Origin of the sequence: Streptomyces sp. OR43, from assembly GCF_008042275.1 — a bacterium.
Lineage (GTDB): Bacteria > Actinomycetota > Actinomycetes > Streptomycetales > Streptomycetaceae > Streptomyces.
This window is the reverse complement of the sequence record NZ_RDBK01000038.1, coordinates 1-49,253: the sequence shown is the minus strand read 5'-3', so window position 1 is coordinate 49,253 and position 49,253 is coordinate 1. Positions and strand designations below refer to the sequence as shown.

General features: G+C 71.4%; 41 protein-coding genes and 1 pseudogene. 20 read left to right on the top strand and 22 right to left on the bottom strand.

What is annotated here, in order from left to right:
* Nucleotides 1-170 (top strand): annotated as a pseudogene (locus EAO72_RS17430) (ACT domain-containing protein); the annotation flags it as partial.
* Here EAO72_RS17430 and EAO72_RS17425 read toward each other — a convergent pair.
* From EAO72_RS17425 to EAO72_RS17400, 6 genes are all read right to left on the bottom strand, one after another.
* Nucleotides 169-576 carry an ACT domain-containing protein gene (locus tag EAO72_RS17425; RefSeq protein ID WP_148018259.1) on the bottom strand — a complete coding sequence of 136 codons (408 nt, stop codon included), beginning with the start codon at nucleotides 574-576 and terminating at the stop codon, nucleotides 169-171. The pseudogene EAO72_RS17430 and the gene EAO72_RS17425 sit on opposite strands and share 2 nt — an antisense overlap.
* 10 nt (nucleotides 577-586) lie before the next feature.
* On the bottom strand, nucleotides 587-844 hold the full coding sequence (locus EAO72_RS17420) for a DUF397 domain-containing protein (RefSeq protein ID WP_148018258.1): 258 nt from the start codon (nucleotides 842-844) through the stop codon (nucleotides 587-589).
* Nucleotides 845-955: 111 nt separating this feature from the next.
* Nucleotides 956-2,122: a thiolase domain-containing protein gene (locus EAO72_RS17415; RefSeq protein WP_148018257.1), complete on the bottom strand. Its 1,167-nt coding sequence runs from the start codon at nucleotides 2,120-2,122 to the stop codon at nucleotides 956-958.
* On the bottom strand, nucleotides 2,115-3,167 hold the full coding sequence (locus tag EAO72_RS17410) for a thiolase domain-containing protein (protein ID WP_148018256.1): 1,053 nt from the start codon (nucleotides 3,165-3,167) through the stop codon (nucleotides 2,115-2,117). The genes EAO72_RS17415 and EAO72_RS17410 overlap by 8 nt, the downstream gene beginning before the upstream one ends.
* Nucleotides 3,168-4,115, bottom strand: a complete 948-nt coding sequence (locus tag EAO72_RS17405; protein WP_148018255.1) for a Zn-ribbon domain-containing OB-fold protein — start codon at nucleotides 4,113-4,115, stop codon at nucleotides 3,168-3,170.
* A 15-nt stretch (nucleotides 4,116-4,130) separates the two neighbouring features.
* Nucleotides 4,131-4,931 (bottom strand): crotonase/enoyl-CoA hydratase family protein, encoded by an 801-nt coding sequence (locus EAO72_RS17400; RefSeq protein WP_148018254.1) that lies wholly within the window; start codon nucleotides 4,929-4,931, stop codon nucleotides 4,131-4,133.
* A gap of 165 nt (nucleotides 4,932-5,096) precedes the next feature.
* On the opposite strand from EAO72_RS17400, the gene EAO72_RS17395 reads away from it, so the two are divergent.
* The 3 genes from EAO72_RS17395 (at nucleotide 5,097) to EAO72_RS17385 (ending at nucleotide 9,040) form a co-directional block, all read left to right on the top strand.
* Nucleotides 5,097-6,722 carry an acyl-CoA synthetase gene (locus tag EAO72_RS17395; protein ID WP_148018253.1) on the top strand — a complete coding sequence of 542 codons (1,626 nt, stop codon included), beginning with the start codon at nucleotides 5,097-5,099 and terminating at the stop codon, nucleotides 6,720-6,722.
* A 144-nt stretch (nucleotides 6,723-6,866) separates the two neighbouring features.
* The gene (locus EAO72_RS17390) at nucleotides 6,867-7,943 is read left to right on the top strand and encodes a right-handed parallel beta-helix repeat-containing protein (RefSeq protein WP_148018252.1); all 1,077 of its coding nucleotides are present in this window, start codon (nucleotides 6,867-6,869) and stop codon (nucleotides 7,941-7,943) included.
* Between the two features lie 35 nt (nucleotides 7,944-7,978).
* Nucleotides 7,979-9,040 carry a methyltransferase gene (locus tag EAO72_RS17385; protein WP_148018251.1) on the top strand — a complete coding sequence of 354 codons (1,062 nt, stop codon included), beginning with the start codon at nucleotides 7,979-7,981 and terminating at the stop codon, nucleotides 9,038-9,040.
* 66 nt (nucleotides 9,041-9,106) lie between these two features.
* On the opposite strand, the gene EAO72_RS17380 is transcribed toward EAO72_RS17385, so the two are convergent.
* The 7 genes from EAO72_RS17380 to EAO72_RS17350 all read right to left on the bottom strand — a co-directional run bounded on the left by EAO72_RS17380 (nucleotide 9,107) and on the right by EAO72_RS17350 (nucleotide 14,429).
* Entirely contained in the window at nucleotides 9,107-9,439 is a 333-nt protein-coding gene (locus EAO72_RS17380; RefSeq protein ID WP_148018250.1) for a TcmI family type II polyketide cyclase, read from the bottom strand.
* Nucleotides 9,440-9,518: 79 nt separating this feature from the next.
* Entirely contained in the window at nucleotides 9,519-9,998 is a 480-nt protein-coding gene (locus EAO72_RS17375; protein WP_148018249.1) for an SRPBCC family protein, read from the bottom strand.
* Nucleotide 9,999: 1 nt separating this feature from the next.
* A complete protein-coding gene (locus tag EAO72_RS17370; RefSeq protein ID WP_148018248.1) occupies nucleotides 10,000-10,257 on the bottom strand; it encodes an acyl carrier protein in 258 nt (85 codons plus the stop codon).
* A gap of 36 nt (nucleotides 10,258-10,293) precedes the next feature.
* Nucleotides 10,294-11,535 (bottom strand): beta-ketoacyl synthase N-terminal-like domain-containing protein, encoded by a 1,242-nt coding sequence (locus tag EAO72_RS17365; protein ID WP_148018247.1) that lies wholly within the window; start codon nucleotides 11,533-11,535, stop codon nucleotides 10,294-10,296.
* The gene (locus EAO72_RS17360; protein WP_148018246.1) at nucleotides 11,532-12,800 is read right to left on the bottom strand and encodes a beta-ketoacyl-[acyl-carrier-protein] synthase family protein; all 1,269 of its coding nucleotides are present in this window, start codon (nucleotides 12,798-12,800) and stop codon (nucleotides 11,532-11,534) included. The genes EAO72_RS17365 and EAO72_RS17360 overlap by 4 nt, the downstream gene beginning before the upstream one ends.
* Complete coding sequence (locus EAO72_RS17355; protein ID WP_148018245.1) at nucleotides 12,797-13,231, bottom strand: cupin domain-containing protein; 435 nt, start codon at nucleotides 13,229-13,231, stop codon at nucleotides 12,797-12,799. Before EAO72_RS17355 ends, EAO72_RS17360 begins: the two co-directional genes overlap by 4 nt.
* A 76-nt stretch (nucleotides 13,232-13,307) precedes the next feature.
* The gene (locus EAO72_RS17350) at nucleotides 13,308-14,429 is read right to left on the bottom strand and encodes a SchA/CurD-like domain-containing protein (RefSeq protein ID WP_148018244.1); all 1,122 of its coding nucleotides are present in this window, start codon (nucleotides 14,427-14,429) and stop codon (nucleotides 13,308-13,310) included.
* 263 nt (nucleotides 14,430-14,692) lie between these two features.
* On the opposite strand from EAO72_RS17350, the gene EAO72_RS17345 reads away from it, so the two are divergent.
* Nucleotides 14,693-16,327 carry an FAD-dependent oxidoreductase gene (locus EAO72_RS17345; RefSeq protein ID WP_148018243.1) on the top strand — a complete coding sequence of 545 codons (1,635 nt, stop codon included), beginning with the start codon at nucleotides 14,693-14,695 and terminating at the stop codon, nucleotides 16,325-16,327.
* Nucleotides 16,328-16,345: 18 nt separating this feature from the next.
* Here EAO72_RS17345 and EAO72_RS17340 read toward each other — a convergent pair whose 3' ends face one another.
* The gene (locus tag EAO72_RS17340; protein ID WP_148018242.1) at nucleotides 16,346-17,869 is read right to left on the bottom strand and encodes an alpha/beta fold hydrolase; all 1,524 of its coding nucleotides are present in this window, start codon (nucleotides 17,867-17,869) and stop codon (nucleotides 16,346-16,348) included.
* A gap of 176 nt (nucleotides 17,870-18,045) precedes the next feature.
* Between EAO72_RS17340 and paaK the strand changes: the two genes are divergently transcribed.
* Complete coding sequence (paaK, locus tag EAO72_RS17335; RefSeq protein WP_148018241.1) at nucleotides 18,046-19,341, top strand: phenylacetate--CoA ligase PaaK; 1,296 nt, start codon at nucleotides 18,046-18,048, stop codon at nucleotides 19,339-19,341.
* Nucleotides 19,342-19,491: 150 nt separating this feature from the next.
* On the opposite strand, the gene EAO72_RS17330 is transcribed toward paaK, so the two are convergent.
* The 4 genes from EAO72_RS17330 to EAO72_RS17315 all read right to left on the bottom strand — a co-directional run bounded on the left by EAO72_RS17330 (nucleotide 19,492) and on the right by EAO72_RS17315 (nucleotide 24,950).
* Nucleotides 19,492-20,991 carry a fatty acyl-CoA synthetase gene (locus tag EAO72_RS17330; RefSeq protein WP_148018240.1) on the bottom strand — a complete coding sequence of 500 codons (1,500 nt, stop codon included), beginning with the start codon at nucleotides 20,989-20,991 and terminating at the stop codon, nucleotides 19,492-19,494.
* Nucleotides 20,992-21,074: 83 nt separating this feature from the next.
* On the bottom strand, nucleotides 21,075-22,181 hold the full coding sequence (locus tag EAO72_RS17325) for a calcium:cation antiporter (RefSeq protein ID WP_148018239.1): 1,107 nt from the start codon (nucleotides 22,179-22,181) through the stop codon (nucleotides 21,075-21,077).
* Nucleotides 22,182-22,302: 121 nt separating this feature from the next.
* Complete coding sequence (locus EAO72_RS17320; RefSeq protein ID WP_148018238.1) at nucleotides 22,303-23,844, bottom strand: acyl-CoA synthetase; 1,542 nt, start codon at nucleotides 23,842-23,844, stop codon at nucleotides 22,303-22,305.
* Complete coding sequence (locus EAO72_RS17315) at nucleotides 23,841-24,950, bottom strand: NAD(P)H-dependent flavin oxidoreductase (protein ID WP_148018237.1); 1,110 nt, start codon at nucleotides 24,948-24,950, stop codon at nucleotides 23,841-23,843. The genes EAO72_RS17320 and EAO72_RS17315 overlap by 4 nt, the downstream gene beginning before the upstream one ends.
* A 183-nt stretch (nucleotides 24,951-25,133) precedes the next feature.
* Here EAO72_RS17315 and EAO72_RS17310 point away from each other — a divergent pair, with 183 nt between their 5' ends.
* Complete coding sequence (locus EAO72_RS17310) at nucleotides 25,134-26,984, top strand: serine hydrolase domain-containing protein (RefSeq protein WP_148018236.1); 1,851 nt, start codon at nucleotides 25,134-25,136, stop codon at nucleotides 26,982-26,984.
* A 105-nt stretch (nucleotides 26,985-27,089) separates the two neighbouring features.
* Here EAO72_RS17310 and EAO72_RS17305 read toward each other — a convergent pair whose 3' ends face one another.
* Nucleotides 27,090-27,947 (bottom strand): alpha/beta fold hydrolase, encoded by an 858-nt coding sequence (locus EAO72_RS17305; RefSeq protein WP_148018235.1) that lies wholly within the window; start codon nucleotides 27,945-27,947, stop codon nucleotides 27,090-27,092.
* Nucleotides 27,948-28,045: 98 nt separating this feature from the next.
* Here EAO72_RS17305 and EAO72_RS17300 point away from each other — a divergent pair, with 98 nt between their 5' ends.
* On the top strand, nucleotides 28,046-28,465 hold the full coding sequence (locus EAO72_RS17300; protein WP_148018234.1) for a winged helix-turn-helix transcriptional regulator: 420 nt from the start codon (nucleotides 28,046-28,048) through the stop codon (nucleotides 28,463-28,465).
* Nucleotides 28,466-29,318: 853 nt separating this feature from the next.
* Nucleotides 29,319-30,710, top strand: a complete 1,392-nt coding sequence (locus EAO72_RS17290; RefSeq protein ID WP_410090398.1) for an endo-1,4-beta-xylanase — start codon at nucleotides 29,319-29,321, stop codon at nucleotides 30,708-30,710.
* A gap of 131 nt (nucleotides 30,711-30,841) precedes the next feature.
* Here EAO72_RS17290 and EAO72_RS17285 read toward each other — a convergent pair whose 3' ends face one another.
* Nucleotides 30,842-31,924 carry a LacI family DNA-binding transcriptional regulator gene (locus EAO72_RS17285; RefSeq protein WP_148018233.1) on the bottom strand — a complete coding sequence of 361 codons (1,083 nt, stop codon included), beginning with the start codon at nucleotides 31,922-31,924 and terminating at the stop codon, nucleotides 30,842-30,844.
* 226 nt (nucleotides 31,925-32,150) lie between these two features.
* Here EAO72_RS17285 and EAO72_RS17280 point away from each other — a divergent pair, with 226 nt between their 5' ends.
* The 11 genes from EAO72_RS17280 to EAO72_RS17230 all read left to right on the top strand — a co-directional run bounded on the left by EAO72_RS17280 (nucleotide 32,151) and on the right by EAO72_RS17230 (nucleotide 46,121).
* Nucleotides 32,151-33,419 (top strand): ABC transporter substrate-binding protein, encoded by a 1,269-nt coding sequence (locus EAO72_RS17280; RefSeq protein ID WP_148018232.1) that lies wholly within the window; start codon nucleotides 32,151-32,153, stop codon nucleotides 33,417-33,419.
* Between the two features lie 138 nt (nucleotides 33,420-33,557).
* The gene (locus EAO72_RS17275; RefSeq protein WP_148018231.1) at nucleotides 33,558-34,400 is read left to right on the top strand and encodes a carbohydrate ABC transporter permease; all 843 of its coding nucleotides are present in this window, start codon (nucleotides 33,558-33,560) and stop codon (nucleotides 34,398-34,400) included.
* Nucleotides 34,387-35,310: a carbohydrate ABC transporter permease gene (locus EAO72_RS17270; RefSeq protein ID WP_261991531.1), complete on the top strand. Its 924-nt coding sequence runs from the start codon at nucleotides 34,387-34,389 to the stop codon at nucleotides 35,308-35,310. The genes EAO72_RS17275 and EAO72_RS17270 overlap by 14 nt, the downstream gene beginning before the upstream one ends.
* A 45-nt stretch (nucleotides 35,311-35,355) precedes the next feature.
* Entirely contained in the window at nucleotides 35,356-36,120 is a 765-nt protein-coding gene (locus tag EAO72_RS17265) for an SDR family NAD(P)-dependent oxidoreductase (RefSeq protein ID WP_148018230.1), read from the top strand.
* Nucleotides 36,108-37,895: a heparinase II/III domain-containing protein gene (locus EAO72_RS17260; RefSeq protein ID WP_187285102.1), complete on the top strand. Its 1,788-nt coding sequence runs from the start codon at nucleotides 36,108-36,110 to the stop codon at nucleotides 37,893-37,895. The genes EAO72_RS17265 and EAO72_RS17260 overlap by 13 nt, the downstream gene beginning before the upstream one ends.
* Nucleotides 37,896-37,898: 3 nt before the next feature.
* On the top strand, nucleotides 37,899-39,878 hold the full coding sequence (locus tag EAO72_RS17255; protein ID WP_148018229.1) for a heparinase II/III family protein: 1,980 nt from the start codon (nucleotides 37,899-37,901) through the stop codon (nucleotides 39,876-39,878).
* Between the two features lie 2 nt (nucleotides 39,879-39,880).
* The gene (locus EAO72_RS17250; RefSeq protein WP_148018228.1) at nucleotides 39,881-40,483 is read left to right on the top strand and encodes a DUF624 domain-containing protein; all 603 of its coding nucleotides are present in this window, start codon (nucleotides 39,881-39,883) and stop codon (nucleotides 40,481-40,483) included.
* The gene (locus EAO72_RS17245) at nucleotides 40,480-41,559 is read left to right on the top strand and encodes a DUF1565 domain-containing protein (protein ID WP_148018227.1); all 1,080 of its coding nucleotides are present in this window, start codon (nucleotides 40,480-40,482) and stop codon (nucleotides 41,557-41,559) included. Before EAO72_RS17250 ends, EAO72_RS17245 begins: the two co-directional genes overlap by 4 nt.
* Entirely contained in the window at nucleotides 41,556-42,707 is a 1,152-nt protein-coding gene (locus tag EAO72_RS17240; RefSeq protein WP_148018226.1) for an SGNH/GDSL hydrolase family protein, read from the top strand. The genes EAO72_RS17245 and EAO72_RS17240 overlap by 4 nt, the downstream gene beginning before the upstream one ends.
* Nucleotides 42,708-42,718: 11 nt before the next feature.
* Complete coding sequence (locus tag EAO72_RS17235) at nucleotides 42,719-45,133, top strand: polysaccharide lyase 8 family protein (protein ID WP_148018225.1); 2,415 nt, start codon at nucleotides 42,719-42,721, stop codon at nucleotides 45,131-45,133.
* Between the two features lie 4 nt (nucleotides 45,134-45,137).
* A complete protein-coding gene (locus tag EAO72_RS17230) occupies nucleotides 45,138-46,121 on the top strand; it encodes an acetylxylan esterase (RefSeq protein WP_148018224.1) in 984 nt (327 codons plus the stop codon).
* 19 nt (nucleotides 46,122-46,140) lie between these two features.
* Here the strand turns inward: EAO72_RS17230 and EAO72_RS17225 are convergent, their stop codons facing one another.
* Both EAO72_RS17225 and EAO72_RS17220 read right to left on the bottom strand, forming a co-directional pair.
* Nucleotides 46,141-47,685, bottom strand: a complete 1,545-nt coding sequence (locus EAO72_RS17225) for a phytoene desaturase family protein (RefSeq protein WP_148018223.1) — start codon at nucleotides 47,683-47,685, stop codon at nucleotides 46,141-46,143.
* A gap of 141 nt (nucleotides 47,686-47,826) precedes the next feature.
* Nucleotides 47,827-49,253: tetratricopeptide repeat protein (locus tag EAO72_RS17220; RefSeq protein ID WP_148018222.1), on the bottom strand; the 1,427-nt coding region annotated here is incomplete at its 5' end.

Sequence of the window (49,253 nt, the reverse complement as noted above, 5' to 3'; positions counted from 1 at the left end):
CCTACGTGGCCGGCTGGATCACTCTCCGTGTGCACTCGGCCCTGGAGGCCGTCGGGCTGACGGCCGCCGTCTCACTCGCCCTGACCGACGCGGGAATCAGCTGCAACGTGGTGGCCGGCTTCCACCACGACCACCTCTTCGTCCCCCCGTACGAGCGGTCCGCCGCCGTCACCCCGTGCCCGRCTCCGAGGCCAGTGCCTCCAGCACGGCGACGGCCTCGGCGGACCGCTCGTACGGGACGAAGAGGTGGTCGTGGTGGAAGCCGGCCACCACGTTGCAGCTGATTCCCGCGTCGGTCAGGGCGAGTGAGACGGCGGCCGTCAGCCCGACGGCCTCCAGGGCCGAGTGCACACGGAGAGTGATCCAGCCGGCCACGTAGGAGTAGGGCAGCCCCGCCGCGACGGCCTCGGATTCGGGGAGTACCAGCGTGAGCGCTTCGGCCTCGCCGACCGTGACGACGGGGGCGGCGCCGTCGGGCACGCGTCCGTCGGGCGCGGTCGTGTAGACGTAGCGTCCGGGGTGCAGCTCCGGACGCAGGTCGCTCAGCAGGGTGCGAAGATCACTTTCACCGGTCACACCCACCACGCTACCCAGCATGGGCGCTTCCGCCCGTGAACGCGCCGTGCCGGGCGTTCACGACGAAGGCGCGCCACTGCGCCGGGTTGAACACCAGCGGCCGGCTGCCCGGGCGCCCGGCGTTGCGCATCGCGATGAATCCCTCGACGAAGGCGATCTGGACGTCGCCGATGCCCTGACTGCCGGAACGCCACCGGGCGTTGCCGAGGTCGAGTTCCGGCTTGCCCCAGCGGGCGAAGTGCTGCTGGGGTGTCGTCCTGGGTGCCACGTCGGCTCCTCCCGCTCGTCCTTGGGCCGGGACAGAGCCTAGCCATCGCGGGCGTTCCCGAACAGGCCGCGGTGCGCGCCGGACGCGGCCTGTCCGGGAGGGGTCCCGGCGTCAGCCCGTGGGCGGTTCGGCGCCGACGAGCCACATGGAGAAGAACTGCGCCCCGCCGCCGTAGGCGTGGCCGAGGGCCCGCCGGGCCCCGTCCACCTGGTGCTCGCCGGCCTGTCCTCGTACCTGGAGTGCGGCCTCGGCGAAGCGGATCATCCCGGAGGCGCCGATGGGATTGGTGGACAGCACGCCGCCCGAAGGGTTCACGGGCAGGTCGCCGTCGAGCTCGGTGACTCCGGCCTCGGTGAGCTTCCAGCCCTCGCCCTCGTCGGCGAAGCCGAGGTTCTCCAGCCACATCGGTTCGTACCAGGAGAAGGGCACGTACATCTCTACGGCGTCGATCTCCCGGCGCGGGTCGGTGATCCCGGCCTGCCGGTACACGTCGGCGGCGCAGTCCTTCCCGGCCTGCGGCGAGACGAAGTCCTTGCCTGCGAAGAGGGTCGGTTCGCTGCGCATCGCACCGCCGTGCACCCAGGCGGGCGGGTGCGGTGAACGGTCGGCGCCCGCCCGGTCGGTGAGGATCATCGCGCAGGCGCCGTCGGAGGACGGGCAGGTCTCCGAGTAGCGGATGGGGTCCCAGAGCATGGGCGCGGCCTGGACCTTCTCCAGGGTGATGTCCGCGTCGTGGATGTGCGCGTACGGGTTCTTGAGCGCGTTGCGCCTGTCCTTGTACGCGACGAGGGAGCCGACGGTGTCCGGCGCCCCGGTCCGGCGCATGTAGGCCCGCACATGCGGGGCGAAGAAGCCGCCCGCGCCGGCCAGCAGCGGTTGCTGGAACGGGATGGGCAGCGAGAGGCCCCACATGGCGTTGGACTCCGACTGCTTCTCGAAGGCGAGCGTGAGGACGGTCCGGTGCACGCGGGCGGCGACGAGGTTCGCGGCGACGAGGGCGGTCGAACCGCCGACCGAGCCCGCGGTGTGGACGCGGAGCATCGGCTTGCCGACCGCACCGAGGGCGTCGGCGAGGTAGAGCTCCGGCATCATCACGCCCTCGAAGAAGTCGGGGGCCTTGCCGATGACGACGGCGTCGATGTCCGCCCAGGTCAGCCCGGCGTCCTGGAGGGCTGCCACGGCGGCTTCGCGGACGAGGCCGGCGAGGGAGACGTCGCGGCGGGCGGAGACGTGCTTGGTCTGGCCGATCCCGACGACGGCCACGGGCTCCTTAGGCATGAGCACTCTCCCCTTCGAGAACGGCGACCAGGTTCTGCTGGAGGCACGGGCCGGACGTGGCGTGGGCCAGGGCCCGGTCGGACTCGCCGCGGTGGATGCGGGCGGCGGCCTCACCGAGGCGGATCAGCCCGGCGGCCATCACCGGATTGGCGGCCAGCGCGCCGCCCGACGGGTTGACCCTGACCTCGTCGCCCAGGCCGAGCGCCTTGCGCAGCACCACTTCCTGGGAGCTGAACGGGGCGTGCAGTTCGGCGGTGTCGACGGGTCGTTCGAAGACCCCGGCGCGTTCGGCGGCGAGCCGGGTCGACGGCGACTCGGTGAGCTCGCGCACTCCGAGGCCGTGGGCCTCGATGCGGTGGTCGATGCCGCGGATCCAGGCGGGCCGGGCGCACAGGGCCCGCGCGGTGTCCCCGGCGGCCAGGATCACGGCGGCGGCGCCGTCGCCGACGGGCGGGCAGTCGCCGGTCCGCAGCGGCTGGACGAGGTAGTCGCCTGCCGGGACCGTTCCGCTGAGCTGCGCGTGCGGGTTGTCCGAGGCGTCCGCGCGGCTGCGGGCGGCGACCTCCGCGAGCGCGGTCTCGTCCGTGTCGCCCGCGTCGATCAGCGCCTGGGCCTGGAGCGCGGCGAGTGCGACGGAGTCGGGCCACAGCGGGGCGGTGTAGTACGGGTCGAGCTGCCGGGTGAGGACGTCGCGTACCTCGCCGGGCGAGGACTTCCCGTACGCGTACACGAGCGCGGTGTCCGCCTCCCCGGTCTGGATCTTCACCCAGGCCTCGTACAGGGCCCAGGCGCCGTCCATCTCGACATGGGACTCGGAGATCGGCGGGTGCGCCCCCACGCCGTCCAGCGCCATGGTGAACGAGAAGGCGCGGCCGGCGAGGTAGTCGCTGGAGCCGGAGCAGGTGAAGCCGATGTCGCTGGTCCTCAGGCCGGTGGCGTCGAGGACCTGGTGCAGAACGGGCATCAGCATCTCGACTTCGGACAGTTCGTCGGTGCGCCGCAGATGGTCGGTCTGCGCGAAGGCGACGATCGCTACGTCTCGCATCTAGACCAGCTCCCTGTAGGCGTCGTAGTCGGCATCGGGCTCGCCGGTGGGCCGGTAGTGGTCGGGGTGGCGGTTCCCTTCGGACCAGACGGGTTCGACCCGCAGTCCCATCCGCACCTGGTCGTACGGGATTCCGCCGATCCGGGCGTGCAGGGCGAGGTCCGCGCCGTCCAGGGCGATGTGGGCGTAGACGTAGGGCACCTCGATGTCGAGGTTCTTCGCCTTGATGTTGACCACGCAGAAGGTGGTGACCGTGCCGCGGGGTCCGACCTCGACCCGTTCGTCGGTGGCGACGCCACAGGTGGGGCAGGCACCGCGCGGCGGGACGTACACCTTCCTGCAGGACGGGCAGCGTTCCCCGACGACGCGGCGGCCCGCGAGCGCTTCGAGGTAGGCGCTCTGCGCGCGGCCCGGCGAGTAGGTGTAGTCGAGGCGTGCGGGGGTGACGATGCCGGTGACCGGGTCGGCGAACTCGCCGTCGTGCGGGGCGGATCCGCCGGGCTCGCCTTCGCCTTCGTACGGTTCGAAGCAGGCGATGTCCGTGATGGCGCCGGTGCGGTGCTCGGCCCAGCGGACACGGACGCGCATCCCGGTGTGGACGGCGTCGGGTCCGGGTGCGTCCAGGACGTGCAGGAGCGCGGTGTCGGCGCCGTCGAGGCGGACGAGCACCCAGGCGAAGGGGGTGTCGAGGGGCTGGTCGCGGCGGGGGTACGGGTTCCACGCCCAGGTGGTGACCGTTCCGGTGACCGCGACCTCGACCAGGTCCCGGATCTCCTCGGCGGTGACGGGGTCGTACTCGACGGGCGGGACCAGGACCTTGCCGTCTCCGGTGCGGACGCCGAGCACGGTGCGTTCACGCAGTCCGGTGAGGAAGGCGCTCTGGACCGGGCCGAGGGAGCGGGTGAAGGGGAATTCGACCACCAGCGGTGCGCTGAGTATGCCGGGCACGGGTTCCTCCTGGGTTCAGTGCCGCCGGTAGACGGGCGGGCGCTTCTCGGCGAAGGCGCGGGCGCCCTCCTTGGCGTCGGCGGTGGCGAAGACGGGCCAGCCGCGCTTGAGTTCGGCGGCGAGGCCGTCGGTCTCGGTCATCTCCGCCGTCTCGTACACCGATGCCTTGACCTCCTCGACGGCGAGCGGGCCGCAGGCGTTGATCTGCTCTGCGACGGCGAGGGCGGCGTCCAGGGCGGTGCCGTCGGGAACGACCCGGCCGATCAGCCCGATCCGGGCCGCTTCGTCCGCCGAGTAGGGGCGGCCGGTGAGCAGCATCTCGAGCGCGTGGGTGCGGGCGATCTGGCGCGGCAGCCGCACGGTGGAGCCACCGATGGGGAAGAGGCCGCGGCGGACCTCGAAGAGGCCGAAGGTGGCGCTCTCGCCGGCGATGCGGATGTCGGTGCCTTGCAGGATCTCGGTGCCGCCGGCCACGCAGTGGCCCTCGACGGCGGCGATGACCGGCTTGCGGGGGCGGTGGTGGCGCAGCATGGCCTTCCAGTGCAGATCGGGGTCGGCCGTCATCCGGTCCCGGTACTGCTCGCCCTCCATTCCCTTGCCGGCGAGGGCCTTGAGGTCCATGCCGGCGCAGAAGCAGCCGCCGGCTCCGGTGAGGACGACGGAGCGGACCTCCTCGTCCTCGTCCGCGGCCAGCCAGCCGTCGTACAGGCCGACCAGCATCGGCAGCGAGAGCGCGTTCTTGCTCTCGGGCCGGTTCAGGGTGAGCACCAGTGTGGCGCCTTCGCGCCGCACGGTGAGGTGTTCCGTACCGCCCATGGTCTGTCTCCCGTCTCAAGGCTAGAACAGGTTGCAGTAAGCGGCGAAGCAGTTCAATAGTTTTCTGACAGGCAGTCAGATTTCTTCCCGGGCCCCCTTCCCACTTGTGCCGGTCGGCGCTCTAATGACCGCCGAGCCACCCAGCAACCGGGGTCAGGAGGAACGGTGGAGTACAACCTTGCCGACCTGTTCGAATCGGTCGTCGACGCTGTCCCGGAACGCGAGGCGCTCGTCTACCTCGACCATCCCGGAACAGGTGCCGAACGCCGGCTCACGTACGCGGAGCTCGACACCGCGGCCAACCGCGTCGCCCACCACCTCATCGAGGCGGGCATCGGTCCCGGCGAACATCTCGGGCTGCACCTCTACAACGGCATCGAGTACCTCCAGACCGTACTGGCCTGCCTGAAGGCCCGCATCGTCCCCGTCAACGTCAACTACCGCTACGTGGAGGAGGAGCTGGTCTACCTCTACCGCGACGCGGATCTGGCGGCACTGGTCTTCGACGCGGAGTTCGACGCGCGCGTCGCCGCCGCCGCCCCGCAGGCACCGAAGCTGCGCCATCTGGTGCGGGTCGGGACGCCGGCGGACGGCACAGCCGGGCCCGACGCGGTCGCGTTCGCGGCGGCCGAGGCATCCGGGGACGCGGGGCGCGGCTTCCCGGCCCGGTCGGCCGACGACCAGTTCATCATCTACACGGGCGGCACCACGGGCATGCCCAAGGGGGTGATGTGGCGCCAGGAGGACCTGTTCTTCTCCGGCCTGGGCGGCGGCGCGCCGACGGGCGACCCGGTGAAGGCCCCCGAGGAACTGGCCGAGCGGGTGGCGGCCGGCGGGGAGGGCATCACCTTCTTCCCCACTCCCCCGCTGATGCACGGCACCTCGACGCTCACCGCGTTCATCGGCTTCAACTTCGGACAGCGGGTCGTCGTCCATCGCAAGTACGTTCCGCACGAGGTGCTCCGTACCATCGAGAAGGAGAAGGTCACGAGTGTGTCGCTGGTGGGCGACGCGATGCTGCGGCCGCTGATCGACGCGTTGAAGGGCCCGCTGAAGGGCACCGACTGTTCGGCGCTGTTCTCCGTCTCCAGCTCGGGCGCGATCATGTCGGACTCGGTGCGGGCGGAGTTCCAGTCGCTGGTGCCCCACGTGATGCTGCTGAACAACTTCGGCTCGTCCGAGTCCGGCTTCAACGGCACGGCGACCGCCGACTCCGGTCCGGAGAACGGCTTCCGGCTCCGAGTCAACGCCCGTACGGCGGTCGTCGACCCGGCGACGTACGAACCGGTGGCCCCGGGCGAGCCGGGACGGATCGCCCAGCGCGGTCACGTACCGCTCGGCTACTACAACGACCCGGCCAAGACCGCCGAGACGTTCTTCCGCAGGGCCGACGAGCGGTGGGTGCTGCTCGGCGACATGGCGACCGTCGACGCCGAGGGCATCGTGACCGTGCTCGGCCGGGGTTCCCAGTGCATCAACACCGGAGGCGAGAAGGTATATCCGGAGGAGGTCGAGCAGGCGCTCAAATCCCATCCGGATGTGTACGACGCGCTGGTCGCGGGCGCTCCCGACGAGCGTTGGGGCAACCGGGTCGCCGCCGTGGTGCAGCTGCGCGAGGGCGCCGACGCCCCCTCGCTCGACGACGTCCAGGCGCACTGCCGCACCCGGCTGGCCGGTTACAAGATCCCGCGCCATCTGGTCATCACCCCGCAGATCCAGCGCTCCCCCAGCGGCAAGGCCGACTACCGGTGGGCCCGCACGGTCGTCGCACCCCGGCCGGCGGCGGACTGAGACGGGGCGAATCACCCGAGTGCCCGGCCCCGCGTCCACGACGGACGCGGGGCCTTCGCCACGACGTAAGCCATTCGGGCACGGCCCGTGAGCAACCGGGCACCCTGCGTGGCATCGAAGGGTGATCGCCCATAGCTTCGGCTCATGAGGAAACGACACATCAACTGCCTCGTGAGCATCGCCGCCGCCTCGGCCGCCGGACTGGGCGTCGTCGCCCCGTCCGGTCCGGCCGCCGCCGCGGGCGGCCACGTGGTGCGTCCGGGCCAGTCCATCCAGGCAGCGGTGGACGCCGCCCGGCCCGGTGACACCATCGTCGTCCGGCCCGGCACCTACCGGGAGAGCGTGCTGATCACCACGCCCGGACTGACCCTGCGCGGCTCCGGAGGCCGTACCGTCATCGAGCCCGGCGCGAGCACGGACCGGACCGAGAACGCCTGCGCCAAGGCCGGCAACGGGATCTGCGTCCTGGGCACGGCCCAGAACACCGTGGACGACGTGTCCATCAAGTCCCTGACCGTGTCCGGCTTCACCAGGAGCGGCGTCTGGGCGTCCTGGACGGACGGGCTGGAGGTCCGCTCGGTGACCGCCGCCTCCAACGGCGTCTGGGGCATCGCGCAGCAGCGGTCCACCCGCTCCGACCTCCGGCACAACACCGCACGCTCCAACGGGGACGCCGGCATCTTCGTCGCCAACAGCGTCGACGAGGAGGGCGGTGCCACCGACACCGGCGGGACCCGGGTCCGGGGCAACACCCTCACCGACAACCGGATCGGGTTCACCGCCCGGCGCGTACGGAACCTGATGGTGAACGACAACACCTTCACCGCCAACTGCAGCGGGGTGTTCGTCGTGGGCGACGAGGGAACGCCGCAGGCCGGCGCCATGACGATCCGGTCGAACCGGATCACCGGCAACAACAAGTTCTGCGCCGCCACCGAGCGGCTGCCCGCGATCCAGGGTTCCGGGATCGTCCTCACCGGCACCGAGTCCACCGAGGTGCGGTCCAACGTGATCCGCGACAACGTGGGTGCCACCCCGCTCTCGGGCGGCGTCGTGCTGTTCAAGAGCTTCGTGGGAGCCAAGAACACCGACAACACCGTCAGCGGCAACACCGTCCTGGGCAACCGGCCCGCGGACCTGGCCGACCAGGACACCGCCGGCACGGGAAACCGCTTCACCGGCAATGTCTGCACCACCTCCGCACCGGCCGGGATGTGCTGACCGGTGTTCCCCCGCACGAGGAGAAGCGAGACGGAATGACCACCGTGAGCACCACCCCCACCACCACTCCCGTCCAGCCGGTCCCCACCCCGCAGCCGGCCATGCGGCTGCGCGAGATCGTGTTCGGGGCCGCCCGCTCCGCGGCCGTGCGCGCCGCCGCCCGGCTGCGTGTCGCGGACGCGCTCGGAGACGGCCCGGCCACCGCGGACGAGCTCGCCGCSGTGGTGAAGACCGAACCGGGGCCGCTGCGACGGCTGCTGCGTGCCCTGTCCTGCTACGGCATCTTCGCGGAGAACGCCGACGGCACCTTCACCCACACCGACATGTCGCGGCTGCTGCGCGAGGACGACCCGCACAGCCTGCGGGACATCTCGCTGTGGTGCACGGAGCCGTGGACGTGGGAGGTCTGGCCCCGGCTGGACGACGCGGTGCGCTCCGGCGGCAACGTCTTCGAGGACGTGTTCGGCAAGGAGTTCTTCGACTACCTCCACCAGGACGCCCACGAGTCGGCCCAGGTGTTCAACCGGGCCATGACGACGTCCAGCGTGCAGTCCGCACGGGACGTCGCCGCTCTGCTCGACCTCACCGGGGTGTCGGTCGTCGCCGACATCGGCGGGGGTCAGGGGCACGTGCTGGCGAGCCTCCTGGAGAAGCACCCGTCGGTCAGCGGCACCCTGATGGACCTGCCGGGTGTCGTGGCACGGGCCGACGAGCGGCTGCGGGACGGCGGTTCACTCGCGGGCCGGGCGTCCATCGTGGCCGGTGACTGCCGCGAGGGCATTCCGGTGGCGGCCGACCTCTACATCATCAAGAACATCCTGGAGTGGGACGACGACAGCACCCGCCGGGCGCTCGCGTCCGTGTGCGCCGCGGCGCGTCCCGGGGCCCGGGTCGTCGTCATCGAGAACCTCGTCGACGACACGCCGTCGATGCGGTTCACCACCGCCATGGACCTGCTGCTGCTCCTGAACGTGGGCGGTGCCAAGCACACCCGGCAGAGCCTGGTCGACCGGCTGTCCGACGCGGGGCTGGCGATCGGCGAGATCCGGCCGGTCAACCCGTACCTCCACGCGTTCGAGTGCGTGGTCCCCGGCTGACGCGTTGCGCACATGACAGGGCCCCGGGTCCGGCCTCGCGGCCGGGCCCGGGGCCCTGTCATGGCGTCATGCGGTGGAGTCGCGCTCCCAGCGGTAGAACTCCTGCGCCATCGCGTCCTTCGGTCCGCGCCAGGTCTGCGGGTCGTAGGGGCTGACGAAGGCGGTGAGCCGGTCGCTGATGTCCTTGAACGCCGGATGGCCCGTCACCTTGGCGATCTCCGGGCCCGGCGGGCGCTCGGACTCGATCAGGTGCAGATAGACGTCGCCGAACTGGAACAGCTTGCGCCGGGTGACGCCCACCAGGTGCGGCAGCTCACTGCTGTCGGAGGCGGCGAACAGCTCGGCGATGTCCGGCGCCGATTCCGGCGCCATCCGGGCGACGATCAGAGCGTGGTGCATCAGGTGGTGCCTTTCTGGTACCCGGTCCGGGGCCCGGCCAAGGAGGCCGGGCCCCGGACCGCCGTCGGCGGACGGTGTGTCAGTTGGCCGGAACGGCGGCCGTGCGGCGCTCGCGGTCGCGCTGCTCGATCTTGTCCCGGATGAGTTCCATCTGGACACGGGAGTTGCGGTTGATGTTGTCGGTCATCCACGCGTCGTCGACCGGGGCGTCGGGGCGCATGGCGAAGTCCTGCGTCCAGCGCATCCGCGTGCCGCCGGGCGCCTCGGCGTACTCCCAGTGGATGTCCATGTGCTGGAACGGGCCGGGTTCGACGCGGCGGGCACGGACGGTGCGTCCGACCCGGTCCGTGGTGCGCTCGGAGACCCAGCTCCACACCTTGTCGTTCTCGTCGGGGTGCATGGTCAGACGGAAGGTGGTCCGCTCGCCGTCGCGCTCGATGACCTCGACCGAGGCGTACTCGCTGAAGAGCCGCGGCCAGTTCTCCAGGTCGTTCGTCATGTCCCAGACGAGGTCCAGGGGTGCGGCGATGATGATCTCGTTCTCGGTGTGTCCGGACACTTCAGGCTCCTGTCATAAGGCTGTTGTTGACGAGGTCGAGGAACTCGCGGGGGGTCTTGCAGCGGTCGGCGTCGGCCGGCAGCGGCTGCCCGTGCCGGTTCTCCAGTACGCCGACGATGCCGAGGAGGCCCAGCGAGTCGAGGCCGAACTCGTCGAAGGCCGTGTCGGACCGGTTCTCCATCTCCCGGTGGTCGACGGTCAGTCCGGCCCCCTTCTTCATCAGGGACGCGAGCTCTTCGTACGTCAGCCGGTCGGTCATGAGGGCTTCTCCTTCTCGGGGGGGTGTCGGTGAGGTTCACGCGGGGCGCCGGAGCACCATCGCCGCGTTGGAGCCCATGAGGCCCCGGCTGAGCACGAGGGCCGTGCGCAGCTCGGCGGGGCGGGCCCGGCCCATGACGACGTCGAGGTCGTGGCAGACCTCGAAGACGTTGGGCGTGGGCGGGATCAGGCCGTTCTCCATGGCGAGGACGGCGGCGGCCGCGTCCAGGACGGGGGCTCCGCAGTAGGCCCGTCCGATACCGGTCTTGGGCGCCGTCACCGGGACGCGGCGGCCGTGCGCGCCGAGCGCGTCGGCCAGTGCCAGTGCCTCGGCCCGGTCGGCCGCCGGGACTCCGAGTGCGTCCGCGAAGACCACGTCGATCTCCTCGGGGGCACAGCCGGCCTCGCGCAGTGCGCCCTCGATGGCGTGGGCGAGCCCTTCGCGGGACTCCTCCCAGCGCATCGCGGTGGTGAACGTGGCCGCGTGACCGGCGATCTCGGCACGGACCCGGGCGCCACGCTCCCGGGCGGCCGTCTCCTCCTCGACCACGAACATCGCCCCGCCCTCGGCGGGCACGAATCCGCAGGCGTCCGAGGTGAACGGGCGGTAGGCCCGCGTCGGGTCCTCGGCGGCGCTCAGGTCCCGGTAGCCGAGCTGGCAGACGACGGAGTAGGGCGCGAGCGGGGCCTCCGCCGCGCCGACCACCACCGCGTCGGTGCCGCGCCGGACGGACCGGTCGGCGTGCGCCAGGGCGTCGAGGCCGCCCGCCTCGTCGCTGGCCACCACCGCGCACGGCCCCTTGAAGCCGCCGCGGATGGAGATCTGGCCGGTGCTGGCCGCGTAGAACCAGGCGATCGACTGGTAGGGGCCGACGTACTTGGAGCCCTGGCCCCACAGCCGCTGCAGTTCGCGCTGGCCGAACTCACCGCCGCCCGAACCGGCGGCGGTGACCACGCCCACGCTGAACGGGGCGTCCTCGTAGTCGGCGCGGCCCAGTCTGGCGTCGTCCAGTGCCATGTCGGCCGCGGCCATCGCGAAGTGCGTGAACCGGTCGGTCTGCACGAGGTAGCGCTCCTCGATCAGCGAGACCGGGTCGAAGCCCCGGACCTCGCCGGCCACGTGCAGGGGCAGTTCCTCGCACCCTTCCCGGGTCACCCGGTCCAGGACGCTCATGCCTTCCAGCGTCCGCTTCCAGAAGGCCTCGGTGGTCGTGCCGTTGGGGGCGACGACGCCGATACCGGTGACGACGGTCTGCCGGGGCTGCCGGGCCTTGCTCATGGTGTCCTCCCACCGCTTCTGGTCAGGGCCACCGCGGACTGGAACCCGCCGAATCCGCTGCCGACCGACAGGACGCTGCGCAGTTTCAGGGGACGTGCGGTGCGGGGCACGTAGTCGAGGTCGCACTCGGGGTCCGGGGACTCGTAGTTCGCCGTCGGCGGTACGGTCTGGTGGACCAGGGCGAGTACGCAGGCGGCGATCTCTATCGCGCCGATCGCCCCGAGCGAGTGCCCCACCATGGACTTGATGGAACTCATCGGTACGTCGTGGGCGTGTGCGCCGAGCGCCCGTTTCACGGCGGCGGTCTCGTGCCGGTCGTTCTGCTTGGTGCCCGAGCCGTGCGCGTTGACGTAGTCGATGTCCGCGGCGGCGATGCCGGCGTGCCCGAGCGCCCGGTTGATGGCCTCGGCCATCTCCAGGCCCTCCGGGGTCAGCCCGGTCATGTGGTAGGCGTTGCCGAAGGTCGCGTAGCCCGCGATCTCGCAGTACACCGTCGCGCCGCGGGCGCGTGCGTGTTCCAGTTCCTCCAGGACGAGTACCGCTCCGCCCTCACCCATCACGAAGCCGTCGCGGCGGGAGTCGAAGGGCCGGGACGCGTGTTCCGGGTCCTCGTTGTTCGCCGAGGTCGCCTTGATCGCGTCGAAGCACGCCACGGTGATCGGGGTGATCGGGGAGTCCGATGCCCCGGCGATGCACACGTCGACGCGGCCTTCCTCGATGGAGTGGAAGGCGTAGCCGATCGCGTCCAGGCCGGAGGTGCAGCCCGTGGAGACGGTCTGCACCGGTCCGTGCGCGCCGACCTGTTCGGCGACCGCCGCGGCCAGCGAGCTGGGTGAGAAGGCACGCTCCAGATGGGGCCCGGCCGGACGGTGGTCGACGTCCCAGCGTGCTCCGCTGCCGCTGACGGCGACGTAGTCGTGCTCCAGCCGGGTGGTGCCGCCGACCGCGGTGCCGAGCGAGACGCCCATGCGCCACGGGTCGGTCCGCTCCGGGTCGAGGCCCGCGTCGGCGAGGGCCTCGCGGGCGGCCACCATCGCGAACTGCACATAGCGGTCCGCGCGGGCGACCTCCTCCTCGTCCAGTCCGTACGCCGCCGGGTCGAAGTCGCACTCGGCGGCGATCCGGGACCGGAAGCCGGCCGGGTCGAAGAGGGTGATGCCCCGGGTCGCGGTGCGGCCGTTGGAGAGGAGGTCCCAGAAGGCCGGGGTGCCGATGCCGCCCGGGGCGACGACGCCGACGCCGGTGACGGCCACACGCCGGGTCATGAGGCGGCCTCGGTTCGTTCTGGCGGCGCGCCCCGGTCGGCCGGCTCGGTGACCTCGGTGTCGACGTGGCCGAGTTCCGGGCGGGGCGCGAGCGGGCCGAGGTGGAAGACCATGCGCGCCTCGACGTCTCCGACGTTGCGGAAGCGGTGACGTACGTTCAGGGGGATCAGCAGTCCCTGGTCCGGCCGCATCGCGTACGGCTCACCGTCCAGGTCCACTTCGAGCAGCCCGTCCACGACGTAGACGAACTCCTCGGAGTACGGGTGGTAGTGCTCCGCGATGCGGTCGCCGGGCTGAATGATGGCCAGTCCCATGAAGCCGCTGGTGGCGCCCACGGCCGTCGGGGTGAGAAGGGCGCGCAGGTCACCCCCGCGCCTGGTGTTGGGCTGGGTCTCACTGAGGTCCACGATGCGTGGCCGGTGCATGGTCATGACTGCTTTCCTCCTGGCGCATGGCGCGTTGTGTCGACGGGTTGAGCGAGAACCCCCCAGAGTGCTGCTGCGCGGCTCAGGACTCCGCGGCCCGCCGGTCGGTGATCAGCGTCATCTCGGACCGGGCCAGGAAGCGTGCGGCGTCCTCGTCGCTCGACGGCACGGCGTTCGCCTCGCCGTCGAGGAGACGGGCGAGCCGGGCGGCCTTGCCGGGGCCGTGGATGCCGAGGGCCTTGGCGGGCTGCGCGTCGAGCGGGCCGCCCACCTCCAGCAGACGCACCACGATGTCGTCGCGCTGGAAGATCGTGCTGCTCTCGATGGGGCTGCCGGTGTTGTCGGCCTCCTCCTCGTCGTGCTCGGCCAGAAGGCGGGCCAGCGCCATTCCGCAGCCCTCCTTGGCCTGGTAGAACAGCGCGTGGCGCTTGCGCTCCCCGGCCGCGTGGCGGCCTGTCGTCACGTGGTGGACGGTGGGCAGGGCCGCCCGGGTGAAGAACATCCGGGCGGAGTCGGGATCGGCCAGATCGCGGTCCTGCTCCAGGTACGGGTTGATCGCCTCCTCCACGGCCCGGACCTCGGGCTGCCGGGAGACGTGGCGCAGGGCCGCGAGGAGGTCGCCCTCTACCTCGACCGCGCGCACCACCCGGTTGCCGTGCATGAACAGCGAGGTGCGGCGCAGTCGGGTGTGCTCGTCGACCCGGGCCTGCGGGGAGTCGTAGTCGGCGAGGATCTTCGCGACGATCTCCTCCGTGCCCGGCTTGACGGTGAACGTCAGCGCGTGGCGCACCACCCCGTCCCCGAGGCGGGGCGCGGCCTGCAGACCGCCCTTGACGGGCTCGAAGCTCTCCTCGAAGGCCGCTCCGGTCTCGCGCAGGACGCTGAAGCGCAGCGAGCGGGTGTCGCGCACGCAGCTGTGCAGGGGCTGGACCGTGGCGACGTGGTCCTCGCTGTTGACCCAGGCGAGGAAGGGCGGCGCGCTCTCCCACTCGCTGGTGATGAGCCACTGCGACGGGTTCTCGATGGACTGGCACAGCTGGTCACTGATGTGGCCGGGGATCGAGGCGACCTGGTTGCGCATGTGCTCGTACGCCTCCAGGAACTGCTTCTGGGCGCCGTCGTGCAGGTCAAGCAGCAGGATGACCCGCAGCCTTGATCCGTCGAAGGCGGACTGGGAGGTCCGTTCCGAGAGCGTGGTGGTCATCTTGCGAACTCCTTCGAGACGGGGGGAGAACCGGCCGGGCCGGTGGAAACCGTCGAGTGGGGGGCGGAGCGGGGAATCTCCCGGCGGATGCGCACGGTCCGCCCGGACCGTGGGCGACGTCTCCGTGACCGATCGTGAAACGCTGGTCCGGCTGACGCGAGATTTATGAACCGTTCAGGTGAGCGGGCGTCCGAACCGCTCCGAGAAGGCTCCGACAAGGGCATGGACACTGCATCTGTACGGCGTCCGAGCAGGAGCAACTCATGAACGAGAACGTCGACGTCCAAGTACCGGTCCTCATCGTGGGCGGCTCCCTGGTGGGCCTTTCCGCGTCCCTCTTCCTCGGCCGGCTCGGCGTCGAGCACCTGCTGGTCGAGAAGCACGCCGCCACTTCGACGCACCCACGGGGCCGCGGCAACAACGTCCGCACGATGGAGATCTTCCGCCGGGCGGGGGTGGAGCCGCAGATCCGTGCGGCCGCTTCCGTCCTGGCGGAGAACCACGGCATTCTGCAAGCCGGTTCACTGACCGGTGACGACCAGGAGTGGCTGTTCAAGGAGATCGACCCGGGTGGCGCACTGGCCCGTTTCAGCCCGAGCGGCTGGTGCCTGTGCAGCCAGAACGACCTGGAGCCGGTGCTCCTGGACCGGGCCCGGGAGCAGGGTGGCGATCTGCGGTTCTCCACCGAGCTGCTCTCGTTCGACCCGGACGCGGCGGGGGTCGGGGCGGTCCTGAAGAACCGGGAGACGGGCGAGCACACCACCGTGCGCGCCGACTACCTGATCGCGGCCGACGGTCCGCGCAGCCCGGTCCGGGAGCAGTTGCGCATCGGCCGTTCGGGTGCCGGTGACCTCTTCCACAACGTGAGCATCACCTTCCGGTCCCGGCAGCTCGCGGACGTGCTGGGCGACCGGCGCTTCATCGTCTGCTACCTGACCAATCCGGAGGCGGACGGCGCGCTGCTGCCGGTGGACAACGAGCAGGAGTGGGTGTTCCACGCGCCGTGGCAGCCGGACCGGGGCGAGACGCTGGAGGACTTCACGGACGAGCGGTGCGTGGCGCACATCCGCAAAGCGGTCGGGGCGCCGGACATCGACGTCGAGATCACCGGCAAGGCGCCGTGGCATGCGGCGGAGCGGGTGGCCGACCGGTACTCACGGGGCCGTGTATTCCTGGCCGGCGACTCGGCGCACGAGATGTCGCCCACCGGGGCGTTCGGCTCCAACACGGGCATCCAGGACGCGCACAACCTGGCGTGGAAGCTCGCGGCCGTGCTGCGCGACGAGGCGGGACCGGGCCTGCTGGACACCTACGAGGCGGAGCGGCGCCCGGTGGCCCGGGCGACGAGCGAGCGGGCCTCGGCACGTTCCGGCGAGCACAGCCACCCGGGGTACGCGGCTCCGCCGACCGTGGGCGGCGGGAAGCGGGGCGGGATGCTGAACGTGGCGCTGGGCTACCGCTATGTGGACGGCGCGGTGCTGGGCATCGGTCCGGAGTGGCCCGTGGTGCCCGAAGGCGTGCAGCTGTCGGGTGAACCGGGCAGCAGGGCACCGCACCTGTGGGTGCGCCGGGCCGGTGAGCGGATCTCCACGCTGGACCTGTACGAGCGGTCGTTCGTACTGCTGACCGACGCCGCGGACGTGGCGTGGCGCCGGGCGGCCGCACGGGTGGGCGAACGGCTGGGAGTGCGGCTCGACGCGTTCGGGATCGGCACGGGCCCGGGCGGGGACCTGGAGCCGGAGGACGGTGCCGACTGGGCCGAGGCGCACGGGACGAGCGCCGAGGGTGCCGTGGTGGTGCGCCCCGACGGGTTCGTCGCCTGGCGTGCGGAGTCGGGCGTCGAGGACGCCGACGCGGCGCTGCACGAGGTCATGGTGGCGCTGCTGCGCCGGGACTGACGCCGGCGGCGACCGGGCTCAGCCCACGCCGAACGACCGGAGGGCCGCGMGGAACTCCTCCGGTCGTTCGGTGTGCACGAGGTGGCCCGCGTCGATGGTGAGGTGCCGCGCGCCGGGGATCTGCCGGGCCATCCGGGCGATGTCCTCCTGGTCGATCCGGCTCCGGGGACCGCCGCCGATGACGAGCGTGGGAGCGGTGATCTCACCGAGGAGTTCATGGCCGGCCGGATCCGGGTCGTTGAGCTGGGCGTCGATGGCGGGCACCAGGGGCCAGTCGAAGTCCAGCTCGCCGGTGGGGCGTTCGGCCGCCGCGCGGGGCGGGTCGAGCGGCAAGGGCGGCGGCGCCTCCTCGATGACGAGGCGGCCGATGAGTCCGGGCTGCCGTTCGGCGAGCAGATACGCCGCTGCGCCGCCCATGGAGTGTCCGACGACCGTGGCACCGGCGAGGTTGCGTACTTCCAGGAAGGCGTGCAGGTCGTCGCGGAACAGCTCGAAGGAGTAGCGGCCGGGCCAGTCGCTGAGTCCGTGGCCGCGGAAGTCGAAGGCGTACACCCGGTGCCGGGCGGCGAGCCGTTCGGCGACGGTGGTCCAGGTGGTGCTGGAGCCGCACCGTCCGTGGACGAGGACGACGGGCGGTGCGGACGGGTCGCCCCACACACGGTGGGCGAGCCGGATCCCGCCGGCCTGGACGCTGTGCACGTCCGGGTCCAGAAAGGCGGTGACGGTCCGGACGAAGGCGCCCGGGTCGTCGAGCCAGGGGAAGTGCCCGGCGCCGCGTTGCACGGTGAACTCCGATTCCGGGAAGAGTGCGGCCAGTTCGGCGGCCCGGTCGGGCGTGGTCACGCCGTCGTACTCCCCCGCGAGGACGAGCACGGGGGACGGCAGGGTCCGCAGGGCGGCGACCGTCGCGGCCGGGTCGAACGCCCCCGGCCCGTCATAGGCCCGTGCCGCATCGGAGTTGATCTGCCGCGCGGACAGAGCGGCGTGGGACCGGGCGGCGGCGTCCCAGCGCCCGTACAGGAACGGTCTGGCCACTGTGCGCAGTTCGTCCGTCATGCGTCCGGCCCAGATCTCCTCCAGGGCCCCGAGCGCCTGCGCGTACCAGGGTTCCGCGCTGCGCAGCGCGGCGGCCTCCCGGGCCTCGCGCTCGACGAACGGGAAGCCGACCGCCCGCGTGGTGGGGGCGACGAGGATCAGGCTCCGCACGGCCTGCGGGTACCGCGCAGCGTAGAGCGCGGCGAGGTCCCCGGCCGCCGAGTGGGCGAGCAGGTCGGCACGGTCGGTCCCCAGGTGCCGGCGCAACGCCTCGACGTCCTCGACGAGCCGGTCGCACCGGCAGGTGGAGATGTCGTCCGGCACGGCGGAATCCCCCGTCCCGCGCAGATCGAGGACGACCAGCTGACGTACGGCGCAGAGCCCGCCGAGGTCCCCGAGATAGGCGCCGGCTCTCATCGCACCGCCCGGCAGACAGATCAGGGGCTCGCCCTGCCCCATGACCTGATAGGCGAGCTCGGTCCCGTCGTACGTGCGGAAAGTCGGCATGGACCCATCCAAACAGGGCCGACCGGGTGATGCGGCCGTGTTCGGTACGGGCGTACCCGCGGCCCGTGCCCGATACGCCGCACCTCTTGCCACACCGGGGAAGATCCTGAATTACTGCTCCCGGAAGGAACGACCGAATGATCGGTCGTCCGCACGGTGCACGGAAGGAGACCGGCATGGCGGTGCTGCTGGACGCGGCGGAGCGGATGGGCCGCGAGGAGCTGGCGGCGCTGCAGCTGGAACGGCTGCGGGCCACCCTGCACCACGCGTACGACCGGGTCGGTCACTACCGGCAGGCGTTCGACCGGGCGGGGCTGCATCCGGACGACTGCCGCTCGCTGGCCGATCTGGCCCGGTTCCCGTTCACCACCAAGGCCGATCTGCGCGACAACTACCCGTTCGGGATGTTCGCGGTGCCCGAGGAGCGGGTGCGGCGGATCCATGCCTCCAGCGGGACGACGGGCCGCCCGACGGTCGTCGGCTACACGGAGAAGGACCTGGACACCTGGGCCGACGTGGTGGCCCGCTCGATCCGGGCGGCCGGTGGGCGGCCCGGGCAGAAGGTCCATGTCGCGTACGGTTACGGGCTGTTCACCGGCGGGCTGGGCGCGCACTACGGGGCGGAGCGGCTCGGTTGCACGGTCATTCCGGCCTCGGGCGGCATGACGGCCCGGCAGGTCCAGCTGATCCAGGACTTCCGGCCCGAGATCATCATGGTGACGCCGTCCTACATGCTGACGCTCCTGGACGAGTTCGAGCGGCAGGGCGTCGACCCGCGGACGACGTCGCTGACGGTGGGGATCTTCGGGGCCGAGCCGTGGACGCAGGAAATGCGCCGTGAGATCGAGGAACGGTTCGCGATCGACGCGGTCGACATCTACGGCCTGTCCGAGGTGATGGGCCCGGGTGTGGCGCAGGAGTGCGTGGAGACGAAGGACGGGCTGCACATCTGGGAGGACCACTTCTACCCCGAGGTGGTCGACCCGTTCACCGGCGAGGTGCTGCCCGAAGGGATGGAGGGCGAGCTGGTGTTCACCTCGCTCACCAAGGAGGCGATGCCGGTGATCCGCTACCGGACCCGCGATCTCACCCGGCTGCTGCCCGGCACGGCCCGGGTCTTCCGGCGCATGGAGAAGGTCACCGGGCGCAGCGACGATCTGGTGATCCTGCGCGGGGTGAACCTCTTCCCGACGCAGATCGAGGAGATCGTGCTCCGCACGCCCGGGGTGTCGCCGCACTTCCAGCTGCGGCTGACCCGCGAGGGGCGGCTGGACGTGCTGACGGTGCGGGCCGAGGCCCGGGCCGGAGCGACACCGGAGCAGCGGGAGGCAGCCGCCGCTTCGGTCGCGGCGGCCGTCAAGGACGGGATCGGGGTCTCGGTCGGGGTCGAGATCCTCGATCCGGAGACGCTGGAGAGGTCGGCCGGCAAGTTCAGGAGGATCGTGGACGAGCGGGAGCAGCGGGGCGGTTGACGCCGACGCCGGGCAGGAGTCCGACGCGCACCGGCCGGGCCGTGTCACACTGCGCCCGGGGCGGGCCGGGCCGGAGCTCGCCCGGTCCTCGACGGGCCGGTCCTGGCGCCCCGGAGCTCGCCCGGTCCTCGACGGGCCGGTCCTGGCGCCTCAGGCGAAGCGGTCGCGGAGCTCCCGCTTGAGGATCTTTCCGCTGGCGTTGCGCGGGAGGCCGTCCACGAACACGACCCTCTTCGGCGCTTTGAAGTGGGCGAGCTTCTCGCGGGCGTGGTCGATCAGTTCGGCCTCGGTTGCCTCCCCGCGCAGCACGACGACGGCGGTGACGGCTTCGATCCAGCGCTCGTCGGGCWGCCCGACGACGGCCGCCTCGGCGACGGCGGGGTGGGTGTAGAGCGCGTCCTCGACCTGGCGGGATGCGACGAGGACGCCGCCGGAGTTGATGACGTCCTTCACCCGGTCGACGACCGTGAAGTAGCCCTCCGCGTCACGGACGGCGAGGTCGCCGGAGTGGAACCAGCCGTCGCGAAACGCCTCGGCGCTCTCCTGCGGCTTGTCCCAGTAGCCGCTGCACAGCTGGGGCGAGCGGTAGACCACCTCGCCCGCGGTGCCGTCGGGGACGTCCTTGCCGTTCTCGTCGACGACCTTGGCCTCGACGAAGAGGACGGGCCGGCCGCAGGAGTCCATCCGGCCCTCGTGCTCGTCCGGGCCCAGGACGGTGGCGAGGGGGCCGATCTCGCTCTGGCCGAAGCAGTTGTAGAAGGCGAGCTCCGGAAGGCGTGCGCGCAGGCGTTCCAGTACCGGGACGGGCATGATCGACGCCCCGTAGTACGCCTTGCGCAGACCGCCGAGGTCGCGGACCGCGAAGTCCGGGTGGTTGGCGAGGCCGATCCAGACGGTCGGCGGGGCGAAGAGGCTGTCGGCCTGCCCCGACTCGACGAGGTCGAAGATCCGGCCCGCGTCCGGCGCGTCGAGGACGGTGTTCTCGGCGCCGACGGCGAGGTAGGGCAGCAGGAACACGTGCATCTGCGCGGAGTGGTAGAGCGGCAGGGCGTGCACGGGCCGGTCGCCGGCGCGCAGATCGAGGGCGGTGACCGCGCTGACGTACTCGTGGACGAGGGCGCCGTGCGTCATCATCGCGCCCTTGGGCAGGGCGGTCGTGCCGGAGGTGTACAGCAGCTGAACGAGGTCGTCCGCCGCCGGTTCGTGCGCGGACGTGAAGGGGCGCGGGGTGTCGAGTTCGGCCAGCAGCGAGCCGGCGTCGTCGCGCAGCGGCCGTACGGCGTACCCCGGCGGGACGCGGCCGGCGAGGTCCGGGTCGGTGAGCACCAGGGAGCTGCCGGACTGGCTCAGGATGTACGCGAGGTCCTCGCCGGTCAGGTTCTGGTTGACCGGCACATGGACGAGTCCGGCCCGGGCGCAGGCGAGGTAGGCGATCAGGTACGCGTCGGAGTTGTGGGCGTACGAGGCGACCCGGTCCCCCGGGTGCAGTCCATGGCCGTCCATGAGGACGGCGGCCGCGGTACTGACCGCCTCGTCGAGCCCGCGGTAGGTCCAGGCCCGGTCGGCGTACCGCAGGGCGGTCCGCTCGGGGCTGCGCCGTGCGCTGCGGGTCACGACTCCGTCGACTGTGCTGCTGCGTACACCGGTCATGGCGTGATCCTGTGCGGCGGGGGCCGTGGGGTCAAGGCCCCGGTCCGCGGCCGGGCCGGCGTGGCGGCTGCCGGCCGCCGCGGTCAGGGGCTGATCGCGAGGAAGACGAAGGCGGCGAAGATCGACAGGTGGACGCCGCCCTGGAGCAGGGTGGCGCGCCCGGGTACGACGGTCAGCGCGCCGACCACCACGGTCAGCACGAGCAGCACCATATGAGTGGCGCTCAGCCCGAGGTGGAGCGGTCCGGACAGCCAGATCGAGGCGAGTGCGATGGCCGGGATCGTCAGGCCGATGCTGGCCATCGCCGAGCCGAGTGCCAGGTTGAGACTGGTCTGGATGCGTTCGCGGCGCGCCGCCCGCACCGCGGCCAGGGTCTCGGGGAGGAGCACCAGCAGTGCGATCACGACGCCGACGACGGCCTGCGGCATGCCGGCCGCCTCCACGCCCGACTCGATGGCGGGCGAGACGGCCTTGGCGTCGCCGACGACGGCGACCAGGGCCACCAGGAGCATCGTGAGGCTCAGGGCGGTGGCTCCCCGGCCCGGCAGCGCCGCCCGGTGCTCGTCCTGTTTGAGATGGCCGTCCTGGGTGAGCGGGAGGAAGTACTCACGGTGCCTGACCGTCTGCACGGCGACGAACAGGCCGTAGAGGAACAAGGAGGCGACGGCGGCGAAGGTGAGCTGCGCCGCCGAGAACTCCGGACCTTCCTTGCCGATGGTGAAGGTCGGCAGCACCAGGCTGAGCGTCGCCAGGGTCGCCACGGTCGCGAGGGCGGCGCCGGAGCCCTCCGCGTTGAAGACGACGACGCGGGTGCGGACCGCACCCACCAGCAGGGAGAGGCCGACGATGCCGTTGCAGGTGATCATCACCGCCGCGAAGACGGTGTCCCGGGCCAGCGCGGACGTCTTGGGGCCGCCGTCCGCCATGAGCGTGACGATGAGCGCCACCTCGATGACGGTCACGGCGACGGCCAGGACGAGCGAACCGAAGGGTTCACCGACGCGGTGGGCGATCACCTCGGCGTGATGCACGGCGGCCAGGACGGCGCCGGCGAGGCACAGTGCGACCACGGCGACGGCGAACGGCGGCAGCTCACGCCCCCAGCTGAACACCAGAGCGAGCGCCGCGACGAGCGGCACGACCACGGTCCACCGGGTCGCCAGTGACCGGATCGTCGCGCTCGTGTTCATGGGCCATACGCTGCCAGAGCGGACCGGTACCCGCTCGCCGGGAGGGACAACCGGAGCGGGCCGGACGCCCTGGTGCGCGAGCGGGAGCGGCGCTCGCCCGGAGGGGCGCCCGGACAGGTCGTCAGCCGTGGCCCTCCCAGTACGGTTCGCGCAACCGTCGTTTGTACAGCTTGCCGTTGGGGTCGCGGGGCATCGCCGTGATGAAGCCGAGGGTCTTGGGTCGTTTGTACCCGGCGAGCAGCCCGTCGCAGTGTCCGAGGATCTCGGCGGCGAGCTCGTCGCCCGCCTCGTGCCCGTCGGCGGCCTCGACGACCGCTCTGACCTCCTCGCCCCAGTCGGCGTGCGGGATGCCGAAGACGGCGGCGTCGGCGACCGCGGGGTGGCTGAGCAGGGCGCTCTCGATCTCGGCGGGGTAGATGTTCACGCCGCCGGAGATGATCATGTCTATCTTGCGGTCACGGAGGAAGAGATAGCCGTCCTCGTCCAGGACCCCGAGGTCACCGACGGTGAAGAAGTCACCGATGCGGCTCTTCCTCGTCTTGCCCTCGTCCTTGTGGTAGCTGAAGCCACCGGTGCTCATCTTCATGTAGACGGTGCCCAGCTCGCCCGGGCCGAGCCGGTTGCCGTCGTCGTCGAAGACCGCGAGTTCACTGATCGGCCAGGCCCGGCCGACGGTGCCCGGCTTCCTCAGCCAGTCGTCGGCGGTGGCGAAGGCGCCGCCGCCTTCGCTGGCCGCGTAGTACTCCTCCACGCACCGGCCCCACCAGTCGATCATGGCCCGTTTGACGTGGTCGGGGCAGGGGGCGGCGCCGTGGATGGCATGGCGCATCGCCGAGACGTCGTACCGCTGCCGGACCTCGTCGGGGAGGGCGAGCAGACGGTGGAACTGGGTGGGGACCATGTGGGTGTGGGTGCAGCGATGGGTGTCCATCGCCCGCAGCATCTCCTCGGGCGACCACTTGTCCATCAGGACGAGGGGGTGGCCGATGTGCAGGGCGGCACCCGCGAACTGGAGGACGGCGGTGTGGTAGAGCGGCGAGCAGACCAGGTGGACGTTTCCGTCGAACGGCTTGATGCCGAAGATGCCGAGGAAGCCGCCGAGGTAGCTCTCCTCGGGAAGCTTGCCGGGCAGCGGCCGGCGGATACCGCGCGGCCGGCCCGTGGTGCCGGAGGTGTAGTTCATGACCCAGCCGAGTGTCCGGCCCTCCGGGGGCGAGACCGGCCGGTTCTCCAGCAGTTCGGTGTACGGGCGGAAGCCGTCGACCGCGCCGACACCGTAGCGGTGGCTCGCGGGCAGCTTCGCCTCGTCGGCGGCGGCGGTCGCGGCCTCGGCGAAGCGTTCGTGGGCGATGAGCACCTTGGCGCCGGAGTCGGAGACGATCCAGGCGATCTCCGGCCCGACGAGGTGGTGGTTGACGGGGACGAGGTAGAAGCCGGCCTGCGAGGCGGCGAGGTACGCGGTGAGGAACTCGACGCCGTTGGGCAGGACGACCGCGAAGGCGTCACCCTCTTCGAGTCCGGCCGCGCGCAGTCCGTGGACCATGCGGTTGGCCTCGGCGTGCAGCCGCCCCGCCGTCCACGTCCCGCCGTCGGGCGCGGTCAGGACCGTGCGGTCGGGGTCGGCGGTGGCCTGGGCCCAGAAGCCGTTGGGCGGCTGGTTCATGAGGCACTCCGTCCGGCGATGCGGTTGATCCGGTCGATGGCTCGTTCGAAGCCGCTGGTCAGGTCGTCGAAGACGGCCTGCACGCTGCGTTCGGTGTTCATCCGGCCGACGATCTGCCCGACGGGTGTGCCGAGCAGGGCGCCCGTCTCGTACTTCTGGATACGGGAGACGGCCTCGGCGACCAGGAGCCCCTGGAGCGGCATGGGCAGGGTGCCGGGACCCGACGGGTCGTCCCAGGCGTCGGTCCATTCGGTACGGAGCTGGCGCGCGGGCTTGCCGGTGAGGGCGCGCGAGCGGACGGTGTCGCCGGAGCCCGCGGCCAGGAGCTTGGCGGTCAGGGCCCGGGAGTGCATGTCGGCCTCCTCGGTGGTGAGCCAGAGGGAGCCGAGCCAGACGCCCTGGGCGCCCAGGGCGAGTCCCGCGGCGATCTGTTCACCGCTGCCGATGCCTCCCGCCACGAGGACGGGGAGCGGTCCCACCGCGTCGACGACGTCCGGGACGAGGACCATGGACGCGATCTCTCCGGTATGGCCGCCCGCCTCGTATCCCTGCGCGACGACGATGTCGATGCCGGCGTCCGCGTGGTGGAGGGCATGCCGGGCGCTTCCGGCGAGCGCGGCGACGAGGACGTCCTGGTCGTGGGCGCGGGCGACGACGTCGGCGGGCGGTGAGCCCAGCGCGTTGGCGAGGAGCTTGATGGGGTAGTCGAAGGCCACATCCAGCTGGTTGCGGGCGACTTCCTCCATCCAGCCCGTGATGCGCCAGCCCGACGCCTCGCCCTCGGCGAGTTCGGGGACGCCGTGTCTGGCGAGGGTCTCCTGGACGAACTTCCGGTGGCCGGGCGGGATCATCGCCTCCACATCGGCCTCGCTCACGCCCTCCACCTTCTTCGCGGGCATGACGACGTCGAGACCGTAGGGCTTGCCGTCGGTGTGTTCCTGCATCCAGTCGAGGTCGCGTGCGAGGTCGTCGGGGGCGGTGTAGCGAACCGCGCCGAGTACGCCGAATCCACCGGCCCGGGTGATGGCCGCGGCCACCGCCGGGAACGGCGTGAAGCCGAAGATGGCGTGCTCGATCCCCAGTTTTTGACTCAGCTCCGTCTCCATGGGCGGCAGGATGCCGCAGTCCGACAACCGAGGGAAGAGATTTTCTGATGCAGTGTCAGATTCTTTGTGATCCCGGGGGCTACGGGACGGCGGAGGGTGACAGTACCCTCTGCTTCGGCAGGAAGTTTCAGGCTCGGACAGGATTTCGAAAGTTACTTTCACAGCATGGGGAAGGGGTTCCGGATGACCGAGGACACGGCGGGCGGGGGCATCAGCCGGCGGAGGCTGGGCGGTGGGATGCTGGCCCTGGGCGGCGCACTCGCCCTGGCGCCCGTCCCGTTCGCGGCGGCGGCGTCTGCCACGGAGTCGGGGGCGAGGTCGTCGGACATGAGCAGAGGGACCGCGGCCGGGACGCCGTCGGGGCAGGGCAGGCCGACGCTGCGGCGCGGGTCCGCCGCCCGCGCGGGACTCCTTCAGGAGCCGCTCGACCAACTCGTCACCGAAGCGGAGAGATATCTCGCCGACTCCCCCAAGCACCCGTGGTACGCGGGCGCCGTCCTGCTCGCGGGGCGGGGCGGGACGGTGGCGCTGCACCGGCCGATCGGCAAGGCGGTGCGCTATGCGGCGTACGACGAGAAGACCGACACCGGTGTGGAGTTCCCTGCCGACCAGCAGATCGACATGGCCGAGGACACCGTCTTCGACCTGGCGTCGGTGTCGAAACTGTTCACCTCGATCCTCGCCGTGCAGCAGATCGAACGCGGCAGGCTGGAGCTGGAGGCGCCGGTCGCCTCCTACCTCCCCGACTTCGCCGGCGGTGGCAAGCAGGACATCACCATCCGTCAGCTGCTCACGCACACCTCGGGTTTCCGCGCCTGGATCCCGCTCTACAAGGCGCCCACCCGCGAGGGAAAGCTGGAGCTGATCTGGAACGAGGTCCCGGCGAACCCGCCCGGCACGGCATACCTCTACTCCGACCTCAACCTGATCTCGCTCCAGCTGGTACTGGAGAAGATCACCGGACTGACCCAGGACGTACTGCTCCGCGAGCAGATCACCGCTCCGCTCGGGATGCACCGCACTCGCTACAACCCACCGGCCTCCTGGAAGCCGAAGATCGCCGCCACCGAGGACGCCAGGCTGCCCTGGTCCGGACTGGAGCGCGGACTGGTCTGGGGCGAGGTGCACGACGAGAACGCGTACAGCCTGGACGGTGTCGCGGGCCACGCCGGGGTCTTCTCCTGCGCCTGGGACCTGGCGATCCTCGCCCGCACCCTGCTCAACGGCGGGGTCTACGGCCGCGCGAGGATCCTCTCCGACGCCTCGGTCGACCTGCTGTTCACGGACTTCAACACCGCGTTCCCCGGTGATGCGCACGGTCTCGGCTTCGAGCTCTACCAGCACTGGTACATGGGGGCGATGGCCACCCCGCGCACGGCGGGCCACACCGGCTTCACGGGCACCAGCCTGGTGCTCGACCCGACCACGGACTCGTTCCTGATCGTGCTGGGCAACTCGGTCCACCCGGTGCGCAGCTGGCGCTCCGGCAGCGCGCCGCGTGTCGCCACCGCCAATCAGATGGCCCGGGCGGTCGCGGTCCGGCCCGCCCGCGGCCGTACCGCGTGGTTCTCCGGCCTGGCGAGCGCCTCGTCATCCACGCTGGCCCTCCCGCCCCTCGCAGTGAAGTCGGCGCGGGCCCGGCTGAGCTGCGCGTTGTGGTGGGACACCGAACCCGCTTCCGACTTCCTCTTCCTGGAGGCGTCGGCGGACGGCGGGACCACGTGGCAGCCGGTGCCGTTCACCACTGCCGCGGCATCGCCGAGCGGGCAGCAGCAGCCCGAGCCGCATCCGGCGGGCTCGGTGTCCGGCTGGTCGGGCCGGGTCTGGCACCGACTGGAGGCGGACCTCGCGCAGTGGGGCGGCGGGGAGTTGCGGCTGCGCTGGCGATACGCCACGGATCAGCTCTACGTAGGCCGCGGGGTGTACGTGGACGCCATCAAGGTCGAGGACGGCGGACGTACGGTCTTCGACGAGGGCCGGCCGTCCGACGCCCGGCGCATCGAGGCGAACGGCTGGGCCGCTTCCGCGAACTGACCAGCGCGCGACGAACGGCCGGGGCACGGCCGGGCCATTGCGCCAGGCCGCCCCCGGCCGGGACACGGCCGACCTCGGCATCTCGGCACCTCGGCACCGATGCGCTCACTTCGGCAGATCGGCGTCGAGGAACGGCGCAAGGAGCGCGAGCAGTTCCTGAGGGCGGTCCAGGGGAACGATGTGGCCGCAGTCCTGAAGATGGTGCCCGGTCAGGTCGTCGGCGAGGGGCCGGAGCTGACGTTCGAGCGCGGTGCCGACGGGGTGCGAGCCGACGGCCATCGTGGGCATGGTCAGCCGGGCCGTCGCGACGGCATCCTGAAACTGCCGTGCGCTGGTGGGCAGGGCCCGGTAGTAGGAGAACGCACAGCGCAGGGCCTCGCTCCCGGTGTACGCGCGGACGAAGGCCGCACGGAGGTCTTCGGGTACGCCCCGCCCGAGCGTGCCCGCGTCGAGGAACCATTCGATGTACGGGGCCTCGTTGCCCGCCAGGACGGTCTCGGCGAGTCCGGGGACGTCGTGGAAGCCGAACCACCACGGGGCGCCCCCCGCGAACGCGCTCTCCGCTCCGGGGAGGCGGCCGAGCAGCGCCTCCATCACGACCAGGCGCCGCACGCGACCGGGCCGGCGCAGCGCGAGCATGGCGGCGGGAGCGGCGCCCGCGTCGATGCCGACCACGGCCGCCGAGCTCTCACCGAGTGCGTCGAGCAGCCCTTCGGCATCGGCGGCCAGGGTGCCTGCGTCGTAGCCGGCGACGGCACGTTCGCTGGCTCCGAAGCCGCGCAGGTCGGGGGCGATGACCCGGTACTGCCCGGCCAGCCGGCTCATGATGCCGCTCCAGAGCTGCCAGGTGTGCGGAAAGCCGTGCAGCAGCAGAACCGCGGGGCCGTCCCCGGCGACGGCGACGTTCAGTGCGACGCCGTTCGTGGCGATGCGGCGCAGGCGGGGTGTGGGGGTGACGGGCATGACGGATCCTTAGTGGTTACCATTCATGACCATAAAACGATAGGTAACCGTCGGACCTTTGCCCAGACGGCACTTTCAGGAAAGGTGGTGAGCCACGGGTGACCACCCCGGAGCCCCGAGCCGCCCGCCGTGGGGAACACGGCGACCTGTTCGATCCCCAGTGCCCGACGCGGCAGTTGCTGGACCGCCTGGGTACCAAGTGGACGTCCATGGCCGTCAAGACACTGGCCGATGCCGCACCGGACGAGGTGCGCTTCGCGGAGCTGAAGCGCCGGATGCCCGGTGTCTCGCAGAAGATGCTGTCCGTCACGCTGCGGAGCCTGACCCGCGACGGGCTGGTGTCGCGCCGGGTCGAACCCAGCGTGCCGCCGCGGGTCTTCTACCGGCTCACCGGACTCGGGCTGTCCCTGGAGGCCGTGCTTGCAGGGCTGCGCACGTGGGCGGAGGAGCACATGGCCGAGATCGACCGCTCCCACTACGCCGTGGAGCAGGAGGCCGAGGGGACCGCGGAGGCTTAAGGGCCTCTCGTCTGGATCATGCCGGGCTCGCGGGGTCCGGCACGCGCATCTGCGGCGTTGTCGTCGGTCGCCCATGCTCCGCAGTGACTCCCTCCTCCACCTTGCGGCTGCACGCACCGGACCCCGCTCCCTTATCCGGCCTGATCCGAACGAAAGACCCCAGTCCGGACCCGGATCGCCCGTTACCGCGCGTTGGCGCAAAGGGCTCCACTCGAGGGAGCGGCAGCGGGCAGCTCTCAGGGGCGCGACCCAGGACCTTACGTTTGGATCGGGCGGAGCCGGGGGGCCGAGCCCGGCCGCGATGCTCTGCCGCTCTGCGCCGGAAGTCGGTTCATCCCCCGCCTCATCTCAAGATTCTTTTCAGGGTCGAAATATTTCGACCCATCTGCTCCTCACTTTTAATTCCTCCGCCACCTGGTCAGCTGATGCGCGCACAGAACCCCCAGCTCATCCAAGGTGGCGCCGACAGACACTCCGCACGTCCGACGCACCGTCACGCGAAGATCCGCCTCAACGATCGGAATCCTTTCGTAACTGTCAGCGGCGAATGTGCGTATGCGCCCCATCCGCCATCCCTCGCGACATGAACGGAATCGGATATCCGCAGTTCAAGGGAGCCATGGGCCCCCGAGTGCCGCTTTACCTCCTCGAAATATTTCGGAAATGTAGCGTTGACGAGCCGCCCGGGCGGGCGCATACTCTCCCTCGCTCCCTTGCAAGGCCGATCAACTTCTCGCCACGGAAACGCGTTTGACCGCGCGTCCCGTGTCGGGCGAACCGTTCTGCGCACAGTCCACCCCCCTTCCGGGCGGCCCGCTCATGCCGCCCGGCGACCGGAAGAAGGTGCTGGAAAGTGATCGTCAATTCATCGCACGGCGGCGAAGCCGCACGTCCGCAGCCGCGCTCACGGGCACGAAGGGCCGGCGTGCTCGCCCTCGCGGGCCTGCTCACGGCGGCGGGGGTCCTCTCGCTCGCGGGCACCGCCGAGGCCGCGACAACACTCGGGGCGTCCGCCGCCGCCAAGGGCCGCTACTTCGGCACCGCCGTAGCCGCCAACCACCTGGGCGAGTCCGCGTACGCCTCCACCCTGGACACCGAGTTCACCATGGTGACCCCGGAGAACGAGATGAAGTGGGATGCCGTCGAGGCCTCCCGGGGCAGCTTCAACTTCGGCTCCGCGGACCAGATCGTCAGCCACGCCCAGGGCAAGGGCATGAAGCTGCGCGGTCACACGCTCGTGTGGCACTCGCAGCTGCCCGGCTGGGTCAGCGGACTCGGCGCCACCGATCTGCGCTCGGCGATGAACAACCACATCAACCAGGTGATGGCGCACTACAAGGGCAAGATCTACGCCTGGGACGTCGTCAACGAGGCCTTCCAGGACGGCAGCAGCGGGGCCAGGCGCAGCTCGCCCTTCCAGGACAAGCTCGGCAACGGCTTCATCGAGGAGGCGTTCCGCACCGCCCGGGCCGCCGACTCCGGGGCCAAGCTCTGTTACAACGACTACAACACCGACGGTCAGAACGCCAAGAGCAACGCGGTCTACGCCATGGTGAAGGACTTCAAGCAGCGCGGCGTGCCGATCGACTGCGTCGGCTTCCAGTCCCACTTCAACAGCAACTCCCCCGTTCCCTCTGACTACCAGGCCAATCTGCAGCGCTTCGCCGACCTGGGTGTCGACGTGCAGGTCACCGAGCTGGACATCGAGGGCTCGGGTTCGGCGCAGGCCGCGAGCTACACCAAGGTCGTGAACGCCTGCCTGGCCGTGACGCGCTGCAACGGCATCACGGTGTGGGGCATCCCGGACAAGTACTCGTGGCGCAGCAGTGGCACCCCGCTGCTGTTCGACGACAACTACGGCAAGAAGCCGGCGTACACCGCCGTGCTCACGGCCCTGGGCGGCACCGGTGACGGCGGGGGCGACCCGGGCACCGGCGGCGGCGCGTGCACGGCCACGTACACCAGGACCAGCACCTGGGGCGACCGCTTCAACGGGCAGGTGACCATCAAGGCCGGTGGTGCGGCGATCAGCACCTGGACGGTCCCCGTGACGGTGACCTCACCCCAGAAGGTCTCCGCGACCTGGAACGGCACCCCGTCCTGGGACGGCAGCGGCAACGTGATGACGATGAAGCCCAACGGCAACGGCAGTCTGGCCGCCGGCGCCTCGACGTCCTTCGGGTTCACGGTCATGACGAACGGCAACACCTCGGCGCCCGTCATCGGCGCCTGCACCGCTTCCTGATCCGTCCGGACGTGCGGGCCACGGGCTACGGCATCCCCGGACCGCCCGTCCCCCACGGCGCGAGGGCACCGTCTCCCGGACGGTGCCCTCGCCTCGTCCGTGTGCGGGCCGGACAGGCATGAGCCGATGACTCACCGCAGCGCACGGGCCCCGGCCTGCGCCGCCACCTCCGCGGGCGCGGGCGCCGTCGACTCCCGGACCACCAGGCGTGGCCTGATCAGGAGCGAGCGCCCGGCGACCGGCGCCGAGTCGATACGGGAACGCAGCTGCTGGAACGTCTCGGCCGCCATCTCCGGCAGCGGCTGGCGCACCGTGGTCAGCGGCGGTTCGAAGAGGTCGGCGAGCAGGATGTCGTCGAACCCGACCACGGACACGTCCTGCCCGGCGTTGCGGCCGGCGTCCTTGGCGCCCCGGCAGATCCCGATGGCGCACATGTCGTTGATGGCGACGAACGCGGTGGGCGGGCGCGGGCCGCACAGCAGTTCACGGGCGGCCTTGCGCCCCAGTTCGGCGGCGTCCTTGTCGCCGAACTCGGCGGTGTCGGCGCCGGGCCACACGATCGCGTCGGCCGGGTCGAGGCCGGCCGACTCCAGGGCGGCACGGAAGCCGCGCAGCCGCTCACGGCGGTTGACGCTGTTGACCGAGCCGGACACGAACGCCAGCCGGCGGTGCCCCAGTTCCAGCAGATGACGGGTGGCGAGCTCGGCCCCCATGGCGTTGTCGACGCTGATGGAGGCCAGCGACGGCGGATCGCCCGCCTGGGCGGTGCGGTCGAAGGCCACCATCTTCAGGCCGCGGCTGAGCAGCGGGGCCACATGGTCGAGCGAGGGCAGCGAGGAGCAGAGCACCACGCCGCTCACCCCGTCGGCCAGCAGCTCCTCCCCGTACTTGAGCTCACGGGCCGGATCGCGCTCGCTGTTGCAGAGCAGTACGTGGTAGCCCTCGGCCAGCGCGATGGCCTCCAGCTCCCGGGCCAGCGCCCCCCAGAAGGGGTTGGCGACGGACGGCACGATCAGGCCGATGACCTTGATCCGGCCGGTGCGCAGCATGCGGGCCGCCCGGTTGGGCCGATAGCTGAGCTGCTCGATCACCTGCTCCACGCGGGCCAGGGTCGCCGCCTGCATACGGTCCGTACGTCCGTTGAGGACGTTCGACACGGTGCTGGCGGAGACACCCGCAGCCTCCGCGACCTGATGGATCGTTACCCCGCTCATGCCACCTCCGGTTCGGAACGTGTTCAGCCACACTAGTGTACCGATTTACTGAACTCTCTTCACCGGTACACCCGTTAACTTCCCCGAAAATTGTTGTGCATCAGCTGTTGACGCGCCTCTCGGGGCGTTCTTAGTCTCAGTGCATCGATTTACCAGTGCTTCCCAGCCATGGCCGGGATGCCATCGCTGGATCGATCCACTGCCTCCGCCTCAAAAGGGGTGTCCAATGGAACTCAAACGACGGTCGCTGCTCGCCGCCATCGGCGCAGGTACGGCTGCGGCCGCACTCTCGGGCTGCGGCACCGGCTCCACGGCGGCCGGCTCCGCCGACGGTCCCGCCGAGGGCGAGATCACGCTGCTCACCCCGATCTACGAAGGCGCCAACGGCAAGACGCTGTTGGAGAAGGAGATCCTCGGCGGCTTCCGGAAGAAGTATCCGGACGTCAAGGTGAACGTGGACTACACCACGTACGCGCAGCTCAACGAGAAGATCACCACGGGTATGGCCGGCGGGCTGCTGCCCGACGTGATGATGATGGGCGTCGGGTGGATCCCGCCGTTCGCGGCGAAGAAGGCCATCGCTCCGCTGCCGGAGAAGTTCGCCACCGCGCACGACTACGAGAAGCGGGTGCTGGAGCCGTCGCGCTACGACGGCAAGCTGTACGCGCTGCCGGTGGTCCTCGACACCCGCATCGTCGTCTACCGCAAGGATCACTTCGCCGAGGCGGGGATCAAGAAGACCCCCGCCAACTGGGCCGAACTGCGGGCCGTGGCGAAGCAGCTGACGAAGGACGGCCGGATCGGCTTCGACCCGTTCTCCATCGACCTGCGCCAGTGCTGGGAGACCTTCCTGTTCGCCAACGGCGGTCAGCTGTTCAGCGCCGACGGCAAGAAGGTGCTGTTCACCGACAGCCGGGGAGTCGAGGCGCTCCAGTTCTTCAAGGACCTGTCCGCGGACGGCTCCGCCGACTACACGAAGAAGACGGACGCCGGTGCACCGTCGAACGTCCAGACGGGCAAGGCGTCGATGATGATGACGACGAGCGCCCTGTGGGAGCAGGTCCGCACCCAGAACCCGGAGCTGTTGAAGGACGACACGCTCGGCGCGTTCGTGCTGGCCAACCGCAAGCCGGCGATGCTCCAGGGCGGCACGCTCGTCACTCAGTCGGCGAGCTCCAAGCACCCGGCGGCGGCGCGTGCCCTGGTCGAGTACCTCGCGACCCCCGACTCGATCCTGGGCGCCGCGAAGCAGCGCGGCTCGGTACCGGGGCTCAAGGACCTCAACGAATCCGGCTACGTGAAGGAGAACAAGTTCGTCGATCTCTCCCTCCAGAACATGGGCGCCGCCTGCTCCGAGGGCGGCACCCCGGCCTGGATGGAGATCCGCGAGAAGATCAAGCCGACGCTGGAGCCGGCGATCGTGGGCGGCCAGTCCGCGAAGGACGCCATCGCGGAACTCGGCCGTCTCGCCGAGGCCGCCATCGGCCGGATGTGAGGCGCCACTGTGGGAGCTGTATCCGTACTGAAGGCACGGCCCGCGCGGCCGCCTTCTCCGCCTGAGAAGACCCGGCCCGCCAAGCGGCGGACCGGCAGGACCCCCACGGGCCCGGGTCGCCGCCGGCAGCGGGCCGGCATGCTGATGGTGGCCCCCGCGCTGCTGCACGCCGCCCTCTGGATCGGCCTGCCGGTCGTGGCGTCGGTCTTCCTCGCCTTCACGAAGTACGACGTGCTGACGCCGCCGCAGTTCGTGGGCCTGGACAACTTCAAGGAGATGCTGGACGACGCGGTGTTCCGCAAGTCCATCGTCAACACCGTCATCTACACCTTCTTCACCGTGCCGTTCGGCATGATGCTGGGGCTGCTGCTGGCACTCGCCCTGCACACGGGTCTCAAGGCGCGCGGGATCTTCCGTACCGCGATCTTCCTTCCGCAGGTCACCGCCACCGTAGCGATCGCCCTGGTCTGGCTGTGGATCTACAACCCGAACAACGGGCTGCTCAACGCCCTGCTCTCGTCTCTCGGGATCGACGGCCCGGCCTGGCTCTCGTCGACCACCTGGGCGTTGCCCTCGGTGATCCTGGTCGGGGTCTGGCAGGGCATCGGCATGAAGATGCTCATCTACCTGGCCGCGCTCCAGTCGCTGCCGAGGGAACTGTACGAGGCGGCGTCGGTGGACGGCGCGTCCAAGGCCCGGCAGTTCTTCTCGATCACGCTGCCGCTGCTGAAGCCCGCGACGTTCTTCGTGCTCATCACCTCGATGATCACCGCGTTCCAGGCGTTCGACCAGATCTACATCCTCACCGAGGGTGGGCCGGCCAACAGCACCACGATGATGACGTACGAGATCTACAAGTCCGCCTTCCGGGAGTTCCGCGTCGGCTACGCCAGCGCCCAGTCCCTGGTGCTGTTCGTCCTGCTGATGGGCTTCACCCTGGTCAACCGGCGGATCATGGGAGGCACCCGTGGCCACAACTGAGCTGCACAAGCCCGGGGTCGGGCACACGACCCGCCCCGTGGCGCAGCGGAAACCGCTCTCGGCCGGCCGGGTCGCGCTCTATGTGACGCTGTCCGTCATCTCCCTGCTGATGGTGGTGCCGTTCGTCTGGATGGTGCTGACCTCTCTCAAGACGCCGGTGGAGATCGCGTCGCAGGACGCCGGACTGCTGCCGGAACACTGGGACTTCAGCAACTACAGCGAGGCGCTGAAGGCCGCGCCCTTCGCCACGTACGCGCGCAACAGCTTCATCATCGCGACCAGCCACACCGTGCTCAATCTGCTGATCGCCTCGATGGCGGGGTACGCGCTGGCCCGGATCAGGTTCCGGGGCAGCGAGGTCATCTTCTACCTCTTCATCGCGGCGCTGATGATCCCGACGTACACCAAGGTGCTGCCGGAGTTCCTGATCGTCCGCTTCATGCCGCTGGCCGGCGGGAACGACCTGTTCGGCCAGGGCGGCAGCGGCTGGCTCGACACCTGGTGGGCGCTCATCGTGCCCGGTGCGGTCACCCCGTTCGCCGTCTTCCTCTTCCGGCAGTTCTACCTGGATCTTCCGGTGGAGCTGGAGGAGGCCGCCCGGCTGGACGGTCTGGGCGAGTTCCGGATCTACGCCCGGATCATGACGCCGCAGGTCAAGCCCGCGCTCATCACGGTGGCGCTGCTGACCTTCGAGTCGTCCTGGAACAACTTCCTGTGGCCGCTGCTGGTGACCCGGACGGACAGTCTGCGGGTCATCCAGGTGGGGCTCTCCGTCTTCAAGACGGAGAACGGCCCCCAGTGGCACTTCCTGATGGCGGGCACCACGCTCGCCACCCTGCCCATGGTCGTCCTCTTCCTGATCGGCCAGCGCTACTTCGTGCAGGGCTTCGCCACCGCCGGTCTCAAGTGACCGGTCCCGGCCCCCGACGGCCGGTTATCGAAAGGGTTACCCCCCATGTCTGCTGATCTCCAAGGCTCCCGCGCGCTGGTGACCGGGGCGGGCCACGGCATCGGCCGCGCCATCGCCGTCGCCCTGGCCGAGGCCGGCGCCGATGTCGCCGTCCACTACCACTCCTCCGCCGACGAGGCCGCGAGGACGGTCTCCGCGATCGAGGCGCTCGGCCGCAAGGCCAAGGCCTTCCAGGCCGACGTGACGGTGACGGCCGAGGTGGACCGCCTGGTCGAGGAGGCCACCGGATTCCTCGGCGGGCTGGACGTCCTGGTCTGCAACGCCGGTCATCTGATCGGGCGGGCGACGATCGCCGAGATGTCCGACGACCACTTCGACCAGGTCATCGACACCAATCTGACCTCGACGTTCCGTACGGTACGGGCGGCGCTGCCGCATCTGAAGGAGTCGTCCGCCGGGCGCGTCATCACGATGTCGTCGCTCGCCGCGCACAACGGCGGCGGCCCCGGCTCGGTGGCCTACGCGGCCGCCAAGGCCGGTATCCGCGGATTCACCAAGGGTCTGGCCAAGGAGCTCGGGGGCAGCGGCATCACGGTGAACACCGTCGCCCCCGGCTTCATCAAGGGCACCGCCTTCCACGACACGTTCACCGCGCCGGCGGCGCAGCAGGCGATGGAGGCGGGTATCCCGGTGGGCCGGGCCGGCACGCCCGAGGACGTCGCCTCGGCCGTCGTGCACCTGGCCTCCCCCTCGTCCGGCTTCCTCACCGCGACCACGGTGGACATCGACGGTGGCGTATGGCCGCGTTGAGGCGGATCGCGCGGGAGCGCGGCGGCTGGTGGCACGCGTACGTCTGCCCGGCGCACGGGGTGGAGCTGGACCACGGCGATGTGCTCGGCGGGGCGTTCCCCGAGGGCGGTGCGCGGTGTTCGTACGGCTGCCGGGTGGACAACGAAGCGGTGCGCGGCGCCTGGCTGGTGCTGTCGCACCAGGCGTGGGCGCGGCACCTGCGGGTGCTCGCCCACCGGGGCGAGCGTGTCGAGGTGGTGGCACGGCTGGCGGAGTACACCGCTCTGTACGAGGAGCTGGCCACCGCTCAGCACGGTGAGGCGCAGGGCTGGATGCTGCGCGGCCGTCTCTTCCACCAGGCGCTGACCGACGCGATCTGGGCGGTGAACATCGGCCACACCGTCATGACGCTCGCCGAGCACGGCACGGACGACCTGTCCGGGGTGCTGCCGCTGCTGGACTCCCTGGAGCGGGCGGCGCTCGACGCCCGTGCCGTGCTGATCGGCAAGGATCAGCTCGCCTCGAACTACACCGCGTGGCTCAATGCCGCGGGCGCCGCCACCGGGCGCGCCGCCGCGGCGGTACGCGGGCAGGAGTGGGACGGGCACAAGGAGTGGCTGGAGGGCGACAGCGGACTGTACGCGCATCTGCGGGTCGCGGTCGCCGACGACGGCTGGGAATGGGAGGGCAGCACCTACTACCACGGGTTCGTGCTGCGGGCCGCGCTGCTGGCCCTGCGGGGCACCGATCCGGCGGCGATCCCCGCGGATGTGGTGGCTGTGCTGGCGGGGATGACGGACGTCCTGGCGGCGATCGCAACGCCGGGCGGGATTCTTCCCGCACTGCACGACGGCCCCTACCTGCGGGATCCGCTGGCTCTCGAGTGGCTGGAACTGGTGGCGCTGGCTCAGCAGTTGGTTCCGTCGACCGCGCTGGACGCGGTCGCGGCGCGGGCCCGTGCCGAGCTCGGTGCCGGCGACGACGGGCTGGACCGGGAACTGGGCGGCTGGTTCGCGGGGCCGCCCCTGCCGGAGCGCCCGGCGCCCGGCGCGCTCACGCTGTTCGGCGCCGCGGGCTATGCCGTGCTGCGCGTCGCGGGTATCCACGCGCTGCTGGACTTCGGCCCGCACGGCGGTTCGCACGGCCATCGGGACAAGTTGTCTCTCTATCTCTATGGCGACACCACGTCGTGGCAGCCCGATCCCGGCCAGGTTCCCTACGCCCACGCCGAGTTCCGTGATCTGTACGCGTCGACCGAGGCTCACCCGGCGTTCCGGGTGGACGGTCGCGAACAGGCGGAGTGCGCGGGAGCGTTGCTCGCTTCGGACGACCGCTCCGTCACGGCGGAGGTGACCACGGCGTACGCGGGTGTGCGCGGGATCCGGCGGATCGTGGCGGGCGCCGGCTATCTGGTGGACCTGCTGACCGTGACGGCCGACGAGGCCCGCCGCATCACCGCCCAGCTCCGTCCCGGCACCGCGCTGGACGTGCAGGTGCAGGCGGCGGGCGCGGCCCGCACCACCTGGTACGGCGACGAGACGCTGCACGGCTGGCACACGCACCGTGCCGAGGTGCCGGTGCGCCCGGTGACCCGGCCGGGTCCCGGCACGGCAGACGACCCGCAACGCAGCCGGACCCGGGTGGACTTCACCGCCGACACCGACCGGGTCACGTTCGCCTCGGTGTACCAGGCGGCATCGGCCGGACCCGCGGTCACCGACGTACGGCTGGACGGCGACGGGCTGACGGTCTGCCTGGCCGACGGCACCACCGCACGGTTCCGGACGGAGGACTGACCCTTGTTGCTCTCGGCGACCCCGCCGCCCGGCCCGCGCCCCGCGCAGGAGAAGCGGCTGTACGAGGAGGCCGCCCGCCACCGCGGGCTGACCCCGCCCCGTACGCATCCCCTGGCCAGCATCACGTGGCTCGGCCCCGCCGCCTCCAATCCGGCCCTGGCCTACCGGGCCGGCGGCGACCCGGCGCATCTGGCGGAGAGCCTGCGCTGGATCGAGGCCGCGGTGCGGCTGCCGCACTGGGGCAGGGCCCACATGCCGGACCACGACCTGGACGCCGGCTGGCTGCTGCACCATCTGGCCCTCGCGTACCGGTGGGTCGGAGACGACCTGCCGGACGGGGTGCGGGCGCTGCTGCGGTACAAACTGCTGCTCCAGGGGCGGCGGATGTACGAGTTCGCGGTGGCGAGCGAGGGCCGCTGGTGGTCGTCGTCGTACTGGCAGAACCACAACTGGATCTGTTACGCGGGTCTGGCGACGGCCGGGTACGTGCTGGGCAAGGAGGAGTGGACCGAGCGCGCCAAGGACAACCTCGGGACCGTCCTGGACCTGATGCCGCAGGATGGATCGCATGCCGAGGGCGTCGTCTACTGGCGTTACGGCGTACCTTTCCTCGCCGCCCACCTGGACCTCCTCAAGGAGGCGGAGGGCATCGACTGGTGGGACCGGGGCGGATTCATGTCGCACACGTTCCGCTACCGGCTGCACCAGACGGCGCCCGGGTTCGCGTTCAACGTCGACCACGGAGACTGCCACGACCGGCGCAGCGGTCACAGCGCCGGTCTCTACTACCGGCTCGCCGCCCAGTACGCGATCCCGGAGGCCCAGTGGCTGGGCGATCTGGCCTCGGGCGAACTGCTGTGGCCGGAGGCGGCCGAGAGCGGGGTGCGGCCGGGCATCCTGCCGGAGGCCTACCTCGAATACCTCTGGTACGACCCGTCGGTGCCGGCCGCCCGGCCCACCGGGACGCGGGCGTTCTTCCCCGATCTCGGGCTGCTGGCCGCGCGCACGGGCTGGGACGACGACGCCACGCTGGTGTCGTTCAAGGCCAGCCCCGGTGGCGGTCACCGGGCGTGGGAGACCGCCGGGAAGCACCGGGCCGAGAAGGGCTGGGACACCCTGAACCAGGGCCATCACCACCCCGATTCGGGTTCGTTCGTGTTCGTGTCGCAGGGTGCGTTCCTCGCCGTGGACGAGGGCTACAGCAACCGCAAGCGGGCCGCGCACCACAATCTGCTGCTGGTGGACGGGCAGGGGTACGCGGACGAGGACCGGTACCACGTGTACCGGGACATCCCCTTCGAGCGGCAGGCCCGGCAGCGCGATGTGCTCGTCTCCGACGACTGCGAGTGGGCCCACGCCACGGCGGAGATCGCCGCGATGTACGACGCGGGCCTGGGGGTGCGGCGGCTGGACCGGACGCTGGTGTTCACCCCGTCGGGGCGCCTGGTGCTGCTGGACCTCGCCGAGGCGGACGCGGCACGGGAGTGGACGTTCCTCCTTCAGACCGACCGGCCGACCGAGCCGCAGCAGGACGGCAGCCGGCTGATCCGCTCCGGGGCGGCCTCGGCCCGGTTGCGGCAGTTCGCCCCGGCCGACGCCCGCATCACCACGGAGGTCACCGAGGTGGAGGCCAACCCGACGTCGAGCACGCCCGAACTGCGCCTCACCCGCACGCTACACACGCTGCGCTCGGCCACGACGCGGTCGGTGGAGGGGCTGTTCCTCACCACGATCGCCCCGGGAACGCAGACGGAGGCCGCCCGGGTTCCCTGCACGGCGGGCCAGGGCGTGACCTTCGGGACCGAGACCGTGCTGCTCTCGCCCGTCGCCCGGCGCATCCGCGCCGAGGGGGTCGTCGCCGACGCGGCAGCCGTCCTGCTCACCACGGGCGACGCACCTCACGTCGTGGCGGCGACCCGGCTGGAGCTGGGCGGCACCGTCCTCCTCGACGTGACGGAACCCTACACAGGAAAGGTCGGCTGACCATGCAGGCAACTCTCTCGTCCGGCTGGCCGACGCTGCTGCGGCGGCTGGAGTTCGTGGCCTACCCGGCCGCCGCCGGGGCCGCGTTCGCCGTGCTCTCGCTGGGGGTGGTGACCTGGCTGCCCGCGCTCGCGGCGATGGCGTACGGGCTCCAGCGGTGGCGGGCCGAAGGGGACGGCCGCGCGTTCGTCATGACGTTCAGGGCCTTCCCGCAGTACTGGCGGGCGCTGTGGCGGCATGCGCTCGTCTCCACGGCGGCCGGAGTCGTGCTGGCCGCCAACATCGTCCATCTGCTGGGCCGTTCCGAGCCGTGGACCTTCGTGCTGCTCGCGGCCCAGGTGGGCATCGCGGCCGCCCTGGTCATCCACCACGTGGCGTTCGCGGCCGAAGCCGGCCGGACCCCGGGCGGCACGGTCCGCGGCTGGACCCGGGGCGCGCTGGCGCTCGGCTTCGGTTCGGCCGCCCGGGGCACCGCCCTGCTCGGCGCGGTGGTGTCCGCCGTGCTCCTCTCACTCGTCGTACCGCTCGGGCCACTGCTGCTCGGCCCGAGCATTCCCGTACTGCTCGCTCTGTCCTTCGCTGATCCCAGGAGGCACACCCCATGAGCCACGCACTGCGTACCGCCCTCGTCGCCGCGCTCGCCGTCGGCGCCCCGCTCGTCCTCCCCCCGCCGTCGGCGGCCGCTGCCGCCGCCACCGCCTACTACGTGTCGCCGTCCGGCAGCGACAGCAACTCCGGTACGTCGGCGGGCTCCCCGCTCGCCACGATCCAGAAGGCGGTCGATCTGGCGCCGACGGGCGCGGTGGTCAACCTCGCCGCCGGTACGTACAAGCAGGATGTCGTGACCAAGCGCGCCGGCGTCACGATCACCGGCCCGGCGAACGCCGTGGTGAAGGGGGCGGGCGACGCCCGGATCATCCAGGTGCAGCACGACTCGACGACGCTGAGCGGATTCACCGTCGACGGGCTGCACGGCTCGTCCACCGATGTGGCGGGGTACCGCCTCAAGCTCATATATGTCATGAGCACGACTCCCGGTAACGGGGTGGGCGGTCTGCGCGTCACCGGAATGACGCTGAAGAACGCGGCCGACGAATGTCTGCGCGTTCGCTATCTGGTGACCGGCGCCGACATCTCCGGGAACACCATCACGGACTGCGGTGTCGCCGACTTCAAGTTCGGCGGCGGGGGCAAGAACGGCGAGGGCATCTACCTCGGTACGGCTCCGGAACAGCAGGGTGCGAACGGCGCCCCGGACGCTGCCCCCGACATCAGCAGGAACAACCGCATCCACCACAACACGATCGCCACCCGGGGCAACGAGTGCGTCGACGTGAAGGAGAACTCGACGAACAACTACGTGGAGTACAACGACTGCAGTCAGCAGAAGGACTCCAGCTCCGGCGGCCTGGACGCGCGCGGCAGCGGCAACATCTTCCGCTACAACACCATCCACGACAACGCCGGCGCGGGCATCCGGCTCGGCGGCGACACCGCGACCGACGGCGTCGACACCAGCGTCTACGGCAACACGATCACCGGGAACGCCGGCGGCGGCATCAAGTTCATGCGCACCCCGCAGGGCCCCGTCTGTACGAACACGATGAGCGGGAACACCGGCGGCGACGCCGTGGGCACGTACGGCAGTGAGTACACGCCGACCGGTGCGTGCCCCCAGTGAGCGGGCGGGGACCCGCGAGACGCGGGGTACTGACGGCGGCGGCCGGGCTGGCCGCGGTCGTGGCGAGTGCGCCGGGCGCGCGGGCCGCCGAGTCAGCGGGCAGCGGTGCGCGCCGCTCGCGCTGGACGACGTCGTGGGCGACCGCGCAGACCGCGCCGACGCCCACCGACACGGTGGCGAACACCGGTCTGACGCAGGGCACGTTCACGGCGCGGGTACGGCTGTCGGCCGGCGGCCAGGTCCGGCTGCGCTACGGGCACGCCTTCGGCACGGTGCCGGTCCTCATCGGTCCGGTCACCGCGGGCGGCAGTCCCGTGACCTTCGGCGGGCAGCGGCAGGCATGGCTGGCCGCGGGTGCCTCACTGACCAGTGACGCGGTCGCGGGCCTGCGCGCCGTCGAGGCCTCCCTGCTGACGATCCGCACCGAACTGCCCGGGCCCACCGGCCCGTTGTCGTTCCACCGCAACACCCACGCCTCGCACCACGTCGACGGGGTCCGCACCACTTCGGTGTTCCTGCTGACGGGCGTCGAGGTGACGGGCGCGCACGGGCCGGTCATCGCAGTGCTGGGCGACTCCATCGCGGAGGGCGTCGGCACACCCGACGACTCCGATCTGCGCTGGCCCGACCAACTGGCCAGGCGCCTGCCCGGCGCGGCGGTCGCCGATCTCGGGATCAGCGGCAACCGCGTGCTCCTGGACGACGCCCGGTTCGGGCCGGGCGGGCAGGCCCGCTTCGACCGCGATGTGCTGTCCCTGCCCGGGCTGCGGACCGTTCTGGTCCACCTCGGGGTCAACGACCTCCAGCAGCCGCCCAGCCAGACGGACCCGGCGCTCGTCCTGGCCGGCTACCGGCAGCTGGTGCTGCGCGCCCGGGACGCCGGACTGCGCGTGATCGGCGCGACCATCGCCCCGTTCGGCGGCTGGACCCGCTGGACGCCCGAGCTGGAGACGGTGCGGCAGCGGATCAACGCCGCCGTGCGGACCGGCCGGGTCTTCGACGCCGTGGCCGACTTCGACGCGGCGCTGCGCGATCCGGACCACCCGGAGCGGCTGCTGCCCGCGTACGACAGCGGCGACGGCCTCCACCCCAGTCCTTCCGGCCACGCGGCGCTCGCCGCGGCCGTCGACCGCCGACACCTTCTGTGAGGGCCCGCATCATGAACCCAGGCACCACCAGGGGCACCACGCGCCGCACCGTCCTCGCCGGTGCGGCTGCGCTCGGCGCGGCCGCCGCCCTGCCGCTCACGCTCGCGTCGGGCACCGCACACGCCGCGGACCCGGTCGACGACGCCGCCTCGCTCCGGACCCGGTGGCACACCCTCCTCACCGGAGGCCCCGGTCTCGACCTCACCGACCCGCGGATCGCCGCGGCCGTGACGAGGATCGGGAAGGCCGCGACCACCTCCGCCAAGGGACTGGACCCGTCCCGCGCGGACGGGCTGTTCCCCGATCTGACCAGCACCACGCTCTCCAACCACGTCACCACGTCGTTCAAGCGCCTGGCGACCGTGGCGACCGCGTGGGCCGTCCCCGGCACCGCCCAGTACGGAGACTCCGCACTGCGGGACCTGCTGCTGGCTGGCATCGACTGGATGCTGACGAACCGCTACGGACCGGAGCACACCCGGTTCGACAACGACTGGGACTGGGAGATCGGCTCCGCCCTCGCGCTCAACGACGCGGCCGTGCTGCTGTACGACGTGCTCGGTACGGAACGCCTCGGCCGGATCAACGCGGCCGTCCGCGGCTACACACCCGACCCGAACCTCTGGCGGGCCGACCGGCAGATCGCGACCGGCGCCAACCGGGTCTGGATCTCCACCGTGGTCGCCGTGAACGCGGTGCTCCGCGACAGCGGCGACGACCTCGTGCGGGTCCGTGACGCTCTTTCGGACGTCGAGGGTTCGGGCGCGAACAGCGTCCTCGCCTTCAACGACACGAGCGCGGCGTCCGAGGGCACGGGCGAGGGCTTCTACTCCGACGGCTCGTTCCTCCAGCACTACAAGCACCCGTACAACGGCGGCTACGGCAAGGAGCTGCTGAACAACCTCTCCCGGCTGCTGAACCTCCTGGCGGGCACGTCGTGGACGGTCACCGACCCGGACCTCGACAACGTACGGCTCTGGGTCGACGAGGGTTTCGACCCGCTCCTGGCGCGCGGCGACGTGATGGCGTCGGTCTGCGGGCGCGAGATCGCCCGGCCCAGCAAGCAGGGCCACGTCTCGGCGCAGACGGTCATCGAAGCGGTGGTGCGGCTGATCCCGAGCTTCCCAGGAGAGACCGCCGAGCGGTTCACCGCCCTGGTCAAGCAGTGGATCGCCGAGGACACCTACCGCGACTTCCTCGCCGTCACCGACCTCGCCTCCCTCGTCGCGGCCCGGAACGTCCTCGCGTCCCCCGTTCCGGCGCGCGGCCCGCTGGTCGCCCACAAGCAGCACCCGCGGATGGACAAGGCGGCCCACCACCGGCCCTCGTTCGCCCTCGGCATCTCCGCGTACTCGTCGCGGATCTACAACTACGAGTCGATCCAGAACGAGAACCTGCACGCCTGGCACCTCTCCGACGGCATGGTCCTCCTCTACACCGACGACCTCGGCCACTACAGCGAGGACTACTGGCCCACCGTCGACCCCGCCCGACTGCCCGGCACCACCGTCCTCGCGGGCCGGCCCGCCGACGCGGCGGGGCAGCGCACCACCAGCACCGCCGACTGGGCGGGCGGCGCCGCGCTGCCGGGGACGACGCTGGGCGCGTACGGCATGGAGCTGCGGGCGTTCGGCAGTTCGCTGCACGGCCTCAAGAGCTGGTTCTGCCTCGACGACGTCATCGCGTGCGTCGGCTCGGGGATCAGCGCCGACGCGGGCACGGCCGAGACGATCGTGGAGAACCGGAAGCTGCGGGACCCGGCGGCGGCGCTCCTCGTCAACGGACAGGCCGCCCCCGCGGACACCGGGTGGTCGGCGCGGCTGGACCAGGTGCGGTGGGCGCATGTCGCGGGGACCGGCGGTTACGTCTTCCCCGAGCCGGTGACCCTGCGCGGGCTGCGCGAGGACCGGACGGCGACCTGGCGCGAGATCAACCTGAAGTACGGCACGGACACCCCCGTCACCCGCCCGTATCTGACGCTGTGGCAGGACCACGGGACCGCGCCGCAGGGGGCGGGCTACTTCTGGCTGCAGGCACCGATGGCCTCCGCCGAACGGACGAAGCAGTGGTCGGCGGCGCCCCCGGTGAAGCTGGTCGCCCGCTCCACCGCCGTGCACGCGGTACGCCGCTGCGCGGACGGGCTGCTCGCCGCGAACTTCTGGGGCGCCGGAACGGCCCAGGAACTCAGCGCGGACGGACCGGCCTCGGTCCTCGTCCGGCCTGAGGGAAAGACGGTCACCGTCTCGTTGTCGGACCCGACCCAACTGCGGTCCTCCGTCGTGCTGGACCTGGCCCGGCGCAACCTGAGCGTCGTCTCGGCCGGCCCGGGCATCACGGTGGCGCCGACCGGTACCGGCATCCGCATCACCGCGGACACGACAGAACTCCACGGTGCAACCCTCGACCTCACCCTGAAGAGGAGCTAGACCCTTGCTGTTCGACATGCCCCTGGACCGGCTGCGCGACTACCGGCCGGAGCCGGAGGAGCCGGCCGACTTCGACGCCTTCTGGGAGAAGACGCTCACCGAGACGGCCCGCCACGGCCTGGACGCCGAGTTCGTCCCGTACGACGCCGGATTCGCCACCGTCGACGTGTTCGACGTGACGTTCCGCGGCTGGGGCGGCCAGCCCGTGAAGGCGTGGCTGCTGCTCCCCCGGGACCGCCCGGGCCCGCTGCCTGCCGTCGTCCAGTACATCGGGTACAACGGCGGCCGCGGCATCCCGTACTCCTGGCTCACCTGGAGCGCCCTGGGCTACGCCCATCTGGTGATGGACAACCGCGGGCAGGGCGGGGGCGGCAAGAACACCGCGGACACCGTGGACATCGGCCCGGACGGGAACGGCTCCTCCTCCCCGGGCTTCCTGACCCGGGGCATCGAGGACCCGTACCGGCACTACTACCGCCGGCTGATCACGGACGCGGTGCGGGCCGTCGACGCCGCGAAGGCGCACCCGGCGGTGGACGCCTCGCGCGTCGCGGTGCTCGGCGGCAGTCAGGGCGGCGGCCTCTCGCTGGCCGTGGCGGGACTGCGCGACGACGTCGTGGCGGCCGTCGCCGATGTGCCGTTCCTCTGCCACTACCGGCGTGCCTCGCAGATCACGGACGCCGGCCCGTACGCGGAGATCGCCCGCTGGCTGTCCGGGCACCGCTTCCGCATCGACGAGGCGATGGAGACCCTGTCGTACTTCGACGGCGTCAACTTCGCGGCCCGGGCGACCGCTCCGGCGTGGTTCTCGGTGGGGCTGATGGACAAGATCTGCCCGTCGTCCACGGTGTTCGCCGCCTACCACCGCTATGCCGGACCGGCGCAGATCGAGGTGTTCACGTACAACGGGCACGAGGGCGGCGCGGAGTACGACCTGCCGCGCAAGATCGCCGCGCTGCGGGGTGTGTTCGGCCGACAGGGCGAGTGAGGTCAGCGGCGGGTGCCCGTCACCGGCCCAGCGCCGCCATCGCGGCGTTGTGGCCGGGGACCCCGCTGACCCCTCCGCCGCGCACCGCCCCGGCCCCGCACATCAGGACGTTCGGGTGCGCGGTCTCCACGCCCCAGCGCCCGGTCTCCGGTGTGGCGTACGGGAAGGCGAGGTCCCGGTGGAAGATGTGGCCCCCGGGCAGCCGCAGGTCCCGTTCGAGATCGAGCGGCGTCTTCGCCTCGATGCACGGCTCACCGTTCGCGTCGAGCGCCAGGCAGTCGGTGAGCGGCTCCTCCAGATGGGCGTCGAGCTCGGCCAGCGTCGCCTCGAGCAGCGTGGCGCGGGTGCTGTCGTGGTCCGCGGCGAAGAGGCGCGCCGGGGTGTGGAGGCCGAACAGGGTCAGGGTCTGGTAGCCGCGGGCGGCGAGATCCGCGCCGAGGATCGAGGGGTCCGTCAGCGAATGGCAGTAGATCTCCGAGGGCGGGGCTGCGGGCAGCCGGCCCGCCGCCGCGTCCCGGTAGGCGTCGGCCAGCTGTCCGTACCCCTCGGCGATGTGGAAGGTCCCGGCGAACGCCTGACGCGGGTCCACGGACCGGTCCTTGAGCCGGGGCAGCCGGGTGAGCAGCATGTTCACCTTCAGCTGGGCGCCTTCGGCGGGCGTCGGCGGCTCGTCGCCGAGGAGGGCGGCGAGCGCCTCGGGCGAGGCGTTGACGAGGACGCGGCGCGCGCCGACGGCGGTCTCACCGCTGTCCGTCCGCACGATCACCTCGGCGTGCGTCCCGTCGGTGTCGACGCGGACCGCCTCGTGCCCCGTGCGGATCTGCGCACCGGCGGCGCGCGCGGCGCCGGCGAGAGCGTCGGTGAGCGCGCCCATGCCCCCGACCGGGACGTCCCAGTCGCCGGTGCCGCCGCCGATCACGTGGTAGAGGAAACAGCGGTTCTGGAGCAGCGAGGCATCGTGCGCGTCGGCGAAGGTTCCGATCAGAGCGTCCGTGAGGACGACTCCGCGGACGAGGTCGTCGTCGAAGGTGTTCTCGACACTCACGCCGATGGGTTCCTCGAACAGCATCCGCCAGGCGTCCGGGTCGTCGATCCGCTGCCGCAGCGCGTCCCGCGTGGGCAGCGGTTCGGTGAGCGTCGGGAACACCCGCTCGGCGACCTGCCCGGTGCGTCCGTAGAACCGCTGCCATGCCTCGTACTCCCGGTCCGAGCCGGTGAGGGCGGCGAAGGAGTCGCGGGTGCGGTCGCCGGCGACCAGCAGGCCGGTGGGGCGGCCGTCGCGGACGGCCGGGGTGTACGAGGAGACGGTCCGCTTGCGTACCGCGAAGTCCAGGCCGAGATCGCGGACGATCTTCGACGGGAGCAGCGACACCAGGTAGGAGTAGCGCGACAGCCGGGCGTCGACCCCGGCGAACGGACGGGTCGAGACGGCCGCTCCCCCGGTGGTGCCCAGCCGTTCCAGGACCAGGACGGACTGTCCGGCGCGGGCGAGGTAGGCGGCGGCGACGAGGCCGTTGTGGCCGCCGCCGACGATCACTGCGTCATAGCTGTCTCGTACGGGCATGTCCCTTGGTAGCACGGACGCCCGGCCCGGACCAGGTCCGGATGTCCACCGGCCGTCGGGCCAGGGCCTCTCGTTCGAATCAGGCCGGGTCCGCGGGGTCCGGCATGGTCCGGACGATGGGTCCTAAGGGCGGGACGGCCCTCAGCCCGACGGGATGCCCCGCTGCTGCCGCAGCGCCGCCACCTGCCGGTAGAGCGCGACGGCCTCCTGGCTCCTGCCGAGCTGTTCGAGGCAGTGCGCCTCGTCGTTGCGCCCGGCGAGGGTGTCCGGGTGGTCGGCTCCGAGGATCCGGGTCCGTGCCTCGGCCACCTGCCGGTAGACGGTGAGGGCGTCGGCCCAGCGGCCCAGCCAGCCGAGACCGACGGCGACCTCGCGGCGGCTGACCAGAGTGTCGGGGTGGTCGGGACCCAGTACGCGTTCGCGGTGCGCGCAGACCTCGCGGGATTCGGCCAGCGCCTCTTCCCAGCGGGCCAGCCGGCCGAGGTTGACGCCCAGTCCGTGGCGGGCACGCAGTGTCTCGGGGTCGGCGGGGCCGCTGACCCGGGTCCGGTCCTCGACGAGCGCGCGGTAGAGCTCCAGGGCCTCGGTGCTGCGGCCCAGCCGCCCGAGGCTGATTCCGACCTCGTAGCGGGCCGCGAGGGTGTCCGGGTGGTCGGCGCCCAGCGCCTGCGCTCGGGCCTGGACGACTTCCCGGTAGGTCTGCAGGGCCTCCGTCCAGCGGCCGAGCCGGCCCAGGGTGTACCCGACCTCGTAGCGGGTGACGAGGGTGTCGGGGTGGGCGGCGCCGAGCAGCCGGGCGCGCGCCTCCGCGACGTCGCGGGCCATGCCGTACGACTCCTCCAGCCGCCCGAGCCTGCTGAGGTTGAACGCCAGGTTGTGGCGGCAGCGCAGGGTGTCCGGGTGGTCGGGCCCCATCGAGCGTTCCCGGGAGGTGAGAACGGCGGCGTACAGCTGGTGGGCCTCGAAGTGCCGGCCGAGCTGGCCCAGGACGTACGCCATCTCCTGGCGGGCAGCGAGGGTTTCCGGATGGTCGGGGCCCAGGCCGCGCTCACGGCCCTGGGCGACATGGGCGAACTCCCGCAGCGCGTCCGCCGCCCGTCCGGTCCGGCTGAGGGTGAAGCCCACCTCGTACCGGCTGGAGAGCGTGTCGGGATGGTCGGGCCCGAGGACGCTCTCGCGTTCGGCGGCGACCGCGCGGTGGACCTCGCCCGCCTCCTCCCAGTGGCCGAGCCTGCCGAGGTTGAGGCCGGCGCTGTGGCGGCTGGCGAGTATCGAGAGGAGCTCCGGTCCCGGGGTGGGCCGCCCGGCACCGGCCGGCCTCCCTGCGGCGGGCTGTCCGCCGCCGGTGGTCCAGGCGCCGGTGAGGCCCGCCGAGTGGTCGACCGAGTCCGGCAGCATGGCAGCGGTACCGGTCGCCTTGTGCCCGGTCGTCATGCCGCGGGTCCAGTCGGGCAGGCGCGGTGTGGGGGCGGCGGCGGGCCTCGGCGCCTGGACCACCGGCGGCGGACAGCCCGCCGCAGGGAGGCCGGCCGGTGCCGGGCGGCCCACCCCGGGACCACCGGAGCTCC

What these genes read in the sequence shown, in the direction of transcription:
- EAO72_RS17410 (WP_148018256.1), bottom strand. Translation starts at nt 3,167, where the DNA reads ATGCGAGACGTAGCGATCGTCGCCTTCGCGCAGACCGACCATCTGCGG.
- EAO72_RS17370 (WP_148018248.1), bottom strand. Translation starts at nt 10,257, where the DNA reads ATGACCGACCGGCTGACGTACGAAGAGCTCGCGTCCCTGATGAAGAAG.
- EAO72_RS17250 (WP_148018228.1), top strand. Translation starts at nt 39,881, where the DNA reads ATGCAGGCAACTCTCTCGTCCGGCTGGCCGACGCTGCTGCGGCGGCTG.
- EAO72_RS17310 (WP_148018236.1), top strand. Translation starts at nt 25,134, where the DNA reads ATGACCGAGGACACGGCGGGCGGGGGCATCAGCCGGCGGAGGCTGGGC.
- EAO72_RS17345 (WP_148018243.1), top strand. Translation starts at nt 14,693, where the DNA reads ATGAACGAGAACGTCGACGTCCAAGTACCGGTCCTCATCGTGGGCGGC.
- EAO72_RS17305 (WP_148018235.1), bottom strand. Translation starts at nt 27,947, where the DNA reads ATGCCCGTCACCCCCACACCCCGCCTGCGCCGCATCGCCACGAACGGC.
- EAO72_RS17280 (WP_148018232.1), top strand. Translation starts at nt 32,151, where the DNA reads ATGGAACTCAAACGACGGTCGCTGCTCGCCGCCATCGGCGCAGGTACG.
- paaK (WP_148018241.1), top strand. Translation starts at nt 18,046, where the DNA reads ATGGCGGTGCTGCTGGACGCGGCGGAGCGGATGGGCCGCGAGGAGCTG.
- EAO72_RS17360 (WP_148018246.1), bottom strand. Translation starts at nt 12,800, where the DNA reads ATGACCCGGCGTGTGGCCGTCACCGGCGTCGGCGTCGTCGCCCCGGGC.
- EAO72_RS17235 (WP_148018225.1), top strand. Translation starts at nt 42,719, where the DNA reads ATGAACCCAGGCACCACCAGGGGCACCACGCGCCGCACCGTCCTCGCC.
- EAO72_RS17245 (WP_148018227.1), top strand. Translation starts at nt 40,480, where the DNA reads ATGAGCCACGCACTGCGTACCGCCCTCGTCGCCGCGCTCGCCGTCGGC.
- EAO72_RS17390 (WP_148018252.1), top strand. Translation starts at nt 6,867, where the DNA reads ATGAGGAAACGACACATCAACTGCCTCGTGAGCATCGCCGCCGCCTCG.
- EAO72_RS17325 (WP_148018239.1), bottom strand. Translation starts at nt 22,181, where the DNA reads ATGAACACGAGCGCGACGATCCGGTCACTGGCGACCCGGTGGACCGTG.
- EAO72_RS17400 (WP_148018254.1), bottom strand. Translation starts at nt 4,931, where the DNA reads ATGGGCGGTACGGAACACCTCACCGTGCGGCGCGAAGGCGCCACACTG.
- EAO72_RS17265 (WP_148018230.1), top strand. Translation starts at nt 35,356, where the DNA reads ATGTCTGCTGATCTCCAAGGCTCCCGCGCGCTGGTGACCGGGGCGGGC.
- EAO72_RS17285 (WP_148018233.1), bottom strand. Translation starts at nt 31,924, where the DNA reads ATGAGCGGGGTAACGATCCATCAGGTCGCGGAGGCTGCGGGTGTCTCC.
- EAO72_RS17260 (WP_187285102.1), top strand. Translation starts at nt 36,108, where the DNA reads ATGGCCGCGTTGAGGCGGATCGCGCGGGAGCGCGGCGGCTGGTGGCAC.
- EAO72_RS17320 (WP_148018238.1), bottom strand. Translation starts at nt 23,844, where the DNA reads ATGAACCAGCCGCCCAACGGCTTCTGGGCCCAGGCCACCGCCGACCCC.
- EAO72_RS17355 (WP_148018245.1), bottom strand. Translation starts at nt 13,231, where the DNA reads ATGACCATGCACCGGCCACGCATCGTGGACCTCAGTGAGACCCAGCCC.
- EAO72_RS17225 (WP_148018223.1), bottom strand. Translation starts at nt 47,685, where the DNA reads ATGCCCGTACGAGACAGCTATGACGCAGTGATCGTCGGCGGCGGCCAC.
- EAO72_RS17315 (WP_148018237.1), bottom strand. Translation starts at nt 24,950, where the DNA reads ATGGAGACGGAGCTGAGTCAAAAACTGGGGATCGAGCACGCCATCTTC.
- EAO72_RS17365 (WP_148018247.1), bottom strand. Translation starts at nt 11,535, where the DNA reads ATGAGCAAGGCCCGGCAGCCCCGGCAGACCGTCGTCACCGGTATCGGC.
- EAO72_RS17275 (WP_148018231.1), top strand. Translation starts at nt 33,558, where the DNA reads ATGCTGATGGTGGCCCCCGCGCTGCTGCACGCCGCCCTCTGGATCGGC.
- EAO72_RS17350 (WP_148018244.1), bottom strand. Translation starts at nt 14,429, where the DNA reads ATGACCACCACGCTCTCGGAACGGACCTCCCAGTCCGCCTTCGACGGA.
- EAO72_RS17380 (WP_148018250.1), bottom strand. Translation starts at nt 9,439, where the DNA reads ATGCACCACGCTCTGATCGTCGCCCGGATGGCGCCGGAATCGGCGCCG.
- EAO72_RS17415 (WP_148018257.1), bottom strand. Translation starts at nt 2,122, where the DNA reads ATGCCTAAGGAGCCCGTGGCCGTCGTCGGGATCGGCCAGACCAAGCAC.